Raw genomic sequence first — 53,306 nt, 5'->3', positions numbered from 1 at the left:
AGTCCGGGGTGCACGTCCCCGAGATCTCCATCCCGGTCTCGCTCGGCGTCATCGGCGGCGTCCTGGCCGTCACGACCGTCACCAGCCTGATCGCCTCCGGGAAGCAGGCCCGGCGCGAGGCGGCCGAAGCCGAGGCCGCCACCGAGGGCGCCCCGAAGGACAGCGTCGAGGCCTGACGCCCCTTCCGCACGACACCGACGGCCGACCGGGACAGCCCCGGTCGGCCGTCGCCGTCCCGTACCGCCCGGACGGATCAGACGGCGGCGGGCTCGGGCGCCGGACGTCCGGCACGGCCCGGGAGGGTCTCCGGGAGGAGGGCGAAGCAGCCGAGGCTCAGAAGCGCGACCAGGGTGAGGTAGGCCGCGACGCCCCAGGGCGGGCCGGAACCGCCGTCGGAGAGGGCGGTGGCGACGACGGGCGTCAGCGCGCCGCCCAGGACACCGGCCAGGTTGTAGCCGACGGCCGCCCCCGTGCAGCGGACACGGGGCTCGTACAGCTCCGGGAGGTACGCGGCGATCACCGCGAACATGGTGATGAAGCCCAGCAACGCGCCCAGGAACCCGAGGAACATCAACAACGGCCGCGCCGTGTGCAGCAGCGCCACCATCGGGAACATCCAGAGCGCCGAGGCCGCGCACCCCGCCAGGCAGAGCGGCCGGCGCCCCCAGCGGTCGCCGAGCAGGGCCACCAGCGGGGTCACCGCGCCCATGACCGCCACCGCCGCCATGACGCAGGTCAGCATCACCGTGCTGCTCACCCCGAGCCGCTCGGTGCCGTAGGCCAGCGCCCAGGTGGAGACCGCGTAGAAGACGGCGTACCCGACCGCGAGCGCCCCGGCCGTCAGCAGTACGAGCCGCCAGTGGTCGCGGACGACCTCCACCAGCGGAGCGCCCGCGCGCCGCCCGGACGCGGACAACTCCTCGAACTGCGGGGTCTCCGCGAGCGAGGAACGCAGCAGCAGGCCGCCGGCCGCGAGCAGCCCCGCCGCCCAGAACGGCACCCGCCAGCCCCAGGCGCGGAACTCCGCGTCGCTCAGCACGGCGGTGAGCGCCAGCATCACCCCGTTCGCCAGGAGGAAGCCGATCGAGGGGCCGACCTGCGGGAAGCTCGACCACAGCGCGCGCCGGTGCGCGGGGGCGTGCTCGGCGGTGAGCAGGACCGCCCCGCCCCACTCGCCGCCCAGGCCGAGGCCCTGGAGGAAGCGCAGGGCGAGCAGCAGCGCCGGGGCGGCGATGCCGAGCGTCGCGTACGTGGGGACGCAGCCGACCGCGACCGTGGCGCAGCCCGTCAGGAGCAGCGAGACGAAGAGGACCGGCCGCCGGCCGTACCGGTCGCCGACGTGCCCGAAGAGCACCGAGCCGAGGGGCCGGGCGAGGAATCCGGCGGCGAAGGTGCCGAAGGCGGCCAGGGTTCCCGCCAGGGGCGAGAAGGCGGGGAAGAAGAGCGGCCCCAGGACGAGGGCGGCGGCGGTCCCGTAGGCGAAGAAGTCGAAGAACTCGATGGCGGTGCCGACGAGCGAGGCGGCGGCGAGCCGCCCCAGGGAAGGAGCGGAGGGCGGCCGGGGCGGCGACGGAGGGTGACTTTGGCGCATGTCGCGCCAACTACCCCACCGCCGTCCCGGTTACGGGGGCGTGCGGAGGCGTGCAGCTCGGGGGCCGCGCGCCGGGCGTCACCAGCCGCGCTCGCGCCACTCCGCGAGGTGCGGGCGCTCGTCACCGAGCGTGGTGTCCCGGCCGTGGCCGGGGTAGATCCAGGACTCGTCGGGCAGGACCGCGAAGAGCTTGGTCTCCACGTCGTGGATCAGGCTCGCGAAGGCCTCCGGGTCCTTCCAGGTGTTGCCCACGCCGCCCGGGAAGAGGCAGTCGCCGGTGAAGACGTGGGGGTGGCCGTGCGGGTCGTCGTAGACCAGGGCGATCGAGCCCGGCGTGTGGCCGACGAGGTGGCGCGCGGTCAGCTCGACCCGGCCCACCCGGATCGTGTCGCCGTCCTCGACGGGCACGTCGGTCGGGACGGGGATGCCCTCCGCGTCGTACGCGCCCGCGTAGGTCCGGGCGCCGGTCGCGGCGACGACCTCCTCCAGGGCCTGCCAGTGGTCGCCGTGCCGGTGGGTGGTGACGACGGCGGAGACGCCGTCGTCACCGATCAGCGTGAGCAGCGTCGAGGCGTCGTTGGCCGCGTCGACCAGCAGCTGCTCACCGGTCGCCCGGCAGCGCAGCAGGTACGCGTTGTTGTCCATCGGGCCGACCGCGACCTTCGAGATCATCAGGTCCGTCAGCTCGTGCACGTCCGCCGCGCCGCCGACCTTCACCACTCCGCTGTACGTCATGGCCTCAGACTAGCTCCGGCGACCGACAACGGCGGTTACAGCGGGGGAAGCTCCGGCAGCGGCCCGCCCTCGGTCTTCAGCGCGGAGCCGTCGCGGCGGCCGGCGAGCCAGCCGAGGAGCTCGGGGGAGGGGCCGCTCACGGTCACCCCGGCGCCCTCCGCGGAACCGGTGCTCCACGCGCCCGTGCCGTCCGTGGCCAGGACCCGGGTCGGCGGGACGGAGGCGTGGCCCGCGAAGCGTTCCGTCAGGAAGTCGACCTCCCGCAGGACGAACTCCTCCGGCAGGTCCTCCAGCTCGTAGCCGACGCCCAGGTCGACGTGGTGCAGGGCCACCTCCACCCAGCGGCGGAAGGGGATCCGGGAGGCACTGTCGGTGACCCCGTTGCGGAGCTCGACCGTGCGGCTCCAGTCGGCGGGCTCGGCGCCGGCGGCCTGGAAGCGGTCGGCGCTCTCGCGCAGGTCGGCGAGGTGGACGTCGAGCGGGCGGTCGGCGTCGCGCTCGATGTCGGCGTCCCGGGTGGCGGCGTCCGCGTACATGGGACGGCCCCGGAGGACGTTCACGAGGGCGTCGGCGTTACGGGCGACGTGGGCGAGGACGTGCCCGCGGGTCCAGCCCGGAAGCCGTGACGGCTCGGCCGTCGCCGCGTTGTCCCAGGAGGCGACGGCGGCCAGCAGCCGGTCGCTCGCCTCGCGCACGGAAGCAAGGTCACGTTCGTGGTCGATCATGCCGCCGACCCTAGCGCCGCCACTCGTTCGGGTGAAGCGGTCTTCGAGCGGCCGGAAATCGAATGTGCGTGCTATAGGCTCGATGGAAGCATCCGGCATCCTTGGTTGTTGGGTGTGTCAGGCACATCCGCTCTCTCAAGAAAGGTGCGGACCGGCGTGGCCGACCGTCTCATCGTCCGTGGCGCTCGCGAGCACAACCTCAAGAACGTCTCGCTCGACCTCCCGCGTGACTCCCTCATCGTCTTCACCGGGCTCTCGGGGTCGGGCAAGTCCTCCCTCGCGTTCGACACGATCTTCGCCGAGGGGCAGCGCCGGTACGTCGAGTCGCTCTCCTCGTACGCCCGGCAGTTCCTCGGCCAGATGGACAAGCCGGACGTCGACTTCATCGAAGGTCTCTCGCCCGCCGTCTCCATCGACCAGAAGTCGACCTCGCGCAACCCGCGCTCGACGGTCGGCACCATCACGGAGGTCTACGACTACCTCCGCCTGCTCTTCGCCCGCATCGGCAAGCCGCACTGTCCCGAGTGCCGCAGGCCCATCTCCCGCCAGTCGCCGCAGGCCATCGTCGACAGGGTCCTGGAGCTCCCCGAGGGCAGCCGCTTCCAGGTGCTCTCCCCGCTCGTGCGCGAGCGCAAGGGCGAGTTCGTCGACCTCTTCGCCGACCTCCAGACCAAGGGCTACAGCCGCGCCCGCGTGGACGGCGTGACCGTGCAGCTCACCGAGCCGCCGACGCTGAAGAAGCAGGAGAAGCACACGATCGAGGTGGTCGTCGACCGCCTCACCGTCAAGGACAGCGCCAAGCGCCGGCTCACCGACTCCGTCGAGACCGCCCTCGGGCTCTCCGGCGGCATGGTCGTGCTCGACTTCGTCGACCTCCCCGAGGACGACCCCGAGCGCGAGAAGATGTACTCGGAGCACCTCTACTGCCCGTACGACGACCTCTCCTTCGAGGAGCTGGAGCCGCGCTCCTTCTCCTTCAACTCGCCCTTCGGCGCCTGCCCCGACTGCACCGGCATCGGCACCCGCATGGAGGTCGACCCCGAGCTGGTCGTCCCCGACGAGGAGAAGTCGCTCGACGAGGGCGCCATCCACCCCTGGTCGCACGGCCACACCAAGGAGTACTTCGGCCGGCTCATCGGCGGCCTCTCCCAGGCCCTCGGCTTCCGCACGGACATCCCGTACGCCGGGCTGCCGCAGCGCGCCAAGAAGGCCCTGATGCACGGCCACAAGACCCAGGTCGAGGTCCGCTACCGGAACCGGTACGGACGCGAGCGGGCGTACACCACCCCCGCCTTCGAGGGCGCGGTCTCCTTCGTCAAGCGGCGCCACACGGAGGCGGAGAGCGACTCCAGCCGCGAGCGCTTCGAGGGCTACATGCGCGAGGTGCCCTGTCCCACCTGCCAGGGCACCCGCCTCAAGCCGATCGTCCTCGCGGTCACGGTCATGGAGAAGTCCATCGCCGAGGTCTCCGCGATGTCCATCAGCGACTGCGCCGAGTTCCTCTCCCGGCTGACGCTCAACGCCCGGGACAAGAAGATCGCCGAGCGGGTCCTCAAGGAGGTCAACGAGCGGCTGCGCTTCCTCGTCGACGTCGGCCTCGACTACCTCTCGCTCAACCGGGCGGCGGGCACGCTGTCCGGCGGAGAGGCCCAGCGCATCCGGCTCGCCACCCAGATCGGTTCCGGCCTGGTCGGCGTGCTGTACGTGCTCGACGAGCCGTCCATCGGCCTCCACCAGCGCGACAACCACCGACTCATCGAGACCCTGGTCCGGCTCCGGGACATGGGCAACACGCTCATCGTCGTCGAGCACGACGAGGACACCATCAAGGTCGCCGACTGGGTCGTCGACATCGGCCCCGGCGCCGGCGAGCACGGCGGCAAGGTCGTCCACTCCGGCTCCCTGAAGGAGCTCCTCGCCAACGAGGAGTCGATGACCGGGCAGTACCTGTCCGGCCGCCGGTCGATCACCACCCCGGACGTCCGCAGGCCGGTGGACCCCGCGCGCAGCCTCACCGTGCACGGGGCCAAGGAGAACAACCTGCGGGACATCGACGTCTCCTTCCCGCTGGGCGTCCTCACCGCCGTCACCGGCGTCTCCGGCTCCGGCAAGTCGACCCTGGTCAACGACATCCTCTACACCCACCTGGCGCGCGAGCTGAACGGTGCCAAGTCGGTGCCCGGCCGGCACACGCGCGTGGAGGGCGACGACCTCGTCGACAAGGTCGTGCACGTCGACCAGTCCCCGATCGGCCGCACCCCCCGGTCGAACCCGGCGACGTACACCGGCGTCTTCGACCACGTCCGCAAGCTCTTCGCCGAGACGATGGAGGCCAAGGTCCGGGGCTACCTGCCCGGCCGCTTCTCCTTCAACGTCAAGGGCGGCCGCTGCGAGAACTGCTCCGGCGACGGCACGATCAAGATCGAGATGAACTTCCTCCCGGACGTCTACGTCCCGTGCGAGGTCTGCCACGGCGACCGGTACAACCGGGAGACCCTGGAGGTCCACTACAAGGGCAAGTCCATCGCCGAAGTCCTGAACATGCCGATCGAGGAGGCCCTCGACTTCTTCGAGGCCGTCCCGACCATCGCGCGCCACCTGCGCACGCTCAACGAGGTCGGCCTCGGGTACGTCCGCCTCGGCCAGTCCGCGCCGACGCTCTCCGGCGGCGAGGCGCAGCGCGTCAAGCTCGCCTCCGAGCTCCAGAAGCGCTCCACGGGCCGCACGGTCTACGTGCTCGACGAGCCGACGACCGGCCTCCACTTCGAGGACATCTCGAAGCTGATCAAGGTCCTGTCCGGTCTGGTCGACAAGGGCAACTCGGTGATCGTCATCGAGCACAACCTCGATGTCATCAAGACCGCCGACTGGGTCATCGACATGGGCCCCGAGGGCGGCAGCGGCGGCGGCCTGGTGATCGCCGAGGGCACGCCGGAGGAGGTCGCCTCGGTCCCCGAGAGCCACACCGGCAAGTTCCTCCGCGAGATCCTCGGCGCCGACCGGATCAGCGACGCCGGCGAGAAGACCCCGGCGGCCCGGGGGGCGAAGAAGACGGCGGCGAAGAGGGCCCCCGCGAAGAAGGCGGCCGCCAAGAAGGCGACGGCCCGGACCCGCAAGGCGTGACGGCCGACCGGACGTGACGGGAGGCGGGGCCCGACCGGGGCTCCGCCTCCCGTGCCGGGTCCCGTCTCCTGCGCCGGGTCTCGTCTCCCGTGCCGGGTCCCGTCTCCCGTGCCTGGTCCCGTCTCCCGTGCCGGCCCCGGCGTCGGGCCCCCGCGTCGGGCTCCGGGGGGCCGCCGGTATCGTCGGTTCGGTCACCCCTGGGGTGTCTTGTCCCCGATCTCACCGTGGAGCGCTCATGTCCGGCCAGTCCAGCCGCCGCACCGTACTGAAAGGCGCGGCCCTCGCCGGAGCCGCCGGGCTGGGAGTCGCCGCCTGCTCCACCGAGTCCAAGCTCGGCCACGCCCAGGTCCCGACCCCGACCGCACCGGTCCCGCTCGGCGCCCCGGACGAGGTGCCGGTCGGCGGTTCCAAGCTCTACCGCGAGCAGCGGCTCGTGGTGAGCTGCCCGGCCAAGGGCCGGTACAAGGCCTTCAGCGCCCAGTGCACCCACGCCGGCTGCGTCCTCGACAAGGTCGAGGAGAACGAGGGCAACTGTCCCTGCCACGGCAGCCGCTTCGACGTCACGACCGGCAAGGCGATCCACGGCCCCGCCACCGTCCCGCTCCCCGAGGTCCCGATCCGGGTCGAGAACGGCGAGCTGGTGGCCGGCCCCGAGGCGCCCCGGGCCTGAGCCGGGGCCTCACGACCAGTCCCAGTCGATCCCCAGGATCCCCGGACGCACCCCCTGCTCCACGAGGTGCACCGTGCGGTGCCGACCGCTCAGGGTCAGCTCCGCACGGCCGCCGCGCGGCGCACCCGCCGAGGACTGCGCGAACCTCCGGCACCGCACCGGAAGCGCCGCCTCGTCGAAGCGGACCTGGAGCACGTACTGCCCGCCCGCGAAGCTGAACCCGCGCACGTACTCCCCGCTCGGACCCGCCGTACCGTCCTCGAAGCCGTACGAGAACAGATACGTGTCCCCGGCCCGCAGGCGTACGTCGAAGAGCAGCTCCGCGACCACCACGCCCGTGCCGGGGTGCCACCGCACCCGCCCCGTCCGGCAGTTCTCCACCCCCCGCACCACCACCCGGGACGGGTCGCAGCCGGGGTCGCCGTGGTGGATGGCGAGGTAGCGGTCCACGCCGTCCCGGTGCGCCCGCACCACGTGCTGCGACTCGCGCCCCACCAGCTCCCGCCCCGCCCCGATCCGTACCCGCTCGTGGTGCCCCACCGTGTGCAGCCCGCCGTCCGTCGGGGACTCCAGGTCCGCGAGCAGCTCCTCGACCGAGCCCGAGGCCTCCACCAGCGAGCGGTACGAGCGGGCCGCCGGGCGTCCCGCTTCGGAGCGGCCGGCCGCGTCCTCCGCCAGGAGCCGCAGCAGCGAGTTCCCGGGCAGCCGGAGGACCTCCTCCAGGGCCCGGACGGCCTTCAGGGACTCCGGCCGCTGCGGGCGGCGGGCGCCCTGCTGCCAGTAGCTCAGACTCGTCACCCCGACCTTGATGCCCCGGTGCGCGAGATGGTGCTGGACCCGCTGGAGCGGCAGCCCGCGCACGGCCAGCGCGGTGCGCAGCGCCAGGTGGAAGGGACCGGTGTGCAGCAGCTGCACCAGATCCGCCTCGGTGTGGCTCACGAGGACTCCTCGGTGAACGTTCACGACGGGGGCATGGACCGTCGCGCCGCGAGGGGCGGGCGGGCAGGTGGGCCGGGGCTTTCCGTTCACACCCGGATCACACCGTTCACGGTCCGATGTCACCCCGCATTGAAGCGTGTTGACCCGGCCCGGACAACGGCGGATGCTCCTGACCAGCGTCCGGACGCGCTCCTCCACCCCCCTCATCCCCAGCTCCTGGGAGGAACGCGATGCGCAGAAGAAAGCTGAACCTCGCGGCACTCGCCGCAGCCGCCCTCTTCCTCGTCCCCGCCGCCCCGGCCTCCGCCGCCCCCACCGGCGAGGACGTCTCGGCCCTCGCGTCGAAGCGGCTGAACATCACCATGCAGGCCCAGCAGAAGACCAACTGGTGCTGGGCGGCGAGCGGCAACACCATCGCCACCTGGTACGGCCGGAACTACAGCCAGAACCAGTTCTGCAACGCCGCCTTCAACCGGCAGCAGGGCTACGACTGCCCCAACTGGCAGGCCACGCTCGCCAACGTCCAGACCGGGCTGGGCTGGGCGGGCATCAGCCCCGGCTCGTACGTCGACGGCTGGCTGCGCTACTCCACCCTCCAGACCGAGATCAACGCCGACCGGCCCGTCGAGACGCGGATCCAGTGGGCCGGCGGCGGTGGCCACATGCACGTGATCTACGGCTACGACGACACGAACAGCTGGGTCTACTGGGGCGACCCCTGGCCCTCCAGCGACCGCTACAACTGGGCCTCGCACGCCTGGTACGTGAACAACGGCTCGTTCTCCTGGACCCACTCGCTCTACCGGATCGGGGCGTGACGACGATGAACACGCGTGCCACGGGAGCCGGGCTCCTCGCCACCGCCGTCCTCGTCCTCCTCGGGGCGCTCCCCGCGGCCGCCGCCGGGGGACCGCCGCCCGCGCCGACCCCCGAGCAGGCGGCCTCCGCGCCGGGGACCCTGGACACCCTGTCCCGGTTCTTCGCCCGCGACGGAGCCTCCGTCCGTGCCGGAGCCTCCCCTCGTACGGCGGGGGCTCCCCGCGTCGAGGGCGCCTCCGTCCCCGTGCGGTTCCTCTCCCCCGACTTCGTCGCCGGGAAGCCCGGGGCGCCGGTCGCCCGCGTCGAGTTCCGCGCCAGCAGGGCCGTCGCCCCGGACGGCCGGAAGGCCTCGCTGTGGACGGCGCGGCAGCCGGGCGGCGGCTGGCAGGTGGTGAACATCGCCACCGGCGACGACGAGATCCGGTACGCGGAACTCGGCCACGGCTTCGTCTTCCGCGAGCCGCAGATCGACGCGTGGTACGTCCTGAAGGGCGGGAAGGTGCTGCCGCTCGACGAGGACGCGGTGCGGGCCGTGGGCCGGAACGGGACGAGCCTCGCGGGCTACCGGGAGCGGGTCGTGCGGGCGTACGGCGACAAACTGCCGGGGTCGGCGTACGCGCGGAAGGGGGCGGCGGGGGGTTACGACGCGTCCGCGCCTCCGTCCGAGCCCGTGTCCCAGGGGGAGCCCGCCGTCGCGGCGGTGGGCGTGGGGCTGGCCCTCGCGTTGACGGCGTGGGCGACGGCACGCGGGCGACGGGCGGGCCGGCGCCCCTGACCCCACGAGCCCCCGCCCCGCAGGGGCGGTGCCCACCCTCCCTGGCCCCCGTTGCGGGCACAACGGAACGGCGCCCTTGCCGACGCCCGAGGCTGCTGTGCCTGGACCCGCACCCGTTGTGCGCCGCCGCTGTCGGTGCGGGTCCGGGCGCGGAACGCGGGGGCGCCGCTGGAGGGCGCCGTCCCGTGTGCCCGCCCTCCCCCAAGCTCTCGGCTCCGCTCGAGCAGGGGGGACCCCCTTCGCCCCAGCGGGACGCTTGCCCACACGGGCGGGGGCGGGGGGGCACCACCCGGCCGGGCGCGGCACGGCTGTGGGCGGGGTGGGGTGTCGGTGGGCGCCAGTAGGGTGGTGAGCATGGCAGACCCCTCCAGCTACCGCCCCAAGCCGGGGCAGATCCCCGACTCCCCGGGGGTCTACAAGTTCCGCGACGAGCACCGCCGGGTGATCTACGTCGGGAAGGCGAAGTCCCTGCGCCAGCGGCTGGCGAACTACTTCCAGCCGCTCACGAGCCTGCACCCGCGCACGGCCACCATGGTGACGACGGCCGCCTCCGTGGAGTGGACCGTGGTGTCCACCGAGGTCGAGGCGCTGCAGCTGGAGTACTCCTGGATCAAGGAGTTCGACCCCCGGTTCAACGTGAAGTACCGGGACGACAAGAGCTATCCGTACCTCGCGGTGACGATGAACGAGGAGTTCCCGCGCGTCCAGGTCATGCGGGGCCACAAGAAGAAGGGCGTGCGCTACTTCGGGCCGTACGCGCACGCGTGGGCGATCCGCGAGACCGTCGACCTGATGCTGCGGGTGTTCCCGGTGCGGACCTGCTCGGCGGGCGTGTTCCGCAACGCCGCCTCCGCCGGCCGGCCCTGCCTCCTCGGCTACATCGGCAAGTGCTCGGCGCCCTGCGTCGGCCGGGTCGCGCCCGAGGAGCACCGCGAACTGGCCGAGGACTTCTGCGACTTCATGGCCGGCCGCACCGGCACGTACATCCGCCGGCTCGAGAAGCAGATGACGATCGCGGCCGAGGACATGGAGTACGAGAAGGCCGCCCGGCTCCGCGACGACATAGGGGCCCTGCGCCGGGCCATGGAGAAGAACGCGGTCGTCCTCGCCGACGCCACCGACGCCGACCTGATCGCCCTCGCCGAGGACGAGCTGGAGGCGGCGGTGCAGATCTTCCACGTGCGCGGCGGACGCGTCCGGGGCCAGCGCGGCTGGGTCACGGACAAGGTCGAGGCCGTCGACACGGCGGGGCTCGTCGAGCACGCCCTCCAGCAGCTGTACGGCGAGGAGAGCGGCGACACGGTCCCCAAGGAGGTCCTGGTCCCGGCGCTCCCGGAGGACGCGGAGGCCGTCTCCGCCTGGCTCTCCGGCCGCCGCGGGTCGCTCGTCTCGCTGCGCGTCCCGCAGCGCGGCGACAAGAAGGCCCTGATGGAGACGGTCGCGCGCAACGCCCAGCAGGCGCTCGTCCTGCACAAGACCAAGCGGGCCAGCGACCTGACCACCCGCTCCCGGGCCCTGGAGGAGATCGCCGAGGCCCTGGACCTGGACTCGGCGCCGCTGCGGATCGAGTGCTTCGACATCTCGCACCTCCAGGGCGAGGACGTCGTCGCCTCGATGGTCGTCTTCGAGGACGGCCTGCCCCGCAAGAGCGAGTACCGGCGCTTCCAGATCAAGGGCTTCGAGGGCCAGGACGACGTCCGGTCCATGCACGAGGTGATCACGCGCCGCTTCAAGCGCTACCTCGCGGAGAAGGACCGCACGGGGGAGTGGGGCGCCCTCACGGAGGAGGAGGCGGGCGGCGAGGTCCCGGCGGAGACGGCCGAGGACGACGGGCGGCCCAAGCGCTTCGCGTACCCGCCGCAGCTCGTCGTCGTCGACGGCGGGCAGCCGCAGGTCGCCGCGGCCCGCCGCGCCCTCGACGAGCTCGGCATCGACGACATCGCGGTCTGCGGCCTCGCCAAGCGACTGGAGGAGGTCTGGCTGCCCGGCGACGACGACCCGGTGGTGCTGCCCCGCTCCAGCGAGGGCCTCTATCTGCTCCAGCGGGTGCGTGACACGGCTCACGACTTCGCCATCCGCTACCAGCGGTCCAAGCGGACCAAACGCCTCCGGACCAGCCCGCTCGACGCCGTCCCCGGCCTCGGGGAGGCGCGCAAGCAGGCCCTGATCAAGCATTTCGGCTCGGTGAAGCGGCTGAAGCAGGCGACAATCGAGCAGATCTGTGAGGTCCCCGGCTTCGGCCGGAAGACCGCGGAGGCGGTCGCCGTGGCCCTGGCCCAGGCGGCCCCCGCCGCACCCGCCGTGAACACGGCCACAGGAGAGATCATGGAAGACGACGGGGGCACCACCGCATGACCGAGCGCCACACGCACGACGAGCACCACCGAGAAGACGGAGCAGGACACGTGAGTACGGGCACGAAGGAGACCCCCGGCGACAACGGCGCCGAGGCGGCCATTCCCGAGCTGGTGATCATCTCCGGCATGTCCGGAGCGGGCCGTTCCACCGCGGCGAAGTGTCTGGAGGACCTCGGCTGGTTCGTCGTGGACAACCTGCCGCCCGCGCTGATCCCCACCATGGTGGAGCTCGGCGCCCGCTCCCAGGGCAACGTCGCCCGGATCGCCGTCGTCGTGGACGTCCGCGGCCGGCAGTTCTTCGACAACCTCAGGGAGTCCCTCGCCGACCTGGACGCCAAGCAGGTCACCCGCCGGGTCGTCTTCCTGGAGTCCTCCGACGAGGCCCTGGTCCGGCGCTTCGAGTCGGTCCGCAGGCCCCACCCGCTCCAGGGCGACGGCCGCATCACCGACGGCATCGCCGCCGAGCGCGACCTGCTGCGCGAGCTGCGCGGCGACGCCGACCTGGTGATCGACACCTCCAGCCTCAACGTCCACGAGCTGCGCGCCAAGATGGACGCCCAGTTCGCCGGCGACGAGGAGCCCGAGCTGCGGGCCACCGTGATGTCCTTCGGCTTCAAGTACGGCCTGCCGGTCGACGCCGACCTCGTCGTCGACATGCGCTTCCTGCCGAACCCGCACTGGGTCCCCGAGCTGCGCCCCTTCACCGGCCTCAACGAGGAGGTGTCGAACTACGTCTACAACCAGCCGGGCGCCAAGGAGTTCCTCGACCGCTACACGGAGCTGCTCCAGCTGATCGCCGCGGGCTACCGCCGCGAGGGCAAGCGGTACGTGACCATCGCCGTGGGCTGCACGGGCGGCAAGCACCGCTCCGTGGCCACCGCCGAGCGCCTCGCCGCCCGCCTCGCCTCCGAAGGGGTCGAGACCGTCGTCGTCCACCGGGACATGGGGCGCGAGTGAAGCCGTACCGTCGGCGTGCCTCCACCCTCGCGGTGCGGCGTACGCTCCGCAGACGCGGCACCCAGCCCAAGGTGGTCGCGCTCGGTGGCGGCAGGGGCCTGTCGGCGTCCCTCGCCGCGCTCCGCCGGATCACCGGCGACCTCACCGCCGTCGTCACCGTCGCCGACGACGGGGGCTCCAGCGGCCGGCTCCGGGAGGAGCTCGGCGTGCTGCCCCCGGGCGACCTGCGCAAGGCGCTGGCCGCCCTCTGCGGCGACGACGACTGGGGCCAGACCTGGGCCCGGGTGATCCAGCACCGCTTCCAGTCCAAGGGCGAGATCAACGGCCACGCCGTCGGCAACCTGCTGATCGTCGCCCTCTGGGAGCAGCTCGGCGACCCCGTGCAGGCCCTCGACCTGGTCGGCCGACTGCTCGGCGCCCAGGGCCGCGTGCTGCCCATGTCCGCCGTTCCCCTGGAGCTCCAGGCCCTGGTCAGGGGCCACGACCCGGAGCGGCCGGACGACGTGGACACCGTGCGCGGCCAGGCGACCGTGGCCCTCACCCCGGGCGAGGTGCAGTCCGTGCACCTCGTGCCGAACGACCCGCCGGCCGTGCCCGAGGCGGTCGCGGCGGTCCTGGACGCGGACTGGGTGGTGCTCGGTCCCGGCTCCTGGTTCTCCTCGGTGATCCCGCACCTCCTGGTCCCCGAACTCCTCGACGCCCTGGTCGAGACGAAGGCCCGGAAGGTGCTCTCGCTGAACCTCGCGCCGCAACCCGGAGAAACCGAGGGCTTCTCCCCGCAGCGTCATTTGGAGGTTTTGGGACGACACGCCCCTAAACTCGCCCTGGACGTGGTGCTGGCCGACGAGGCCGCCGTGCCCGACGTGCCAGCGAGGGAACCCCTCGTCGACGCCGCCAAGCGGCTCGGCGCCGCGGTCGAGCTGGCGCCGGTGGCCGGGCCCGACGGCTCCGCGAAGCATGACCCGGAGCTGTTGGCCACCGCGTACGACCGTATTTTTCGGATGCATGGAAGGATCGGCCCATGGCGATGACGGCAGCGGTGAAGGACGAGATCTCCCGGCTCCCCGTCACCCGGACCTGCTGCAGGAAGGCAGAGGTCTCGTCGATCCTGCGGTTCGCGGGCGGGCTGCACCTGGTGAGCGGCCGCATCGTGATCGAGGCGGAGCTCGACACCGCGATGGCGGCCCGCCGCCTCAAGCGGGACATCCTGGAGATCTTCGGGCACAGCTCCGAACTGATCGTGATGGCCCCCGGCGGGTTGCGGCGCGGTTCGCGCTTCGTGGTGCGGGTGGTGGCCGGAGGCGACCAGCTGGCCCGGCAGACGGGTCTCGTGGACGGCCGCGGCCGCCCCATCAGGGGCCTTCCCCCGCAGGTGGTCTCCGGGGCCACCTGTGACGCCGAGGCGGCCTGGCGCGGCGCGTTCCTCGCGCACGGCTCGCTGACCGAGCCCGGCCGCTCCTCCTCCCTGGAGGTGACCTGCCCGGGTCCGGAGGCCGCCCTCGCCCTGGTCGGCGCGGCCCGCCGGCTCTCCATCGCGGCGAAGGCCCGCGAGGTCCGGGGCGTGGACCGGGTCGTCGTCCGCGACGGCGACGCGATCGGCGCCCTCCTCACCCGGCTCGGCGCGCACGAGTCGGTGCTCGCCTGGGAGGAGCGGCGGATGCGGCGCGAGGTCCGCGCCACCGCCAACCGCCTGGCCAACTTCGACGACGCCAACCTGCGCCGCTCGGCCCGCGCCGCCGTCGCCGCCGGGGCCCGTGTGCAGCGCGCCCTGGAGATCCTCGGCGAGGAGGTGCCCGAGCACCTCGCCGCCGCCGGCCGGCTCCGCATGGAGCACAAGCAGGCCTCCCTGGAGGAACTGGGCGCGCTCGCCGACCCGCCGCTGACCAAGGACGCGGTGGCCGGCCGGATCCGCCGGCTGCTCGCGATGGCCGACAAGCGGGCGCAGGACCTGGGCATCCCCGGGACCGAGTCCAACCTGACGGAGGAGCTCGACGACAGCCTCGTCGGCTGACCGGATCGGTCCGTCGACCGTACGGAGAGCTCGTACGGAACCCCGAACTCCGCGCTGCCGGTGCCTTTCTGAGGTACCGGCAGCTTTTTCGCGCCCTCCGCGAGGCACCCTTGACAGTCCCATGGGCGCCCAAGAGCCTGGCGTCTGTTCACCTTCGAGGCAGACAACAGCAAGGGGGGCACATGAGACGCAGAGCGAGATCGATCCTCGCCGCGGCTTCACTGCTGATCGCGGGAGTGGCGACGGCACCCGTCGCCGGAGCACAGCCGAACGACCGGGACGGCGGCGACGCCCTCTCCGTGTGGCGGGCCGAGGTCACCGAGGAGCAGGTCCCGCTGCTCGTCGAGGCCGGTGCCGACGCCCATGAACTCACCGAGCAGGTTCCGGCGAAGGGCTCCGCGACGGTCGAGCTCTTCCTCACCGGCCGGCAGGCCGGGCAGCTGCGCGGCCAGGGCGTCGAGATCGCCGAGCACAGCCTCACCGCCCAGGCCGAGAAGCGGGTCGCCGCCGCCGGGGACGGCGTCTTCCGCCCGTACGGCGGACCGAACGGCCTCAAGCAGGAGATCCTGGACACCGCGCGGGCCAACCCCGGCCTGACCAAGGTCGTCTCCATCGGCAAGACCCTCAAGGGCCAGGACATCCTCGCCCTCAAGCTGACCAAGGGCGCCCGGCGCGCCGAGGACGGCTCGAAGCCCGCCACGCTGTACATGTCCAACCAGCACGCGCGCGAGTGGATCACCCCCGAGATGACCCGGCGGCTGATGCACCACTACCTCGACGGCTACGGCAAGGACGAGCGGATCACCCGGATCGTCGACTCCACCGAGCTGTGGTTCGTGCTCTCCGCCAACCCCGACGGCTACGACTACACGCACGCCGACCCCGCCCACCGCCAGTGGCGGAAGAACCTCCGGGACAACGACGGCGACGGGAAGCTCGGCCCGGGCGACGGCGTCGACCTCAACCGCAACTTCGCCTACAAGTGGGGCTACGACAACGAGGGCTCGTCCCCCGACCCGGCCGACGAGACCTTCCGCGGCAAGGACCCCATGTCGGAGCCCGAGACGAGGGCCCTCGACGCCTTCCAGAAGCGCATCGGCTTCGCGTACGGCGTCAACTACCACTCGGCCGCCCAGCTCCTGCTGTACGGCGTCGGCTGGCAGGTCGCCACCGACACGCCCGACGACGTGGCCCTCAAGGCCCTCGCCGGCACCCCGCAGAAGTCCGCCGTGCCCGGCTACCGTCCGCAGGTCTCCTCGGAGCTGTACATCACCAACGGCGAGGCGGACGGACACGCCGCCAACGTCAACGGGACGCAGATGTTCACCCCGGAGATGTCGACCTGCGCCACCGCCTCCCGCGTCGACCCGAACGACGCCTGGAACCCGGCCGACTGCGCCTCCGTCTTCACCTTCCCGGACGACGAGAAGCTGATCCAGGCCGAGTTCGCCAAGAACGTCCCCTTCGCGCTCGCCGTCGCCGAGACCACCGCCCACCCGGACCGGCCCGTCTCCCCGGTCGGCATCGACGCCCCCGACCTCACCCCGAAGACCTTCACCACCTCCTACGCCCGGGGCCGGGGGCAGCAGGTCGCCGTCACCGCGCGCAAGTCGCTGCGCGGCAAGACCCTCACGTACCGGATCAACGGCGGTCGCGCCCACAGCGAGGGGCTCAAGGCCTGGAAGGGCGGCGAGACCTTCGGAGGGGACGACAATCTCTACTTCGACGAGTACCGCGCCGAGGTCGAGGGAGCCCGTCCCGGCGACTCCGTCGAGGTCCGGTTCACCGCCCGCACCCGCGAGGGCCGCGCCACCTCCTCCGCCCCCTTCACCTACCGGGTGGCCGAGCGCCCCCGCGGCGACGTGCTCGTCCTCGCCGACGAGGGCGGCACCGCCGCCGCCCGGCACGCCGACGCGTACGTCCGGGCGCTCGCCGACAACGGCCGCGGGGCCGCCGTCTGGGACGTCGCCACCCAGGGCGCCCCGGACGCCCTCGGCGTGCTCTCCCACTTCCGCACCGTCGTCTGGTACACCGGCGCCGAGCGCCCCTCCGGGGACGCCCAGCTCGCCGTCCGCGCCTACCTCAACGAGGGCGGCAAGCTGATCAACGCCGGTGAGAAGTCCGGCGGGCTCACCGAGGTCGGCCCGGCCGAGACCAACGACTTCGCCCAGTACTACCTCGGCGCCTACCACCGCGCGGGCCTCAAGAACCCGCCCGCCTTCACCGGCACGGGCGCCTTCGCGGGCGTCGGCGCGACGCTCGGCGCCGCCGCAGACAACCCGCTGGACAACGCGGGCGCGTACACCGTCACCTCGGACACGCTGAAGCCGGAGGACTTCCCGCAGTTCGCGAGCAGCGCCCCCGCCGGCGACTACCCGGGCATCCGCACCCCCTTCGAGCCCGCCGAGGGATCGGCCTTCGCGGCCGTCAAGCACGCCGACGACACCTGGGCCCGGCTCGCCAGGACCGTCGACCTCACCGGCACCGCCGCCGCGTCCCGGCCGCGCCTGGACTTCCAGGTCAGCTACGACACCGAGCCCGGCTACGACAACCTCGTCGTGGAGGCCCACACCGTCGGCCAGGACGACTGGACGACGCTGCCCGACCTCAACGGCGGCACCTCCGCCCAGCCCCCGGCCGACTGCGGCGAGGGCTACTACGTCCGGGGCCACCCCTTCCTCGCCCACTACCTCACCGTCGGCGAGGACGACTGCGCGGCCAGCGGCACCACCGGCTCCTGGAACGCCTTCACCGGCCCCTCCAACGGCTGGCGGCAGGCCTCCGTCGACCTGAGCGCCTGGGCGGGCAGGAAGGTGGAGCTCGCGATCTCGTACGTCTCCGACCCCGGTACGGGCGAGACGGGCGCCTTCGTCGACGACACTCGGTTCGTCACCGACGCCACCACCGAGGCGGAGGGCTTCGAGACCTCCCTCGGCGCCTGGTCCACGCCCGGGGCCCCGGCCGGCAGCCCCGGCAACGCCTCCGACTGGACGCGTTCCGCGGCGCTCTTCCACTCCCGGGCGGCGGTCACCACGCGTGACACCGTCCTCCTCGGCTACGGCCTGGAGCACGTGCCCGGCGCGGCGGAGCGCGCACGGGTCGTCGGCCGTGCCCTCGGGGCGCTCCGGCGCTGACGGAGCGTAGTGGGGACAAAGGTCCCAAGGCGGCCCGTACCCGGCGGTAGGGGCGGGCCGTCGGCCGTTCTTCCTTACTTTCCGGGCTCATCCGGATGTGCAGGATGTCACCCACCGGCGGCGGGGGAGGTAGGGTCGTAAGCGGTCGGGGACATCCCAAAAAACAAAAATCTCGCCGGCGTCGAGCACACCGGCGTACCTAACGAGGAGATCGGTTCGTGACGATCCGCGTAGGCATCAACGGCTTTGGCCGCATCGGCCGGAACTACTTCCGCGCGCTCCTTGAGCAGGGTGCCGACATCGAGGTCGTGGCAGTCAACGACCTGGGTGACACCGCGACCACCGCACACCTGCTGAAGTACGACACCATCCTGGGCCGCCTCAAGGCCGAGGTGACCCACACCGCCGACACCATCACCGTCGACGGCCACACCATCAAGGTGCTGTCCGAGCGCGACCCGGCCGACATCCCCTGGGGCGACCTGGGCGTCGACATCGTCATCGAGTCGACCGGCATCTTCACGAAGAGGGCGGACGCCGCGAAGCACCTCGCCGGCGGCGCCAAGAAGGTCCTCATCTCGGCTCCGGCCACCGACGAGGACATCACCGTCGTCATGGGCGTCAACCAGGACAAGTACGACCCGGCGCAGCACGACGTCATCTCCAACGCGTCCTGCACCACCAACTGCGTCGCGCCGATGGCCAAGGTCCTCGACGAGAACTTCGGCATCGTCAAGGGCCTGATGACCACGGTCCACGCGTACACCAACGACCAGCGCATCCTGGACTTCCCGCACAAGGACCTGCGCCGCGCCCGCGCCGCCGCGGAGAACATCATCCCGACCACGACGGGCGCCGCCAAGGCCACCGCCCTGGTCCTCCCGCAGCTCAAGGGCAAGCTCGACGGCATCGCCATGCGCGTCCCGGTCCCGACCGGGTCCGCCACCGACCTGGTCGTCACCCTCGACCGCGAGGTCACCAAGGACGAGGTCAACGCCGCGTTCAAGAAGGCCGCCGACGACGGCGACCTCAAGGGAATCCTTTTCTACACCGAGGACCCGATCGTCTCCTCGGACATCGTCAGCGACCCGGCGTCCTGCACCTTCGACGCCTCCCTGACGATGGTCCAGGAGGGCAGCACGGTCAAGATCCTCGGCTGGTACGACAACGAGTGGGGCTACTCCAACCGTCTCGTCGACCTCACCGTCTTCGTCGGCGGCCGGCTCTAGGCTCTAGGGTTCAGGGCAGGTTTTCGATGTGAGCAGGGCTCGGGCAGCGCAATGCCGCGCTGTGCGAGCCCTGTTTGTGTGCTCCACCGCGTACCAAGGAGTCTGTTAACAGATGAAGACGATCGACGAGCTTCTCCACGAGGGCGTCGAAGGCAAGCGCGTGTTCGTCCGCGCCGACCTCAACGTGCCGCTCGACGGCACCACCATCACCGACGACGGCCGCATCCGCGCCGTCGTCCCCACGGTCAAGGCGCTCGCCGACGCCGGCGCCCGCGTCGTGGTCGCCTCGCACCTGGGCCGCCCCAAGGGCGCCCCGGACCCGGCGTTCTCGCTCGCCCCGGCCGCCGCGCGCCTCGGCGAACTGCTCGGCGCCGAGGTGGCCTTCGCGACCGACACCGTCGGCGACTCCGCCCGGGAGACCGTCGCGGGCCTCGCCGACGGCCGGGTGGCCGTCATCGAGAACCTCCGCTTCAACGCCGGCGAGACCTCGAAGGACGACGCCGAGCGCGGCGCCTTCGCGGACCGGCTGGCCGCCCTCGCCGACCTGTACGTCGGCGACGGCTTCGGCGCCGTGCACCGCAAGCACGCCTCGGTCTTCGACCTCCCGGGCAAGCTGCCGCACTACGCCGGCCACCTCATCGCCACCGAGGTCGGCGTCCTGAAGAAGCTCACCGACGACGTCCGGCGGCCGTACGTGGTCGTGCTCGGCGGCGCCAAGGTCTCCGACAAGCTCGGCGTGATCGACCACCTCCTGGAGAAGGCCGACCGCATCCTCATCGGCGGCGGCATGGCGTACACCTTCCTCAAGGCCCAGGGCCACGAGGTCGGCATCTCGCTGCTCCAGGAGGACCAGATCCCGGCGGTCAAGGACTACCTGAAGCGCGCCGAGGCGCGCGGCGTGGAGTTCGTGCTCCCCGTCGACGTCCTGGTCTCGCCCGAGTTCCCCGACCTGAAGACCAAGGCTCCGGCCCACCCGACCACGGTCGCCGCGGACGCCATCCCGGCGGACCAGGAGGGCCTGGACATCGGTCCGGAGACCCGTAAGCTCTACGCCTCGAAGCTCGCCGACGCGGCCACCGTCTTCTGGAACGGTCCGATGGGCGTCTTCGAGCACCCCGACTACGCCGAGGGCACCAAGGCCGTCGCCCAGGCGCTCGTCGACTCCCCGGCCTTCACGGTGGTCGGCGGTGGCGACTCCGCCGCGGCCGTCCGCACCCTGGGCTTCGACGAGAAGGCATTCGGCCACATTTCGACCGGCGGCGGCGCCTCCCTCGAGTACCTCGAGGGCAAGACGCTTCCCGGCCTCGCCGCACTGGAGGACTGACCCCCTTATGACCACGCGCACCCCGCTGATGGCGGGCAACTGGAAGATGAACCTCAACCACCTCGAGGCCATCGCCCACGTCCAGAAGCTCGCCTTCGCCCTGACCGACAAGGACCACGACGCCTGTGAGGTCGCGGTCCTGGTTCCCTTCACCGACCTGCGGTCCGTCCAGACCCTGGTCGACGGCGACAAGCTCAAGATCAAGTACGGCGCCCAGGACATCTCGGAGCACGACTCCGGCGCCTACACCGGCGAGATCTCGGGCCTGATGCTGTCCAAGCTGAAGTGTGCCTACGTCGCCGTCGGCCACTCCGAGCGCCGCCAGTACCACGCCGAGGACGACGAGGTCTGCAACGCCAAGGTGAAGGCCGCCTTCAAGCACGGCGTGACCCCGATCCTCTGCGTCGGCGAGGGCCTGGACGTCCGCAAGGCGGGCAACCAGGTCGAGCACACCCTGGCCCAGATCGACGGCGGCCTGAAGGACGTCCCGGCCGAGCAGGCCGAGACGATCGTGATCGCGTACGAGCCGGTGTGGGCCATCGGCACCGGCGAGGTCGCCACTCCCGAGGACGCCCAGGAGGTCTGCGGGGCGATCCGCGGCCGCCTCGCGGAGCTGTACTCGCAGGAGCTGGCCGACAAGGTCCGCATCCAGTACGGCGGCTCGGTCAAGGCCGGCAACGTCGCCGCGATCATGGCGCAGCCGGACGTCGACGGCGCCCTGGTGGGCGGCGCGGCGCTGGACGCCGACGAGTTCGTCAAGATCGTGCGCTTCCGCGACCAGTGAGTATGCGGTAGCGGAGTTACGTCGTACCCTTGCGGGGGTCGGGCAGGTGCCCGGCCCCCGTCCGTATAAGTCCGAGGAAGTTGGTCCAGCCGTGGTTATGGGGTTCTCGATCGCCCTGATCGTCTTCAGCGCGCTGCTGATGCTGCTCGTGCTGATGCACAAGGGAAAGGGCGGCGGCCTCTCCGACATGTTCGGAGGCGGCATGCAGTCCTCCGTCGGCGGCTCCTCGGTCGCCGAGCGGAACCTCGACCGGATCACGGTCGTGGTCGGTCTCTGCTGGTTCGCCTGCATTGTGGTACTCGGTCTGCTGATGAAGTTGGACGGGTAACTCCAATCACTGGACGCGCGTTGGGCCTTACGTAGACTGGGGCATCTTCGAGCACCATCACGCAGGGAGTTACGACCGTGGCAAGTGGCAACGCGATCCGGGGAAGCCGGGTCGGAGCGGGGCCGATGGGGGAGGCCGAGCGGGGCGAGTCGGCACCGCGCCTCCGCATCTCCTTCTGGTGCTCGAACGGGCACGAGACACAGCCGAGCTTCGCCAGCGACGCGGCTGTCCCGGACACCTGGGACTGCCCGCGCTGCGGCTTCCCGGCAGGTCAGGACCGGGACAACCCGCCGGACCCGCCGCGCACGGAGCCGTACAAGACCCACCTCGCCTATGTGCGTGAGCGACGCAGCGACGCGGACGGCGAGGCGATCCTCGCCGAGGCGCTGGCCAAGCTCCGCGGCGAGATCTGAAGCGCGGTGTGACGGTGTGACGAACGGGCCTTGCCCGCGAACTCGATTCGCGGACAAGGCCCGTTCGCGTGCCGCCGGGGCCCGTCCGCCGAGCGAGCGGCGTTGTCAGTGGCGTCCCCTACGGTCGGCACGACGGGGAACCGCCGGACCGAGGGGGCACCGTGGCGACGACGGAGGCAGTGGGCGGCGGCAGGACCGCGCCCGCCTGGCGGGGCGGCTTCGGACGGCTGTGGACGGCCGCGGTCGTCTCCCGGTTCGGCGACTCGTTGCGCACCGCCGCGTCACCGCTGCTCGCCGCCTCCCTCACCGACGACCCCCTCCTGATCGCCTCCGTCACCGCCTGCGGCTTCCTGCCCTGGCTGCTCTTCGGACTCCTCGGCGGCGCCGTCGCCGACCGCGTCGACCAGCGGCGGGCCATGTGGGCCGTCGACCTCGTCCGCGCCGGACTCGTCGCCGCCTTCGCCGCCGCCGTCGCCCTCGGACACGCCTCCCTCGCCCTGCTGCTCGTCCTCGCCTTCGCCCTCACCACCCTCCAGACCCTCTTCGACAACGCGGCCACCGCCCTGCTCCCGGCGCTCGTCCCCGCCGAGGCCCTGGCCGGGGCGAACGCGCGCCTGACGACCGGGCAGCAGCTCGCCGGCGGTCTCCTCGCCGGACCCGCCGTGCCCGTCCTGCTCCTCGCCGGGGCGGCCGTCCCGTACGCGGCCGACGCGCTCACGTACGTCCTGGCCGCGCTCCTCGTCGCCTCCCTGCGGACCGGCGCGCCCGAGCGGCCGCCCCGGCCGGCCGGCTCCACGCTCCGCGCCGAGATGGCCCAGGGCCTCGCCGTCCTGCGCGCGGACCGGCTCCTGCGCCGGCTCTGCACCGCGACCACCCTCTGCAACATCGGCATGGGCGCCCTCATCGCCACCCTCGTCGTCCACGTGAACGACGGCCGTCCGGCGGGGACCGCGGGGAACACGGCGTACGCCGCCACGGTCACGGCCTACGCCCTGGGCGCCGTCGCCGGCGGCTTCCCGGCCCGGCGGATCGCCGAGAGGACCGGACGCGTGCGCGCCGTGTTCCTCGCCGGAACCGTCCAGACCGCCTGCCTGGTCCTGATGGGCGCGGTGCCCGTCCTCGGGGTGTCGATCGGGGCCATGGCGGTGTTCGGCCTGATGGGGACCGTGTGGAACGTCCAGCAGACCACCCTCGTGCAGGAGCGCGCCCCCGAGGGGATGCTCGGCCGCATCGCCGCGGCCTTCCGCACCCTCGCCGTCGCGGGCACGCCGCTCGGCGCCCTCCTCGGCGGCGCCGCGGCCGCCGGCCCGGGACCGCACGCACCGGCCCTCCTCGCGGCGGCGCTGTTCGCGCTCGCCGTCGCCTCACTGGGCCCCCTGATCAATTAGGTTGGGAGGGCAGCGGGGCAGACAAGCAGTACGAGAAGAAGTGGGCGATGTCCGAGATGACAAGCGAAGGCCGCAACAGGCTCAACCGGCTGCCCGAGTGGGCGGCCCTCGGCAAGCACCGTGAGCAGCTGGGCGACACCCATCTGCGCGAACTGTTCGCCGCCGATCCGGAGCGGGGCACCGACTGCACCCTGCGCGTCGGCGACCTCCACCTGGACTACTCCAAGCACCTCGTCACCGGCGAGACGCTGACCCTGCTGCGCGAACTGGCCGCCGTCACCGGCGTGGCCGAGCTCCGCGACGCCATGTTCCGCGGCGAGAAGATCAACACCACCGAGGACCGGGCGGTCCTCCACACGGCGCTGCGCGCCCCCCGCGGGGCCGTCGTCGAGGTCGACGGGGAGAACGTCGTCCCCGGCGTCCACGCCGTCCTCGACAAGATGGCCGCCTTCGCCGACAAGGTCCGGGCGGGCGAGTGGACCGGCCACACCGGACGGCCCATCAGGAACATCGTCAACATCGGCATCGGCGGCTCCGACCTCGGCCCCGCCATGGCCTACGAGGTCCTGCGCTCCTACACCCGGCGCGACCTGACGTTCCGTTTCGTCTCCAACGTCGACGGCGCCGACCTCCACGAGGCCGTCCGCGACCTCGACCCCGCCGAGACGCTGTTCATCGTCGCCTCGAAGACCTTCACCACCATCGAGACGATCACCAACGCCACCTCCGCGCGGAACTGGCTCCTCACCGAGCTGCGCGCCGGCCAGGAGGCCGTCGCCAAGCACTTCGTGGCCCTCTCGACCAACGCCGAGAAGGTCGAGGAGTTCGGCATCGACACCGCGAACATGTTCGAGTTCTGGGACTGGGTCGGCGGCCGCTACTCCTACGACTCCGCCATCGGCCTCTCGCTGATGATCGCCATCGGCCCGGAGCGCTTCCGCGAGATGCTCGACGGCTTCCACCTGGTCGACGAGCACTTCCGCACCGCCCCGCCCGAGGAGAACGCGCCGCTGCTCCTCGGCCTCCTCGGCGTCTGGTACGGCGCCTTCTTCGACGCCCAGTCGCACGCCGTCCTGCCGTACTCCCACTACCTGTCCAAGTTCACCGCCTACCTCCAGCAGCTCGACATGGAGTCCAACGGCAAGTCGGTGGACCGCGAGGGCAACCGGGTCGACTGGCAGACCGGACCCGTGGTCTGGGGCACCCCCGGGACCAACGGCCAGCACGCCTACTACCAGCTGATCCACCAGGGAACCAAGGTCATCCCCGCCGACTTCATCGGCTTCGCCCGCCCCGTCGAGGACCTGCCGTCCGGGCTCGTCGCCCAGCACGACCTGCTCATGGCCAACTTCTTCGCCCAGACCCAGGCGCTCGCCTTCGGCAAGACGCCCGAGGAGGTGCGGGCCGAGGGCGTCGCGGAGGAGCTCGTCCCGCACAAGACCTTCCAGGGCAACCACCCGACCACCACGATCCTCGCCGACGCGCTCACCCCGTCCGTCCTCGGCCAGCTGATCGCGCTCTACGAGCACAAGGTCTTCGTCCAGGGCGCCGTCTGGAACATCGACTCCTTCGACCAGTGGGGCGTCGAACTCGGCAAGGTCCTCGCCAAGAAGATCGAGCCGGTCCTGACGACGGGCGAGGGGGCCGAGCAGCTCGACAGCTCCACCGCCGGACTCGTCTCGGCCTACCGCTCGCTGCGCGGACGGTAGCCGGATGAGGGGGGAGGACGCGGTGCGGCTGCGGCCGCCAAGGAACGCCGTCGACGAGCGGGCCGTCGCCTGGTGGCGCAGCCGGCTCCTGGCGACCACCGCCGCACCGGTGGCGGTGCTCGCCGTCCTGGGGGCGTTCCTCGGGCCCGCCCGGCCCTGGCTGCTGCTCGCGGCCGCGGCCGTGGCGGCCCTGGGCCTCGCCTGCACCGCGTTCCTCCCCGCCCTGTGGTTCCGGGTGCACCGCTGGGAGGTCACCGACGAGGCCGTCTACGTGCGCACCGGCGCCCTGTGGCAGGAGTGGCGGATCGCCCCGATGTCCCGGATCCAGACGGTCGACACCGTGCGCGGCCCGCTGGAGCAGACGTTCCGGCTCGCCACCGTCACCGTCACCACCGCCTCCGCCAAGGGGGCGATCCGCATCGGGGGCCTCGACCACGAGCTCGCCGCCGAGCTCGCCGAGCGGCTCACGGCGCTCACCCGGGCCACCCCCGGGGACGCCACGTGACCGAGGAGTGGCGGCGGCTCGACCCGCGCACGCTGCTCGCCGGCGCCGCCGTCCTGTGCGGGGTGGCCGGCGGCGCGGCCCTCCCGGCCGTGGCCGGCCTCTCGGGCGGCAGACCCCTGGGGCAGGCCGTCGCCCTGGTCCTCGCGGGCGTCGCCCTGCTCGTCCTGGTCGGCACGGCCGCCGACTGGGTCCGGCTGCGCCGCACCCGCTACCGCGTCGGCCCCGAGCGGGTCGACCTCCACACCGGGCTCCTGCTGCTCAAGCGCCGCTCCCTGGCCCGGGAGCGGATCCGCAGCGTCGACCTCACCGCCAACCCCCTCCAGCGCGTCCTCGGCCTCGTCAAGGTCCGCATCGGCACCGGCGAGAGCACCGCCGGCGGCGAGTCCACCCTCGAGCTCGACCTGGTCACCCGCGCCGAGGGCGAGCGGCTCCGCCGGGAGCTCCTCGCCCGCGCCGCCGTCTCCGGGGAGCCGGACGACGGCGACGTCCTGGCCGCCCTCGATCCGCGCTGGATCCGCTACGCCCCCGTCTCCTTCCTCGCCCCCGCCCTGGGCGGCGCCGCGGCCGGCGCCGTCCTCCAGGTCAGCGACTGGTTCGGCGCCCAGGCCGAGGTCATCGACTGGCTGGGAGACCGCTTCCGGGACACCTCCCTGACCTGGACGATCGTCGACCTGGTCCTGCTCGCCACCGTCGCCGGGACCGTCGGTGCCCTCGGACTCTGGATCGAGATGTGGTGGAACTACCGCCTGGAGCGCGAGCCCGGCGGCACCCTCCGCGTCCGCCGGGGTCTGCTCACCGCCCGGTCGGTCACCCTCGAGGAGCGCCGGCTGCGCGGGATCGAGCTCGTCGAGCCGCTCGGCGTGCGGCTGTTCGGCGCCGCCCGCGTCGACGCCGTCGCCACCGGCCTCGCCCAGGACGACGAGGACGAGCATGCCGACCTGAAGAACCTGCTGCCCGCCGCCCCCCGGGAGCGGGCCGAGCGGGTCGTCGCCCTGGTGCTGCGCGAGCCGGAGCCGCCGACCGGGGCGCCCCTCGCCGCCCACCCCCGGGCCGCCCGCGCGCGCCGGCTCCGCCGCGCCCTGGGGGGCGTGCTCGGCCCCGCCGTGGTCCTCGCCGCCCTCGGCCCGCTCCTCACGCCGGTCCTGCTGTACGCGGCGGCCGGCTGGGCCCTCGTCCTCGGACCGGTCGCCGTGCTGCTCGCCCTCGACGCGTACCGCGCCCTCGGACACGGCGTCAGCGGCGGCTTCCTGGTGGCCCGTTCGGGCACGGTCCGGCGGACGACGGTCGCCCTCCAGCGCTCCGGCGTCATCGGCTGGACCGTCAGGCAGTCGTACTTCCAGCGGCGCGCCGGAGTCCTGACCCTCACCGCCACCACGGCGGCCGGAGCGGGCGCCTACGCGGTGCACGACGCGGGCGAGGCCCAGGGCCTCGCCTTCGCCGCCGAGGCCGTACCGGGGCTCCTCGCGCCGTTCCTGGAGCCCGTGCACACGCCGGAGGCCCGGCCCACCGCCAGGTGAACCGGGCCTCCGTTCCGTGAGGTCAGGGCCGTGAGGTCAGGCCGAGGCCGGCGGGTACAGGCTCCGCGGCAGCTCCGACGCGGCCGCCGCGTCGAGCAGCCACAGCGTGCGCGCGCGCCCGTGGGCGCCGGCCGCCGGGGCCTGCACCTCGCCCGCGCCCGACAGCGCGATCGCGGCGGCCTTCGCCTTGTCCTCTCCGGCCGCGAGCAGCCAGACCTCGTGCGCCGCCCGGATGGCCGGGAGGGTCAGCGAGATCCGGACCGGCGGCGGCTTCGGCGCGCCGTGCACCCCGACCACCGTCCGCTCGGTCTCGCGGACCGCCGGCAGCTCCGGGAAGAGCGAGGCCACGTGCGTGTCCGGGCCGACGCCCAGCATCAGCACGTCGAAGGTCGGCACCCCGCCGCCCGCGGCGCCCGTCGCTGATCGATACGGACCGGGACCCACGGCGGCGGCCAGCTCCTCCGCGTACGCCGCGGCGGCGGCGTCGACGTCGTCGCCGTACGGCCCGTCCGAAGCCGGCATGGCGTGCACCCGCGCCGGGTCGAGCGGCACCCGGTCGAGCAGCGCGGCACGGGCCTGGGTGACGTTCCGCTCGGGGTCGCCCTCGGGCAGGTACCGCTCGTCGCCCCACCACAGGTCGAGCCGCGACCAGTCGACCGCGTCCCGTGCGGGCGCCGAACCGAGCGCCGCGAGCAGGCCGTTGCCGTTGCGGCCGCCGGTGAGCACGACCGAGGCGGAGCCGCGGGCGGCCTGGGCGTCCACGATCTTCGTGATCAGCCGGGCCGCGGCGGCCTCGGCCATCAGCTCCTTGTCGCGGTGGACGACCAGCTGGGGGGTGCTCACTTGGCCGCCTTCTTGGCCGGAGCCTTCTTGGAGGCGGACCTGGCCGCGGGAGCCGGTTCCCCGGCCGTCTCCTCGGCAGGCTGCCCGGCGGGGTCCACGACCGTCTCGACGGCCGTGTCCACGACGGTCCGGGGGGCGGTGACCGCCGCCTCCTCCTCGAGCCGCTCCAAGCCGAACCTGAGCGCCGTCGCGTAGGTGTCGTCCGGGTCGAGCCGGCGCAGCTCCTCCGCGATCAGCTCGGCCGTCTCGCGGCGCTTGAGCGCCACCGCACGGTCGGGCTGGCCCTCTATGGAGAGCGTGGCGAGCGAGCCGTCCGGCCGGTCGAGCACGATCGGGCCGGCATCGGTCTCCATCCGCACGGAGGTGAGACCGGGCCCGGCCGACTTCGAGCGCCGCACGGGCACCTTCAGCCGGTCCGCGAGCCACATCGCGAGCAGTTCGACGCTCGGGTTGAACTCCTCGCCCTCCACCTCGGCCGAGGTGACCTCGCACACGACCTGGTCGAGCGCGGCGGCCAGCATCGAGCGCCACGGGGTGATCCGGGTCCACGAGAGGTCCGTGTCGCCCGGGGTGTACGCGTCCGCGCGCGCGGTCAGCTCGTGGATGGGCTGCTCGGCGGCGTACGTGTCGGTCACCCGGCGCTGGGCGAGCGCGCCCAGCGGGTCGTTCGCCGGGTCGGTCGGCGCGTTCACCGGCCACCAGACGACGACGGGGGCGTCCGGGAGGAGCAGCGGCAGCACCACCGACTGGGCGTGGTCGACGACCTCGCCGTACAGCCGGAGCACCACCGTCTCGCCGGTGCTGGCGTCGGCGCCGAGGCGGACCTCGGCGTCGAGCCGCGCGTTGGAACGGTCGCGCGGGGAGCGCGAGACCCGCTTGATGACGACGAGGGTCCGCGAGGGGTGCTCGCGGGACGCCTCGTTGGCCGCCTTGAGCGCGTCGTAGGCGTTCTCCTCGTCGGTGACGATCACGAGGGTGAGCACCATGCCGACGGCCGGCGTGCCGATCGCCCGCCGCCCGAGCACCAGCGCCTTGTTGATCTTGGAGGACGTGGTGTCCGTCAGGTCGGTCTTCATGGCCGGCGCCAGCTCCTGCCGTCTCGTGCGAGCATCTCGTCCGCCTCGACCGGACCCCAGGTCCCGGACTGGTACTGCGCGGGCTTGCCGTGCGTGTCCCAGAACTGCTCGATCGGGTCGAGGATCTTCCAGGACAGCTCGACCTCCTCGACCCGCGGGAAGAGGTTGGAGTCGCCGAGCAGGACGTCGAGGATGAGCCGCTCGTACGCCTCGGGGCTGGACTCCGTGAAGGACTCGCCGTACGCGAAGTCCATCGACACGTCCCGGATCTCCATCTGGGTGCCGGGCACCTTGGAGCCGAACCGCACCGTCACGCCCTCGTCCGGCTGGACCCGGATCACGATGGCGTTGCGGCCGAGCTCCTCGGTCGCGGTGTGGTCGAAGGGGGAGTGCGGGGCGCGCTGGAAGACGACCGCGATCTCGGTGACGCGGCGGCCCAGGCGCTTGCCGGTCCGCAGGTAGAACGGGACGCCCGCCCAGCGGCGGTTGTCGATCTCCAGCTTGACGGCCGCGTAGGTGTCGGTCTTCGACTGGGGGTCGATGCCGTCTTCCTGGAGGTAGCCGACGGCCTTCGCGCCGCCCTGCCACCCGGCCGCGTACTGGCCGCGGACCGTGGATTCGCCCAGGTCCTTGGGCAGCTTCACCGCGCCGAGGACCTTGGTCTTCTCGGCGGCCAGCGCGTCGGCGTCGAAGGAGGCGGGCTCCTCCATCGCGGTCAGCGCGAGCAGCTGGAGCAGGTGGTTCTGGATGACGTCACGGGCGGCGCCGATGCCGTCGTAGTAGCCGGCGCGGCCGCCGATGCCGATGTCCTCGGCCATGGTGATCTGCACGTGGTCGACGTACGACCGGTTCCAGATCGGCTCGAAGAGCGTGTTGGCGAAGCGGAGCGCCAGGATGTTCTGGACGGTCTCCTTGCCGAGGTAGTGGTCGATCCGGAAGACCGCCTCGGGCGGGAAGACCTCGTGGACGACCTCGTTGAGCTCCTTGGCGGAGACCAGGTCGTGGCCGAAGGGCTTCTCGATGACCGCGCGGCGCCAGGAACCGTCCTTCTGGTCGGCCAGGCCGTGCTTCTTGAGCTGCTGGACGACGAGCGGGAAGAACTTCGGCGGCACGGACAGGTAGAAGGCGAAGTTGCCGCCCGTGCCCTGCGCCTTGTCGAGCTCCTCGATCGTCGACTTGAGCTGCTCGAAGGCCGTGTCGTCGTCGAAGTCGCCCTGGACGAACCGCATGCCCTGGATCAGCTGCTGCCACACCTCCTCGCGGAAGGGGGTGCGCGCGTGCTGCTTGACGGCTTCGTAGACCTCCTGCGCGAAGTCCTCGTCCGCCCATTCGCGGCGGGCGAAGCCGATGAGCGAGAAGCCCGGCGGCAGCAGGCCGCGATTGGCCAGGTCGTAGACGGCAGGCATCAGCTTCTTACGGGACAAATCGCCCGTGACGCCGAAGATCACCAGGCCCGACGGCCCCGCGATGCGCGGGAGCCGTCGGTCTGCGGCGTCACGGAGCGGGTTGGCTCCGTGGACTGCGCTCAAAGTGCTTACGCCTCCGAAGGTGCGAGGCGCTGGAGCTCCGCCTCGGTGGACTTGAGCAGGTCGTTCCAGGCCGCCTCGAACTTGTCGACGCCCTCGTCCTCCAGGAGCTGGACGACCTCGTCGTAGCTGATGCCCAGCTTCTCGACGGCGTCCAGCTCGGCGCGCGACTGCCCGTAGGTGCCGCGGACGGTGTCGCCGGAGACCTCGCCGTGGTCGGCGGTGGCCTCCAGGGTCGCCTCCGGCATGGTGTTCACCGTGCCGGGAGCGACCAGGTCCACGACGTACAGGGTGTCCTTGTACGCCGGGTCCTTGACGCCGGTCGACGCCCACAGCGGACGCTGCTTGTTGGCCTGCGCCTTGTCGAGGGCGGCCCAGCGGTCGGAGGAGAAGACCTCCTCGTACGCCTCGTAGGCCAGCCGGGCGTTGGCCAGGGCGGCCTTGCCCTTGAGCGCCGCGGCCTCGTCGGTGCCGAGGGCGGTCAGGCGCTTGTCGATCTCCGTGTCCACGCGGGAGACGAAGAAGGAGGCCACCGAGTGGATCTTGGAGAGGTCGAGGCCGCGCTCGCGGGCCTTCTCCAGGCCCGCCAGGTAGGCGTCCATGACCGCGCGGTAGCGCTCCAGCGAGAAGATCAGCGTGACGTTGACGCTGATGCCGAGGCCGATGACCTCGGTGATCGCCGGCAGACCCGCCTCGGTGGCCGGGATCTTGATCAGGGTGTTGGGACGGTCCACCAGCCAGGCCAGCTGCTTGGCCTCGGCGGTGGTGGCGGCCGTGTCGTGGGCGAGACGGGGGTCGACCTCGATGGAGACCCGGCCGTCCTGGCCGTCGGTCGCGTCGAAGACCGGCCGCAGGATGTCGGCGGCGTCACGGACGTCCGCCGTCGTGATCATGCGGATGGCCTCTTCGACGGTCACCTTGCGGGCGGCGAGGTCGGCGAGCTGCTGGTCGTAGCCGTGCCCCTCCGAGATGGCCTTCTGGAAGATGGACGGGTTCGTGGTGACCCCGACCACGTGGCTCTGGTCGATCAGCTCGGCCAGGTTGCCGGACGTGATCCGCTGGCGCGAGAGGTCGTCCAGCCAGATCGCGACGCCTTCGTCGGAGAGGCGCTTGAGAGCGTCTGTCATGGGAGTTGCATCTCCAATTAAGTCGTACGTACGGACGTCAGCGCGCGGTGGCGGCCAGGGATTCCCGGGCGGCGGCGACGATCGCCTCCGGCGTGAACCCGAACTCCCGGAAGAGGACCTTCGCGTCCGCCGAGGCACCGAAGTGCTCCAGGGAGACGATCCGGCCGGCGTCACCGACGTACTTGTGCCAGGTGAGGCCGATGCCGGCCTCGACCGCGACACGGGCCTTGACCGACGGCGGCAGGACCGAGTCCTTGTACGCCTGGTCCTGCTCCTCGAACCACTCCACGGACGGCATCGAGACCACCCGGGTCGGGACGCCGGCGGCCTGGAGCCGCTCCCGGGCCTCGACGGCCAGGTGCACCTCGGAGCCCGTGCCGATCAGCACGACCTGCGCCTCGCCGCCCTCGGCGTCGAAGAGCACGTAGCCGCCCTTGACGGTGTCCTCGTTCGGGGCGTACGTCGGCACGCCCTGGCGGGTGAGCGCCAGACCGTGCGGGGCGCCCTTGCCGAAGACCTTGGTGTGACGCTGCATGATCTCGCGCCAGGCGAGCGCCGTCTCGTTGGCGTCGGCCGGACGGACCACGTTCAGGCCCGGGATCGCGCGCAGCGAGGCGAGGTGCTCCACCGGCTGGTGCGTCGGGCCGTCCTCGCCCAGACCGATCGAGTCGTGGGTCCAGACGTAGGTCACGGGCAGGTGCATCAGCGCGGAAAGGCGCACCGCGTTGCGCATGTAGTCGGAGAACACCAGGAAGGTGCCGCCGTACACGCGCGTGTTGCCGTGCAGCGCGATGCCGTTCATCTCCGCGGCCATGGAGTGCTCGCGGATGCCGAAGTGGATCGTGCGGCCGTACTTGTCGGCCTCCGGCAGCGGGTTGCCCTCCGGCAGGAACGACGAGTCCTTGTCGATCGTCGTGTTGTTCGAGCCGGCGAGGTCGGCCGAGCCGCCCCACAGCTCCGGGACGACCGCGCCGAGCGCCTTGAGGACCTGGCCCGAGGCGGCACGGGTGGCGACGCCCTTGCCGGTCTCGAAGACCGGGAGCTTCTCGGCCCAGCCGGCCGGCAGCTCGTTCGCCTGGATGCGGTCGAACTCGGCGGCGCGCTCCGGGTTGGCCGTGCGCCACTCGGAGAGCTGCTTCTCCCACGCGGCGCGGGCCTCGCGGCCGCGGTCGCCGAGCGCGCGGGTGTGCGCGATGACCTCGTCGGAGACCTCGAAGGTCTGCTCCGGGTCGAAGCCCAGGACGCGCTTGGTGGCCGCGATCTCCTCGTCGCCGAGCGCCGAGCCGTGTGCGGCCTCGGTGTTCTGCGCGTTCGGCGCGGGCCAGGCGATGATCGAGCGCATCGCGATGAACGACGGACGCTCGGTCTCGGCCTCGGCGGCCTTGATCGCCGCGTACAGCGCGGCCGGGTCCAGGTCGCCGTCGGCCTTGGGCTCGACGCGCTGGACGTGCCAGCCGTACGCCTCGTACCGCTTCATCGTGTCCTCGGACACGGCGGTCTCGGTGTCGCCCTCGATCGAGATGTGGTTGTCGTCCCACAGCAGGATCAGGTTGCCGAGCTTCTGGTGGCCGGCGAGCGAGGACGCCTCCGCGGAGATGCCCTCCTGCAGGCAGCCGTCACCGGCGATCGCGTAGATCCGGTGGTCGAACGGCGAGGTGCCGTCGGCGGCCTCCGGGTCGAACAGGCCGCGCTCGTAGCGGGCGGCCATCGCCATGCCCACGGCGTTGGCGACGCCCTGGCCCAGCGGGCCGGTGGTCGTCTCGACGCCGGCGGTGTGGCCGTACTCCGGGTGGCCCGGGGTCTTCGAACCCCAGGTGCGGAAGGCCTTCAGGTCGTCCAGTTCGAGACCGAACCCACCCAGGTAGAGCTGGGTGTAGAGGGTCAGGGACGAGTGGCCGGCGGAGAGGACGAACCGGTCGCGCCCGACCCACTCGGGGTCGGCCGGGTCGTGCCGCATCACCTTCTGGAAGAGGGTGTACGCGGCCGGCGCAAGGCTCATCGCCGTACCGGGATGGCCGTTGCCGACCTTCTGTACGGCGTCCGCGGCCAGAAGGCGGGCGGTGTCGACGGCCCGCTGGTCCAATTCGGTCCACTCGAGGTCTGTGGTGGTCGGCTTAGTGCTCACCCTGGGTCAGGGCTCCTCTCCACATGTCTTGAGCCGGTGACTGAGGGTGTACCGGCGTTGTCGAGCCTACCCCCGCGGAACGCCCCTCTTTTCGTGTTCATGCCCCTCAAATGAGCGGAGAAATGAAAGGACACAGCAAGAGTGCCGGTGGCCGTACGAGTTCGCCTCCCGAGGTGTGCCCGGAGCCGCCCCCGAACCGTGTCCACCCCTTGGGACGTACCCCGCCAACACGACCCCACCCCCGCGAAGATCGGCGTCTGGGCAACGTCTACAGTGGCGTGGTACGCGCAAGCCTTACCCCGTCCTCACTCGGGGAGCTTGCTGGGAATTTCTCTGTCAGGGGTGTGCGTGACGGCCGTCGAGTCCCGACCCGCAGGGGTCGTCTTGACTCCCAGCCCGGGGGGCCATAGGCCGTTCGGGGCCCGCGTCAAGGCATTCGTGGCGCTGACCAAGCCGCGGATCATCGAACTGCTGCTCATCACGACCGTTCCGGTGATGTTCCTCGCCGAACAGGGCGTGCCGAACCTCTGGCTGGTGCTCGCCACCTGCTTCGGCGGTTACCTCTCGGCGGGCGGCGCGAACGCGCTGAACATGTACATCGACCGGGACATCGACGCCCTGATGGACCGCACGTCCCAGCGCCCGCTGGTCACCGGCGTGCTCACCCCGCGCGAGGGCCTCGTCTTCGGGCTCACCCTCGCCGTGGTCTCCACGGTCTGGTTCGGCCTGCTCGTCAACTGGCTCTCCGCCGCGCTCTCGCTCGGCGCGCTCCTCTTCTACGTCGTGGTCTACACGATGATCCTGAAGCGGCGCACCGCGCAGAACATCGTCTGGGGCGGCATCGCCGGCTGTCTGCCGGTGCTCATCGGCTGGTCGGCCGTGACGAACTCGATGTCGTGGGCCGCGGTCATCCTCTTCCTCGTCATCTTCTTCTGGACGCCGCCGCACTACTGGCCGCTGTCGATGAAGGTGAAGGACGACTACGCACGCGCGGGCGTGCCGATGCTGCCGGTCCTCGCCTCCAACAAGGTCGTCGCCAAGCAGATCGTGATCTACAGCTGGGTCATGGTCGCCGTCTCCCTGCTGCTCACCCCGCTCGGCTACACCGGCTGGTTCTACACCGCCGTGGCGCTGCTCACCGGCGGCTGGTGGCTCTGGGAGGCGCACGCGCTCCTGAACCGCGCCAAGGCGGAGGTGACGGGCGCCAAGCTCAAGGAGATGCGCCTCTTCCACTGGTCCATCACCTACGTCTCGCTGCTCTTCGTGGCGGTCGCGGTGGACCCCTTCCTGCGCTAGGGCGCAGCGCTCGTTCGAGAAGCACCGGATGACGGCCAGGCCACGTGGGACAGCCCACACGGCCCGGCCGTCGCCACGTGATCTACCCCTCGGTAGCATCCGTGTCATGGCAGAAACGAAGCAGGAAGAGCGCAGGGCGGCCAGGCTCGCCAAGGAGATCCAGGCCTTCTCCAAGGCGCACGGCGGCTCCGAGGGGCACCTCGCGCACATCGGCCAGGCGGGCACCCGGATCGTCCTGGTCGGCACGGACGGCGGCTGGGGCGACCTCGTCGCCCCCACGTACGAGGTCGCGCGGCTGGCCGCCGAGAAGGCCGGTCTGACCCTCCACGAGGAGTTCGACGGCGAGTTCGCCGCCAAGGTCGCCACGGGCCCGTACGAGTGGACCCGGATGGCCGGCATCCAGATCGGCGGAGCCTCCGCAGGCTGAGGCGACAACCTCGCGCGGGGCTCACCCGTTAGGACGTGTGGAGACACGTCCACGCAGGGAGCCCCCCGAGATGATCGACACGCCGTACCTGGTGGACCAGTACTGCCACGGGGTGCTCCGCACGGAGCTCGGCCTCGGCACCTTCGAGGCCCACCTCGGCGCGCACCTGGGCGGAGCGGCCGCACCGCCCGCCGCGGGCACGACCTTCTTCGACACCCAGACCGGCTTCGCCGTGCGCCGCTGGTGCCCGCCGCTCCTCGGTCTGGAGCCGCACTGTCCGCCCGCCCGCTACCTCGCCCGCCGCCGGGAACTCGGCACCGCAGAGGCCGGCCGCCGGCTCCTCCGTGCCTCCGGGATCTCCACCTACCTGGTCGACACCGGGCTTCCCGGCGACCTCACGCCCCCCACCGAACTCGGCTCCGCGGGCGCCGCCGAGGCCCACGAGATCGTCCGCCTCGAACCCCTCGCCGAGCGGGTCGCCGACGCCTCGGACACCGTCGAGGCCTTCCTCGCGAACCTCGCCGAGGCCGTCCACGGGGCCGCCGCCGGCGCCGTGGCCCTCGCCTCCGCCGCGGGAGTGCGCCGCGGGCTCGCGAGCGCGCCCGAGCCGCCCGGTCCGGGCGAGGTGCGCGGGGCGGCGGGACGCTGGCTGGCCGGCCGCCCGGGCGGCGGCCCGCTCACCGACCCCGTCCTGCTGCGGCACCTCCTCTGGACCGCGGTCACCGCCGGGCGCCCCCTCCAGCTGCACACGGGCGACCGGGACCCGGCCGTCCTGGCCGGCTTCGCCGCCGCGACCGCGGGGCTCGGCGCCGACCTCGTCCTGCTGCACGCCTATCCGCACCACCGGGCGGCGGCCCACCTGACCGGACTTCACCCGCACGTGTACGCCGACCTCGGCCCCGTGCTCGCCCACACGGGGGCCCGGGCGGCGGCCGTCCTCGCCGAGGTCCTGGAGCGGGCTCCGTTCGGCAAGCTGCTGTTCTCCAGCGGCGCCCGGGGGCTGCCCGAGCTCCACGTGGTCGCGGCGAGCGCGTTCCGCTCGGCGCTCGTCCGGGTGCTCGGGGAGTGGGTCATGGACGGCGCGTGGTCCCGCAGGGACGCGCAGCGGGTGGCGGAGATGATCGCGGCGGACAACGCGAAACGGGTCTACCGGCTCGCGGGGGGCCGGTAGACCCGTCGGGATTCCGGATCCTGGACACGGGGGCCTGGCCACGGGACCGTGGATCCAAGGGCCGTCAGGCCGTGGTCGCCAGCTCCGGGTCCGCCTGGGCCGGGATGCCGGGGTCGACGGGCGGACGCTCGCGCAGGCTCAGGGCGAGCCGCAGGACGGCGATCCACATCAGCGAGGAGCCGAGCATGTGGGCGGCGACCAGGAGCTCCGGGACGCCCGTGAAGTACTGGACGTAACCGATCGCCCCCTGGCCCACCAGCACGATCAGCAGGTCGCGGGAGCGGGCCCTGGTGTCGTCGGGGGCGTCCACCACGCGCAGGACCAGCCACATGGCGAGCGCCAGGGCGCAGACGACCCAGGCGGCGATCGCGTGGACGTGGGCGGCGTTCGTCCAGTTCCACGGCATGCGCGGGACGTCGCTGCTGTCGCCGGCGTGCTTGCCGGCGCCGGTCACCGTCGTGCCGAGCACGATCAGCAGCGCGGAGACGATCGTGATCGCCCAGGAGAGCTTCCGGACCGGGCGCGGCACGCGCGGCCGGGGGGCGGTGTCGCCCTCGCCGGTGCGGTGCCAGGTGATGACGGCGACCGTGAGCAGGGAGTTCGCGGCGAGGAAGTGGCCGGCCACCGTCCACGGGTTGAGGCCCATCCACACCGTGATGCCGCCGATGACGGCGTTGCTCATCACGATCCAGAACTGGGCCCAGCCGAGCCGGGTGAGTCCGCGCCGCCACGGCTTGGTGGAGCGGGTGGCGACGATCGCCCAGCCGACCGCGGCCGACAGGACGTACGTCAGCATCCGGTTGCCGAACTCGATCGCGCCCCGGTAGCCCTGTTCGGGCGTCACGATGAGGCTGTCGTCCGTGCACTTCGGCCAGGTGTCGCAGCCGAGACCGGAACCGGTCAGCCGGACCGCGCCGCCGGTGACGATGATGAGCACGCTCATCACGACGGCGGCGAGCGCGGCGCGCCGGAGCGTCCGGGGGGACGGGGTCCAGCGCTGGGCGATGTAGGCGAGGGGGGTCTGCACGGGCCCTATCGTAGGACGGCGCTTGTGCGCGCTTTCACGAGGGGGGCGTATGTGGCGGAACGGAACCTTACGGTTACTCCCAGCGGAAGAACCTCGCCGCCGCCCCGAGGCCCAGGACCGCCCAGACGGCCAGGACCAGCGCGTCGCCCCACGGCATCGACGCCCCGTTCTGGAGGACGTCGCGCAGCCCGTCCGAGAGCGCGGAGATCGGGAGCAGCGCGAGCGCGTCGCCCGCCGCGCCGAACCTCTCCAGCGGGACGAGGACCCCGCCGCCCACCAGGAGCAGCAGGAAGACCAGGTTCGCGGCGGCGAGGGTGGCCTCGGCCTTCAGGGTGCCGGCCATCAGCAGGCCCAGTCCGGAGAAGGCGGCCGTGCCGAGGACCAGGAGCAGCAGGACGGACAGGACGCCCGTGAACGTCGCGGCGCCCTGCGGGGACCAGCCGAGCGCCAGGGCGATCGCCGTCAGGAGCGCGACCTGGAGGACCTCGGTGACCAGGACGGAGAGCGTCTTGGCGGTCATGAGCGCCCAGCGGGGGAGCGGTGAGGCACCGAGCCGCTTGAGCACCCCGTACCGCCGCTCGAAGCCGGTCGCGATGGCCTGGCCGGTGAAGGCGGTGGACAGCACGGCGAGCGCGAGGACGCCGGGGGCGAGGAAGTCGACGGCCTCGTCGGCGCCGGTGCCGCTGGTGTCGACGACGTCGACGGTGGAGAACAGCACCAGGAGGAGGGACGGGATGATCACCGTGAGGAGGAGCTGCTCGCCGTTGCGCAGCAGCATCCTGGTCTCCAGGGCGGCCTGCGCGGCGATCATCCGCCCGACGGGGGCGGCCCCCGGCTTCGGTGCGTACGTACCAGTGCTCACGACCGCAGCTCCTTGCCGGTCAGTTCCAGGAAGACGTCTTCGAGGGTGTGGCGCTCGACCGAGATGCGGTCGGGCATGACCCCGTGCTGGGCGCACCAGGTGGTGACGGTGGCGAGCAGCTGGGGATCGACGGCGCCGGTGATCCGGTACGTGCCGGGCAGCGTCTCCGCGGCGGCCGAGCCGTCCGGGAGCGCCTTGAGCAGGGAGCCGAGGTCGAGGCCGGGGCGGCCGCTGAAGCGCAGGGTGTTCTCGGCGCCGCCGCGGCACAGGTCCTCGGGGCTGCCCTGGGCGGCGACCCGGCCGGCGTCGACGATGGCGACGTCGTCGGCGAGCTCCTCGGCCTCCTGCATGAAGTGGGTGGTGAGGACCACGGTCACGCCGTCGGCGCGGAGCTCGCGGACCAGCTCCCAGGTGGCGCGGCGGGCCTGCGGGTCGAGTCCGGCGGTGGGCTCGTCGAGGAAGACGAGCTCGGGGCGGCCGACGACGGCCATGGCGAGCGCGAGGCGCTGCTGCTGGCCGCCGGAGAGCCGCCGGTAGGTCGTACGGCCGCAGGAGCCGAGGCCGAGGCGCTCGATCAGGGCGTCGACGTCCAGCGGGTGGGCGTGGAGCTTCGCCGTGTGGCGGAGCATCTCGTCGGCACGGGCGCCGGAGTAGACGCCTCCGGACTGGAGCATCACGCCGATCCTGGGGCGCAGGGCGGCGGCGTCGGCGACGGGGTCGAGGCCCAGGACGCGGACGGTGCCGCCGTCGGGTCTGCGGTAGCCCTCGCAGGTCTCGACCGTGGTGGTCTTGCCGGCCCCGTTGGGGCCGAGGACGGCGGTGACGGTGCCCGCGCGGACGTCGAGGTCGAGGCCGTCGACGGCGGTCTTGCTTCCGTACCGCTTGACCAGGCCGCGGACCTGGACGACGGACTCGTATGACATGTCCGGAAGTCTAAGGACCCGGCGGACGCGCGCGGGCCGCGCCCCCGGATTCCGGCCGCGGCCCGGACCGGGGCGCCCCCGCCCCGAACCGCCCCGGGTGAGCCGTCCCGTACGGGGAAGGAGCGGCACATGCCCGTGTACATCGGCACGTCCGGATGGCAGTACCGCGACTGGCGGGGCGTGCTCTATCGCGAGGGCCTGCCGCAGCGGCTCTGGCTGGAGGAGTACGCGCGCTCGTTCGCGACCGTGGAGAACAACAACGCCTTCTACCGGCTGCCCGAGCGGCAGACCTTCGCGGCGTGGCGGGAGCGGACGCCCGAGGGCTTCGTCATGGCGGTGAAGGCGAGCCGCTTCCTCACCCACGTCAAGCGCCTGAAGGACCCCGAGGAGCCGGTGGAGCGGCTCATGGGACGGGCCGAGGCGCTGGGGGCCCGGCTCGGCCCCGTCTTGCTCCAGCTGCCGCCGACGCTGCGCGCGGACGCGCGTCTGCTGGACGCGGTGCTCGCGTGCTTCCCGGCCGGGGTCCGGGTGGCGGTGGAGCCGCGGCACGACTCGTGGTGGACGGAGGGGATCGCCGGGGTCCTGCGGGACCACGGGGCCGCCCTGTGCTGGGCGGACCGGGGCTCGCGGCCGGTGACGCCGCTGTGGCGGACGGCGGACTGGGGGTACGTGCGCTTCCACGAGGGCCGGGCCCGGCCCTGGCCCCGCTACGGCCGACAGGCGCTGGGGGGCTGGGCGGACCGGGTCGCGACGGCCTGGCCGGAGGACGCGGACGTGTTCGCGTTCTTCAACAACGACCCGGGTGGCGCAGCGGTCCGCGACGCGGATTTCTTCGCGCGCCTGGTGCGCTCGCGGGGCCGGACGGTGGCGCGGCCGGGAGCCCGGAACGGGGCCGGAGGGCCTGGTCGGGCGGCCGGGGATTCATCCCACCAATGATCGTTTCCCCAGGTCAGGTAAGCCTAACCTGAGTGACGTACCGCACCGTCGCCGGTTCGGGCGTCGCTTGTCACTCCTCGATTAATTACGCAACAATGGCGTTGTGAAAAACGTCGGCGCGGCTCCGGTGGAGGAACTCGCGACCCGAGAGCGTTCCACGCGCAACCGGGTCGCGCGGTCGATCCTGGACCACGGGCCCTCGACCGTCGCCGATCTGGCCGGCCGGCTCCGCCTCACCCAGGCGGCCGTACGCCGCCACCTCGACTCGCTGGTCGCCGAGAACGTCGTCGAGGCCCGCGAGAAGCGCGTCTACGGGACCCGCACCCGCGGCCGCCCCGCGAAGGTCTTCGCGCTCACCGACTGCGGCCGGGACGCCTTCGACCAGTCGTACGACTCCCTCGCCGTCGAGGCGCTCCGCTGGATCGAGCGCAACGCCGGCGGAGAGGCGGCCGTCGCCGCCTTCGCCCGCGACCGGATCGAGGCCCAGGCCGGGGCGTACCGCGAGGCCGTCGAGGCCGCCGAGCCCGCGCAGCGGACCGAGGCACTGGCCAAGGCCCTCACGGCGGACGGGTACGCTGCCACTGCGCGGAACGCGCCGGTCGGCGAGCAGCTCTGCCAGCACCACTGCCCGGTCGCCCACGTCGCCGAGCAGTACCCACAGCTGTGCGAGGCGGAGACGGAATTCTTCTCCCGCCTCCTGGGAACGCACGTCCAGCGTCTGGCCACCATCGCGCATGGTGACGGCGTCTGCACCACGTTCATCCCGCACGGCACCCCACAGACCACCGAATCAGCATCCGCAAGCACGGCCGGGAGGAACCCCGCATGACCACCGAGATCAGCCACCCCGAGCTCGAGGGCCTGGGTCGGTACGAGTACGGCTGGGCCGACTCCGACGCGGCCGGTGCCGCCGCCAAGCGCGGTCTCAACGAGGACGTCGTCCGCGACATCTCCGCGAAGAAGAACGAGCCCGAGTGGATGCTCAAGCTGCGTCTCAAGGGTCTGCGGCTCTTCGACAAGAAGCCCATGCCGACCTGGGGCTCCGACCTCTCCGGCATCGACTTCGACAACATCAAGTACTTCGTGCGTTCCACCGAGAAGCAGGCCGCTTCCTGGGAGGAACTGCCCGAGGACATCAAGAACACGTACGACAAGCTCGGCATCCCTGAGGCGGAGAAGCAGCGCCTCGTCGCGGGTGTCGCCGCCCAGTACGAGTCCGAGGTCGTCTACCACCAGATCCGCGAGGACCTGGAGGAGCAGGGCGTCGTCTTCGTCGACACCGACACCGCGCTGAAGGAGCACGAGGAGCTCTTCAAGGAGTACTTCGGCACCGTCATCCCGGTCGGCGACAACAAGTTCGCCTCCCTGAACACGGCCGTCTGGTCCGGCGGCTCGTTCATCTACGTGCCGAAGGGTGTGCACGTCGAGATCCCGCTCCAGGCCTACTTCCGCATCAACACGGAGAACATGGGCCAGTTCGAGCGGACGCTGATCGTCGTCGACGAGGACGCCTACGTCCACTACGTCGAGGGCTGCACCGCCCCGATCTACTCCTCCGACTCGCTGCACAGCGCCGTCGTCGAGATCATCGTGAAGAAGGGCGGCCGCTGCCGCTACACGACCATCCAGAACTGGTCGAACAACGTCTACAACCTGGTGACCAAGCGCGCCGTCGCCTACGAGGGCGCCACCATGGAGTGGGTCGACGGCAACATCGGCTCCAAGGTCACCATGAAGTACCCGGCCGTCTACCTGATGGGCGAGCACGCCAAGGGCGAGACCCTGTCCATCGCCTTCGCGGGCGAGGGCCAGCACCAGGACGCCGGCGCCAAGATGGTCCACATGGCCCCGAACACCTCCTCCAACATCGTCTCCAAGTCGGTGGCGCGAGGCGGCGGCCGCACCTCCTACCGCGGTCTCATCGAGATCGGCGAGGGTGCCCCGGGCGCCAAGTCCAACGTGCTCTGCGACGCGCTGCTCGTCGACACGATCTCCCGCTCCGACACGTACCCCTACGTGGACGTGCGCGAGGACGACGTCTCCATGGGCCACGAGGCCACCGTCTCCAAGGTCTCCGAGGACCAGCTCTTCTACCTGATGAGCCGCGGCCTCACCGAGTTCGAGGCCATGGCGATGATCGTCCGCGGCTTCGTCGAGCCCATCGCCAAGGAGCTCCCCATGGAGTACGCCCTGGAGCTCAACCGGCTGATCGAGCTGCAGATGGAGGGTGCGGTCGGCTGACGCCGCCCCGCCGTCCACACCCCCGGTTCTTACGTAGGAAGAGAGCAACACGACAGCCATGGCTGAGGCTCAGAACATCCCGGCGGGATCCACCACCGCCGGCTCGATCGCGGTGGCCGCCGAGTCCACCGTCGCCACGCGCATGAGCGCGCCCCCGTCCTTCGACGTCGCGGACTTCCCCGTCCCGCACGGCCGCGAGGAGGAGTGGCGGTTCACCCCGCTGGCGCGCCTGCGCGGCCTCCACGACGGAACCGCCGTCGTCTCCGGCGAGGGCGTCAAGGTCGAGATCGAGGCCCCCGAGGGCGTCACCGTGGAGACCGTCGGCCGCGACGACGAGCGCCTCGGCAAGGCCGGCACGCCCGTCGACCGCGTCGCCGCCCAGGCGTACTCCTCCTTCGAGAAGGCCTCGGTCGTCACCGTCGCCAAGGAGGTGGTGCTCACCGAGCCGATCCGCATCTCCGTGCACGGCCAGGGCGGCGTCGCCTTCGGCCACCAGGTGATCGAGCTCGGCGCCTTCGCCGAGGCCGTCGTGGTCCTCGACCACACCGGCGACGCGGTGCTCGCCGCCAACGTGGACTACGTCCTCGGCGACGGCGCCAAGCTGACCGTCGTCTCCGTCCAGGACTGGGACGAGAGCGCCGTCCACGTCGCCCAGCACAACGCCCTGGTCGGCCGCGACGCCTCCTTCAAGTCGGTCGTCGTCACCTTCGGCGGCGACGTCGTCCGCATCCACCCGCGCGTGCGGTACGCGGCCCCCGGCGGCGAGGCCGAGCTCTTCGGCCTGTACTTCACCGACGCCGGCCAGCACCAGGAGCACCGCCTCCTGGTCGACCACAACACCCCGCACTGCAAGTCCAACGTGGCCTACAAGGGCGCGCTGCAGGGCCAGGACGCGCACGCCGTCTGGATCGGCGACGTGCTCATCCAGGCCGCCGCCGAGGGCACCGACACGTACGAGCTCAACCGGAACCTGGTCCTCACGGACGGCGCCCGGGTCGACTCCGTGCCGAACCTGGAGATCGAGACCGGCGAGATCGCCGGCGCCGGTCACGCCTCGGCCACCGGCCGCTTCGACGACGAGCAGCTCTTCTACCTGATGGCCCGCGGCATCCCGGAGGCCGAGGCCCGCCGCCTCGTCGTCCGCGGCTTCTTCGCGGAGCTCGTCCAGCAGATCGGTCTGCCGGACGTCCAGGAGCGACTCCTCGCCAAGATCGAGGCCGAGCTGGAGGCCTCCGTCTGATGGCCTTCGTCCGAGTCTGCGCGCTGAGCGAGCTGGAGGCCGACACCCCGAAGCGGGTCGAGGTCGACGGCACGCCGGTGTCGGTCGTGCACACCGAGGGCGAGGTGTACGCGATCAACGACATCTGCTCGCACGCGAACGTCTCCCTCTCGGAGGGCGAGGTCGAGGACTGCGCGATCGAGTGCTGGCTGCACGGCTCCAGCTTCGACCTGCGCACGGGCAAGCCCTCCGGCCTGCCCGCGACGCGCCCCGTCCCCGTATACCCCGTAAAGATCGAAGGGGACGATGTGCTCGTCTCCGTCACCCAGGAGTCCTGAGTCACCCATGGCTACGCTTGAAATCCACGACCTGCACGTCTCCGTCGAGGCGGAGAACGGCCCCCGCGAGATCCTCAAGGGCGTCGACCTGACCATCAAGCAGGGCGAGACCCACGCCGTCATGGGCCCCAACGGCTCCGGCAAGTCGACCCTGGCGTACTCCCTCGCGGGGCACCCGAAGTACACGGTCACCGGCGGCACCGTCACCCTCGACGGCGAGGACGTCCTGGAGATGTCGGTCGACGAGCGCGCCCGTGCCGGCGTCTTCCTCGCCATGCAGTACCCGGTCGAGGTCCCCGGCGTCTCGGTCTCCAACTTCCTGCGCACCTCCGCCACCGCCGTCCGTGGCGAGGCGCCCAAGCTGCGCACCTGGGTGAAGGAGGTCAAGTCCGCCATGGAGCAGCTCCAGATGGACCCGGCCTTCGCCGAGCGCAACGTCAACGAGGGCTTCTCCGGCGGTGAGAAGAAGCGCCACGAGATCCTCCAGCTGGAGCTCCTCAAGCCGAAGATCGCGATCCTCGACGAGACCGACTCGGGCCTCGACGTCGACGCCCTGCGCATCGTCTCCGAGGGCGTCAACCGCGTCCGCGAGACCGGTGAGGTCGGCACCCTGCTGATCACCCACTACACGCGCATCCTGCGCTACATCAAGCCCGACTTCGTGCACGTCTTCGCGAACGGCCGCATCGCCGAGTCCGGCGGCGCCGAGCTCGCCGACGTCCTGGAGAACGAGGGCTACGACAAGTACGTGAAGGGTGGCGCATCCGCGTGACTTCCGCCCATCAGGGGCTGACCGGCCTCCTCGACACCGAGGCGATCCGCAAGGACTTCCCGCTCCTGGATCGCGTGGTCCACGACGGCAAGAAGATCGTGTACCTCGACTCCGCGGCGACCTCGCAGAAGCCGCGGCAGGTCCTCGACGCGCTCAACCAGTACTACGAGCGTCACAACGCCAACGTCCACCGCGGCGTCTACACGGTCGCCGAGGAGGCGACGGCGCTGTACGAAGGCGCCCGTGACAAGGTCGCGGCCTTCATCAACGCGCCGAGCCGCGACGAGGTGATCTTCACCAAGAACGCCTCCGAGTCGCTCAACCTCGTGGCCAACATGCTGGGCTGGGCCGACGAGCCCTACCGCGTGGACCACGAGACCGAGATCGCCATCACGGAGATGGAGCACCACTCCAACATCGTGCCGTGGCAGCTGCTCTCGCAGCGCACGGGCGCGAAGCTGAAGTGGTTCGGCCTCACCGACGACGGCCGTCTCGACCTCTCGAACATCGAGGAGGTCATCACCGAGAAGACCAAGATCGTCTCGTTCACGCTGGTCTCGAACCTGCTGGGCACGTTCAACCCGGTGGAGACGATCATCCGCCGCGCCCAGGAGGTCGGTGCGCTCGTCTGCATCGACGCCTCCCAGGCGGCCCCGCACATGGTCCTGGACGTGCAGGCGCTCCAGGCCGACTTCGTGGCCTTCACCGGCCACAAGATGTGCGGCCCGACCGGCATCGGCGTGCTGTGGGGACGGCAGGAGCTCCTGGAGGACCTCCCGCCCTTCCTCGGCGGCGGCGAGATGATCGAGACCGTCTCGATGCACTCCTCGACGTACGCGCCGGCACCGCACAAGTTCGAGGCGGGCACGCCCCCGATCGCCCAGGCCGTCGGCCTCGGCGCGGCCGTGGACTACCTGTCGGCGATCGGCATGGAGAACATCGCGCGCCACGAGCACGCGATCACCGAGTACGCCGTCCGGCGCCTCCAGGAGGTGCCGGACCTGCGGATCATCGGCCCCACCACGGCCGAGGACCGCGGCGCGGCGATCTCCTTCACGCTGGGCGACATCCACCCGCACGACGTGGGCCAGGTCCTCGACGAGGAGGGCATCGCGGTCCGGGTCGGCCACCACTGCGCGCGGCCGGTCTGCCTGCGGTACGGAATTCCTGCGACCACGCGGGCGTCGTTCTATCTGTACTCCACCCCGGCCGAGGTCGACGCCCTGGTCGCGGGTCTGGAGCACGTACGGAACTTCTTCGGGTAGGGGTCGGTCGTGAAGCTGGATTCGATGTACCAGGACGTCATCCTGGACCACTACAAGCACCCGCACGGGCGCGGTCTTCGGGACGGCGACGCCGAGGTGCACCACGTCAACCCGACGTGCGGCGACGAGATCACGCTCCGCGTGAAGTACGACGGCTCGCGCATCGAGGACGTGTCGTACGAGGGCCAGGGCTGCTCCATCAGCCAGGCCTCGGCCTCCGTCCTCAACGAGCTGCTCGTCGGCAAGGAGCTGGCCGAGGCGCAGAGGATCCAGGGCACCTTCCTGGAGCTGATGCAGTCCAAGGGCCAGATCGAGCCGGACGAGGCGATGGAGGAGGTCCTGGAGGACGCGGTCGCGTTCGCCGGGGTCTCCAAGTACCCGGCCCGTGTGAAGTGCGCGCTGCTCAGCTGGATGGCGTGGAAGGACGCGACCGCCCAGGCGCTGGGTGAGGCGGAGAGGAAGTCGGCATGACCGAGAACGCCGAGGCCACGATGAAGCCGGCCTCCGAGGAAGAGGTCCGTGAGGCGCTGTACGACGTCGTCGACCCCGAGCTGGGCATCGACGTCGTCAACCTGGGCCTGATCTACGGCATCCACATCGACGACTCGAACGTCGCGACGCTGGACATGACCCTGACGTCGGCGGCCTGCCCGCTGACCGATGTGATCGAGGACCAGGCGAAGTCCGCCACGGACGGCATCGTCAACGAGCTGAAGATCAACTGGGTCTGGATGCCCCCGTGGGGTCCGGACAAGATCACGGACGACGGCCGCGAGCAGCTGCGCGCGCTCGGCTTCAACGTCTGAGTCACCCGGTGAGAACGGCCGCACCCCCTGGGGTGCGGCCGTTCCTCCGTTGTGGGCGTTACGGGATCGTGCCCGCCGCACGGGCCAGTTCCGGGGCCAGGTTCTCCTTGCGGATGCGCTGGTCCACGTAGAGCAGGGCGGCGACCAGGGGCGGGAAGACGGAGACGATCCCCTGGCTGATCAGCTGGCCCACGGCGAGGAAGCCGAAGAGGACCATGAAGGAGGCCGTGAGGCTCGCGGGGTCGTCGCTCGAGAAGTCCATGGTCGCCAGCGGCGCCGAGAGCAGCAGCGAGACGACCTGCTGGATCGCCCAGCTCGCCACGGCCGCCATCGCGCCGACGGCGAGCAGGCAGCCGAAGACGCGCCACCAGGAGCCCCGGACCAGGGACGAGGAGCGGCGCATCGAGGCGAAGGCGCCCTGGCCCTCCATCACCGCCGCCGACGGGGCCAGGCTGAACTTCACCCAGATCCAGAGCGCGAGCGGAAGGGTGACCATCGCGCCGAGGAACGCCAGGAAGGGCGCGATCAGCGGGCCGGTCTGGATCGAGAGCAGCGCCACGGTCAGGGCGACGAAGCCGACCAGGAAGAGCGCGGCCGGGAGCAGCAGCGCCAGAGAGGTCAGCAGCACCGTGCCGATGACGGCCGGCGTCCGCGACCAGGCCCGCCGCCAGATCGCGCCGAAGGCGGTGGGCCGGCCGAGGACCGCCTCCTGGACCACGGCGGGGCAGGCGGCCGCGACCACGGCGTTGGCGAAGGCGATCGTGATCACGGCGACGAGCCAGACGCAGACGAAGGCGACGAGCAGCGGCCGGACGTCCTCCCACCGCGGCTCCTGGCCCGCCGCCGGGTCGAACACCGCGGGGAAGAGGTCGCCGACGGCCGCGTACGCGATGCCGAGCGCTCCACCGAGGATCAGGAGCATGACACCGTAGACCACCCCCACCACGCCGAGCAGCTGCTTCCAGTGGCGGCCGAAGGTCGCGAAGGCACCGCTCAGGATCGTGCCGAAACCGAGCGGGGCCAGGGGTATCACGCCGGGCTTCGGCGGCGGGGGCGGCGGCGGGTAGCCGTAGCCGTAGGGCGGGCCCGGCGGGCCTGCGGGAGAAGTCATGCGGGACACCGTATCGGTGGCTGACATGTACACCCGTACGCCGCCCTGTGTACGGTCGTACATATGGGCTACGGACTCCTTGCGGGCGCCATCGCGGCGGAGGTACTCGCCACCACCTCGATGAAGTACAGCGAGGGCTTCACCCGGCTCTGGCCCTCCGTCGTCACCGGCGCGGGCTACCTCCTCGCCTTCGCGCTCCTCGCCCGGGCGCTCAGGACGCTCCAGGTCGGCACCGCCTACGCCATCTGGGCCGGGGTCGGCACCGCCGCCGTCGCCGTCATCGGCTTCCTCTTCCTCGACGAGGGCCTCGACGCCGCCAAGATCGCCGGGATCGTCCTCATCATCGCCGGGGTCGCCGTGCTCAACCTCGGCGGCGCGCACTGATGGCACGGGCCCGGAGGCACGACCCCGGACGGCGCGAACGGATCGTCGACGCCGCCCTCGCCGTCGTCGGACGCGCCGGGATCGGCGGCCTCAGCCACCGCACGGTGGCCGTCGAGGCCGACGTGCCGCTCGGCTCCACCACGTACCACTTCGCCTCCCTCGACGAACTCCTCGTCGCGGCACTGCGCCGGGTCGACGACACCTTCGGGACGCGGCTGCGGCAGGGCCCCGAGATCGACGCGCCCGACCTGGCCGCCGGCCTCGCCGCGCTCATGCGCGAGTGGCTGGGCGCCGAACCCCCCGGCGTGGAACTGGAGTACGAGCTCTACCTCGCCGCCCTGCGCCGCCCCGCCCTGCGTCCCGTCGCCGCGGAATGGACCGACGAGGCCGTCGCCGCCCTCGCCCCGCGCACCGGAACCGCCACGGCCCGCGCCCTGGTCGCCCTCATGGACGGCATCAGCCTCCAGGTGCTGCTCACCGGGGCCGCGTACGACGAGGAGCACGCCCGGGAGATGCTGGCCCGGATCCTGAACGAAGACCCGAACCGGCGGGCCGGGACCTCGTCGGAACCGCCGACGGACCCGACCGACACCTGAGACCGGTTGGCCCGGGCAGGGGGCCGCCCGTTAGGTTTTCCGTCATGACCACTGCTCCTCGCACCACCGGCGCCGTCGCCGCCGGCCTCGCCACCCTCGCCGGCGACGGCACCGTTCTCGACACCTGGTTCCCCGCCCCCCGGCTGACCGACGCAGCCGGTCCCGCCGGCACCGAGCGGCTCTCGCCCGACGAGGCCGTCGACGCCCTCGGCGAGGGCGCCGCCAAGGCCCTCGGCGTGGACGCCCGCCGGGGCGTCGAGGTGGTCGCCGTCCGCACCGTCATCTCCTCGCTCGACGAGAAGCCGCTCGACGCCCACGACGCCTACCTGCGCCTCCACCTGCTCAGCCACCGCCTGGTCAAGCCGCACGGCCAGAGCCTGGACGGCCTCTTCGGCCTGCTCGCCAACGTCGCCTGGACCTCGCTCGGCCCGGTCGCCGTCGACGACATCGAGAAGGTGCGGCTCAACGCCCGCGCCGAGGGCCTGCACCTTTCGGTCACCTCGATCGACAAGTTCCCGCGCATGACCGACTACGTCGTGCCCGCCGGCGTCCGCGTCGCCGATGCCGACCGCGTCCGCCTCGGCGCCCACCTCGCCGCCGGCACCACCGTCATGCACGAGGGCTTCGTCAACTTCAACGCCGGCACCCTCGGCACCTCCATGGTCGAGGGCCGCATCTCCGCCGGTGTCGTCGTCGGCAACGGCTCCGACATCGGCGGCGGCGCCTCCACCATGGGCACCCTCTCCGGCGGCGGCAACGTCGTCATCTCGATCGGCGAGCGCTGCCTCGTCGGCGCCGAGGCGGGCGTCGGCATCGCGCTGGGCGACGAGTGCGTCGTCGAGGCCGGTCTGTACGTCACCGCCGGCACCCGGGTCACCATGCCCGACGGCCAGGTCGTGAAGGCCCGCGAGCTCTCCGGCGCCTCCCACATCCTCTTCCGCCGCAACTCGGTCACCGGTGCCGTCGAGGCCCGCCCGAACAACGCGGTCTGGGGCGGACTGAACGACATCCTGCACAGCCACAACTGAGGCACCGGTCCGGGCGGAGTCACCGGCTACACCGGCGACTCCGCCCGGACCAGCGCCCCGTGCGCCGCGCGCAGCCCGTCGACCGTCTCCCGGTCGGCGGGCTGCAGCGGTTCGCGCACCGGGCCGCCGAGGAGCGCCTTCACGGTCACCGTGCCCGGCAGGCCCGAGGCCATCATCAGCTCGGCCAGCGGCAGGGTCTCGGCGTTGAGCCGGGCCGCGCCCGCGGTGTCACCCGCGTCGAAGGCGTCCAGGACCGCGCGCATCCGGCGCGGCGCCACGTTCGCCACCGTACTGACGTAGCCGGCGCCGCCCACCGCGTACAGCGGCAGGTTCAGCTCCTCGCAGCCCGAGTAGTACGCGAGCCCCGTCTCCGCGATCGACCGGGCCGAGCCCAGCAGGTCGTACGAGCAGTCCTTCACCGCCACGATCCGCGGATGCCGGGCGATTCGCCGCATCGTCGCGGGCTCGACCCGGGTGCCGGTGCGGCCGGGGATGTCGTAGACCATCACCGGCAGCCCGGTCGCGTCCGCGACCTTCAGGAAGTGCGCCTCGACGGCCGACTGCGGGGGGCGGCTGTAGTACGGGGTGACGACGAGCAGCCCGTCCGCCCCCGCCTCCTCGGCCTGCCGGGCCAGTTCCAGGGTGTGGCGGGTGTCGGCGGTGCCCACCCCCGTCAGGACCGACGGGCCGGCGCCGACCGCCTCGCGGACGGCGCGGACGAGCGCGGCCTTCTCGGCGTCGGTGGTGGTCGGGGACTCGCCCGTCGTGCCGTTGAGGACCAGGCCGTCGCAGCCCTCCGCGAGGAGCCGGACGGCGAGTTCCCCCGCTGCGTCGAGGTCGAGCGCACCGGTGGGGGTGAACGGGGTGATCATCGCGCAGAGGGCGCGCCCGAAGGGACGTTCCGTGTTCATCCGTGCAGTCTGTGCGCGGGCGACCGTGAAGGTCCACTTAGATCTGCTTGGTTCGAGGATTCAGTTTCCGTGAACGATGGCCGTCTGGCATGATCGGCCGGGCGCGACAGGGGGACATGGAGAACAGCACAGCATGAGCGCACACAGCACGGCCGCTGACCGGCGCGTCGCACTCGTCACCGGTTCGTCCTCGGGCATCGGAGCCGCCGTCGCCCGACGGCTCGCCGACGCCGGCTTCCGGGTCGTCGTCAACTCCGCACGGTCGGCCGAAGCGGGCGGGGCCCTCGCCGCCGAACTGCCGGACGCGGTCTACGTCCGGGCCGACGTCTCCGACGAGGCCCAGGCCACGGCCCTCGTCGAGGCCGCGGTGGAGGAGTACGGCCGCCTCGACCTCCTCGTCAACTGCGCGGGCACCACCCGGTTCATCCCGCACGACGACCTCGAGGCCGCCTCGCCCGAGGTCTGGCGCCACCTCTACGACGTCAACGTCATCGGCGTCTGGCAGACCGTCACCGCCGCCGTCCCGCACCTGCGGAAGACCCGCGGCAACGTCGTCACCGTCTCCTCCCAGGCCGGCGTCCGGCCCGGCGGCAGCTCCATCCCGTACGCCGTCTCCAAGGCCGCCGTCAACCACATGACGAAGCTCCTCGCCAAGACCCTCGGCCCCGAGATCCGCGTCAACGCGGTCGCGCCCGGCTTCGTCGACACCCCCTGGTTCGACGGCGTCGAGGGCGCCGACGCCGCCAAGGAGCACGTGGCCGGGGTCGTCCCGCTGCGCCGGGTCGGCCGCCCCGAGGACATCGCCGGCGCCGTCTTCGACCTGGCCCACGCCTCGTACGTCACCGGCGAGATCCTCCTCGTGGACGGCGGCGGGCACCTCCTGGGCTGAGACCGCCGTCAGAGCGTGCGCCTGAAGCCGTCGTGGCTGCGGGCGAAGCCCAGCGAGGCGTAGAAGCGGTGGGCGTCCGTCCGCCGCTCGTCGCTGGTCAGCTGGACGAGCGCGCAGCCGCGCTCCTCCGCCCGCGCCACGGCCCGCTCCATCAGCTCCCGGCCGAGCCCGCCGCCGCGCCGGTCGGCCCGGATCCGGACCGCCTCGATCAGGGCCCGCTCGGCGCCGCCCTTGCCGAGCACCGGGACGTACGTGGCCTGGAGGCAGCCCAGGACGAGGTCGCCGTCCACCAGGACCAGCGTCTCATTGCGCGGATCGTCCCGGATGTCCGCGAAGGCCCGCTCGTACGCGTCGGTGACGACGACCGAGGCGGGGTCCACGACCCGGTCCTCGTCGGCGAGCAGGGCGAGGACGGCGGGCAGTTCGGCACGGGTGGCGGGGCGAAGGACCACGGCCGGAAGTCTTCCATGGACTCCCTTGACCTCAAGCAGGGTTGAGGGAGGAGGGTCGAGTCGTCCGAATCGAGCAGGAGGAGACATTCCATGAACGCCGTCGCGCACCCCGATGCCCGCCCCGACCTCCACCGCCCCGGCGTCGGCGCCGTCCTCGTCAGCACCTGGAGGGTCGGCACTCCCGAGCGCCGGCGCGCCGCCGTCGAGGCCATCCGGACGGCCTGGGAGAGCCGTGAGTGGCCGGACCTGGGTCTGCTCTCGTACAGCGTCGCCGTCGGCATCGACGAGGACACGCTGCTGCACTACTCGCAGTGGACCGAGCAACAGGCCTACGACGACTTCGTGCGCACCTACCGCGACGACCGGAACGCCGAGATCGACGCCGCCGTGCCCGGCATCGAGCGGGTGGAGCTCCGCCGTTACGGGCCGATCCACCGCTCCACCGTCCGTCGCGCGACGAGCACGGGGGAGCCGCCCGGCGTCGTCGTGGTCGTCGAGGCCGACTTCGACACCACCGGCGCGGGGCACCGGGAGGAGTGGGTGGACGGTGTGTTCGCCGCCCTGGACGAGGACGCGGCGACGCGGCCGGGGGCCGGCGGGATCAGCGGCCAGTTCCATCTGTCCGTCGACGGCGGCCGGGTCCTGAACTACGCCGAGTGGGAGAGCGCGCAGGCCCACGCGGACTGGTCGGCGAACGACGCCCCGCTGAGCGAGGCCTGGAAGCGGGTGCAGCACGACCCGCGGCTCGTGGGCGGCCGGGTGCGGCGGTACACGCCCGCGCTCAGTCTGAGCGCGGGCGTGTGACGGGCCGGGCCGTCAGGGGCGGAAGCGCAGGACCTGCGGGTCGTGGTCGCTGTCCTGGTCGGCGAACTCGGCGTTGATGTGCACGCTGTCGTACTCGAAGTGGTGCACGCCGGGGCTG

Annotated in this window: 51 protein-coding genes and 1 pseudogene (1 of these 52 cut by a window edge); 36 read left to right on the top strand and 16 right to left on the bottom strand. The window is 72.0% G+C overall.

The annotated features are described in order from the left end of the window. Window positions 1-176 (top strand): annotated as a pseudogene (locus tag ACZ66Z_RS27955) (TerC family protein); the annotation flags it as partial. A 77-nt stretch (window positions 177-253) separates the two neighbouring features. Here the strand turns inward: ACZ66Z_RS27955 and ACZ66Z_RS27950 are convergent. The 3 genes from ACZ66Z_RS27950 to ACZ66Z_RS27940 all read right to left on the bottom strand — a co-directional run bounded on the left by ACZ66Z_RS27950 (window position 254) and on the right by ACZ66Z_RS27940 (window position 3,051). Further along, the gene (locus tag ACZ66Z_RS27950; RefSeq protein WP_469938118.1) at window positions 254-1,591 is read right to left on the bottom strand and encodes an MFS transporter; all 1,338 of its coding nucleotides are present in this window, start codon (window positions 1,589-1,591) and stop codon (window positions 254-256) included. 78 nt (window positions 1,592-1,669) lie between these two features. Continuing rightward, window positions 1,670-2,326 carry an MBL fold metallo-hydrolase gene (locus tag ACZ66Z_RS27945; RefSeq protein WP_469938117.1) on the bottom strand — a complete coding sequence of 219 codons (657 nt, stop codon included), beginning with the start codon at window positions 2,324-2,326 and terminating at the stop codon, window positions 1,670-1,672. A 35-nt stretch (window positions 2,327-2,361) separates the two neighbouring features. Next, on the bottom strand, window positions 2,362-3,051 hold the full coding sequence (locus ACZ66Z_RS27940; RefSeq protein WP_469938116.1) for a maleylpyruvate isomerase family mycothiol-dependent enzyme: 690 nt from the start codon (window positions 3,049-3,051) through the stop codon (window positions 2,362-2,364). A 156-nt stretch (window positions 3,052-3,207) separates the two neighbouring features. Here ACZ66Z_RS27940 and uvrA point away from each other — a divergent pair, with 156 nt between their 5' ends. Together uvrA and ACZ66Z_RS27930 are read left to right on the top strand one after the other, a co-directional pair. After that, window positions 3,208-6,174, top strand: coding sequence for an excinuclease ABC subunit UvrA (uvrA, locus tag ACZ66Z_RS27935; RefSeq protein ID WP_469938115.1), 2,967 nt, complete (start codon window positions 3,208-3,210; stop codon window positions 6,172-6,174). A gap of 235 nt (window positions 6,175-6,409) precedes the next feature. Beyond that, window positions 6,410-6,844, top strand: a complete 435-nt coding sequence (locus tag ACZ66Z_RS27930) for a Rieske (2Fe-2S) protein (protein WP_469938114.1) — start codon at window positions 6,410-6,412, stop codon at window positions 6,842-6,844. Window positions 6,845-6,853: 9 nt separating this feature from the next. Here ACZ66Z_RS27930 and ACZ66Z_RS27925 read toward each other — a convergent pair whose 3' ends face one another. Then, window positions 6,854-7,783, bottom strand: coding sequence for a hypothetical protein (locus ACZ66Z_RS27925; protein ID WP_469938113.1), 930 nt, complete (start codon window positions 7,781-7,783; stop codon window positions 6,854-6,856). Between the two features lie 230 nt (window positions 7,784-8,013). Here ACZ66Z_RS27925 and ACZ66Z_RS27920 point away from each other — a divergent pair, with 230 nt between their 5' ends. The 16 genes from ACZ66Z_RS27920 (at window position 8,014) to ACZ66Z_RS27845 (ending at window position 27,033) form a co-directional block, all read left to right on the top strand. Further along, window positions 8,014-8,601 carry a papain-like cysteine protease family protein gene (locus ACZ66Z_RS27920; RefSeq protein WP_469938112.1) on the top strand — a complete coding sequence of 196 codons (588 nt, stop codon included), beginning with the start codon at window positions 8,014-8,016 and terminating at the stop codon, window positions 8,599-8,601. Next, entirely contained in the window at window positions 8,598-9,377 is a 780-nt protein-coding gene (locus ACZ66Z_RS27915) for a hypothetical protein (protein ID WP_469938111.1), read from the top strand. Before ACZ66Z_RS27920 ends, ACZ66Z_RS27915 begins: the two co-directional genes overlap by 4 nt. A 354-nt stretch (window positions 9,378-9,731) precedes the next feature. After that, a complete protein-coding gene (gene uvrC / locus ACZ66Z_RS27910) occupies window positions 9,732-11,732 on the top strand; it encodes an excinuclease ABC subunit UvrC (protein ID WP_469938110.1) in 2,001 nt (666 codons plus the stop codon). Further along, a complete protein-coding gene (rapZ, locus tag ACZ66Z_RS27905) occupies window positions 11,729-12,691 on the top strand; it encodes an RNase adapter RapZ (protein WP_469938109.1) in 963 nt (320 codons plus the stop codon). The genes uvrC and rapZ overlap by 4 nt, the downstream gene beginning before the upstream one ends. Continuing rightward, window positions 12,688-13,722, top strand: coding sequence for a gluconeogenesis factor YvcK family protein (locus tag ACZ66Z_RS27900; RefSeq protein ID WP_469938108.1), 1,035 nt, complete (start codon window positions 12,688-12,690; stop codon window positions 13,720-13,722). Before rapZ ends, ACZ66Z_RS27900 begins: the two co-directional genes overlap by 4 nt. Further along, window positions 13,713-14,702: a DNA-binding protein WhiA gene (whiA, locus tag ACZ66Z_RS27895; RefSeq protein ID WP_030205188.1), complete on the top strand. Its 990-nt coding sequence runs from the start codon at window positions 13,713-13,715 to the stop codon at window positions 14,700-14,702. Before ACZ66Z_RS27900 ends, whiA begins: the two co-directional genes overlap by 10 nt. A 182-nt stretch (window positions 14,703-14,884) precedes the next feature. Beyond that, a complete protein-coding gene (locus tag ACZ66Z_RS27890; protein ID WP_469938107.1) occupies window positions 14,885-17,836 on the top strand; it encodes a M14 family metallopeptidase in 2,952 nt (983 codons plus the stop codon). Window positions 17,837-18,054: 218 nt separating this feature from the next. Continuing rightward, complete coding sequence (gene gap / locus ACZ66Z_RS27885; protein WP_469938106.1) at window positions 18,055-19,065, top strand: type I glyceraldehyde-3-phosphate dehydrogenase; 1,011 nt, start codon at window positions 18,055-18,057, stop codon at window positions 19,063-19,065. 112 nt (window positions 19,066-19,177) lie between these two features. After that, window positions 19,178-20,389, top strand: coding sequence for a phosphoglycerate kinase (locus ACZ66Z_RS27880; RefSeq protein WP_469938105.1), 1,212 nt, complete (start codon window positions 19,178-19,180; stop codon window positions 20,387-20,389). Between the two features lie 7 nt (window positions 20,390-20,396). Continuing rightward, complete coding sequence (tpiA, locus tag ACZ66Z_RS27875) at window positions 20,397-21,173, top strand: triose-phosphate isomerase (RefSeq protein ID WP_469938104.1); 777 nt, start codon at window positions 20,397-20,399, stop codon at window positions 21,171-21,173. 97 nt (window positions 21,174-21,270) lie between these two features. Continuing rightward, complete coding sequence (secG, locus tag ACZ66Z_RS27870) at window positions 21,271-21,501, top strand: preprotein translocase subunit SecG (RefSeq protein WP_030692491.1); 231 nt, start codon at window positions 21,271-21,273, stop codon at window positions 21,499-21,501. Window positions 21,502-21,578: 77 nt separating this feature from the next. Then, the gene (locus tag ACZ66Z_RS27865; protein ID WP_078908267.1) at window positions 21,579-21,914 is read left to right on the top strand and encodes an RNA polymerase-binding protein RbpA; all 336 of its coding nucleotides are present in this window, start codon (window positions 21,579-21,581) and stop codon (window positions 21,912-21,914) included. Window positions 21,915-22,075: 161 nt separating this feature from the next. Then, complete coding sequence (locus tag ACZ66Z_RS27860) at window positions 22,076-23,302, top strand: MFS transporter (RefSeq protein ID WP_469938103.1); 1,227 nt, start codon at window positions 22,076-22,078, stop codon at window positions 23,300-23,302. Window positions 23,303-23,349: 47 nt separating this feature from the next. After that, window positions 23,350-25,011 (top strand): glucose-6-phosphate isomerase, encoded by a 1,662-nt coding sequence (gene pgi / locus ACZ66Z_RS27855; RefSeq protein WP_469938102.1) that lies wholly within the window; start codon window positions 23,350-23,352, stop codon window positions 25,009-25,011. A gap of 4 nt (window positions 25,012-25,015) precedes the next feature. Next, window positions 25,016-25,516: a PH domain-containing protein gene (locus ACZ66Z_RS27850; protein ID WP_469938101.1), complete on the top strand. Its 501-nt coding sequence runs from the start codon at window positions 25,016-25,018 to the stop codon at window positions 25,514-25,516. Continuing rightward, on the top strand, window positions 25,513-27,033 hold the full coding sequence (locus tag ACZ66Z_RS27845; protein ID WP_469938100.1) for a PH domain-containing protein: 1,521 nt from the start codon (window positions 25,513-25,515) through the stop codon (window positions 27,031-27,033). The genes ACZ66Z_RS27850 and ACZ66Z_RS27845 overlap by 4 nt, the downstream gene beginning before the upstream one ends. A 36-nt stretch (window positions 27,034-27,069) precedes the next feature. Here ACZ66Z_RS27845 and pgl read toward each other — a convergent pair whose 3' ends face one another. Genes pgl through tkt form a run of 5 tightly spaced genes read right to left on the bottom strand, consistent with a single transcriptional unit; the run spans window position 27,070 to window position 33,730 of the window. Further along, the gene (gene pgl, locus ACZ66Z_RS27840; RefSeq protein ID WP_469938099.1) at window positions 27,070-27,876 is read right to left on the bottom strand and encodes a 6-phosphogluconolactonase; all 807 of its coding nucleotides are present in this window, start codon (window positions 27,874-27,876) and stop codon (window positions 27,070-27,072) included. Then, on the bottom strand, window positions 27,873-28,952 hold the full coding sequence (opcA, locus tag ACZ66Z_RS27835) for a glucose-6-phosphate dehydrogenase assembly protein OpcA (protein WP_469938098.1): 1,080 nt from the start codon (window positions 28,950-28,952) through the stop codon (window positions 27,873-27,875). The genes pgl and opcA overlap by 4 nt, the downstream gene beginning before the upstream one ends. Continuing rightward, window positions 28,949-30,481 carry a glucose-6-phosphate dehydrogenase gene (zwf, locus tag ACZ66Z_RS27830; RefSeq protein ID WP_469938097.1) on the bottom strand — a complete coding sequence of 511 codons (1,533 nt, stop codon included), beginning with the start codon at window positions 30,479-30,481 and terminating at the stop codon, window positions 28,949-28,951. The genes opcA and zwf overlap by 4 nt, the downstream gene beginning before the upstream one ends. 5 nt (window positions 30,482-30,486) lie before the next feature. Next, complete coding sequence (gene tal / locus ACZ66Z_RS27825; RefSeq protein ID WP_469938096.1) at window positions 30,487-31,605, bottom strand: transaldolase; 1,119 nt, start codon at window positions 31,603-31,605, stop codon at window positions 30,487-30,489. Window positions 31,606-31,642: 37 nt separating this feature from the next. Further along, window positions 31,643-33,730: a transketolase gene (gene tkt / locus ACZ66Z_RS27820; protein WP_469938095.1), complete on the bottom strand. Its 2,088-nt coding sequence runs from the start codon at window positions 33,728-33,730 to the stop codon at window positions 31,643-31,645. A 348-nt stretch (window positions 33,731-34,078) separates the two neighbouring features. On the opposite strand from tkt, the gene ACZ66Z_RS27815 reads away from it, so the two are divergent. The 3 genes from ACZ66Z_RS27815 (at window position 34,079) to ACZ66Z_RS27805 (ending at window position 36,624) form a co-directional block, all read left to right on the top strand. Then, window positions 34,079-35,026 (top strand): heme o synthase, encoded by a 948-nt coding sequence (locus tag ACZ66Z_RS27815; RefSeq protein ID WP_469938094.1) that lies wholly within the window; start codon window positions 34,079-34,081, stop codon window positions 35,024-35,026. Window positions 35,027-35,132: 106 nt separating this feature from the next. Then, a complete protein-coding gene (locus ACZ66Z_RS27810; RefSeq protein WP_469938093.1) occupies window positions 35,133-35,453 on the top strand; it encodes a hypothetical protein in 321 nt (106 codons plus the stop codon). Window positions 35,454-35,523: 70 nt separating this feature from the next. Next, the gene (locus ACZ66Z_RS27805) at window positions 35,524-36,624 is read left to right on the top strand and encodes an amidohydrolase family protein (RefSeq protein ID WP_469938092.1); all 1,101 of its coding nucleotides are present in this window, start codon (window positions 35,524-35,526) and stop codon (window positions 36,622-36,624) included. Window positions 36,625-36,688: 64 nt separating this feature from the next. On the opposite strand, the gene ACZ66Z_RS27800 is transcribed toward ACZ66Z_RS27805, so the two are convergent. From ACZ66Z_RS27800 to ACZ66Z_RS27790, 3 genes are all read right to left on the bottom strand, one after another. Continuing rightward, window positions 36,689-37,660 carry a COX15/CtaA family protein gene (locus tag ACZ66Z_RS27800; RefSeq protein WP_469938127.1) on the bottom strand — a complete coding sequence of 324 codons (972 nt, stop codon included), beginning with the start codon at window positions 37,658-37,660 and terminating at the stop codon, window positions 36,689-36,691. Window positions 37,661-37,724: 64 nt separating this feature from the next. Continuing rightward, window positions 37,725-38,513, bottom strand: a complete 789-nt coding sequence (locus ACZ66Z_RS27795) for an ABC transporter permease (RefSeq protein WP_469938091.1) — start codon at window positions 38,511-38,513, stop codon at window positions 37,725-37,727. Continuing rightward, on the bottom strand, window positions 38,510-39,436 hold the full coding sequence (locus ACZ66Z_RS27790; protein ID WP_469938090.1) for an ABC transporter ATP-binding protein: 927 nt from the start codon (window positions 39,434-39,436) through the stop codon (window positions 38,510-38,512). Before ACZ66Z_RS27790 ends, ACZ66Z_RS27795 begins: the two co-directional genes overlap by 4 nt. 129 nt (window positions 39,437-39,565) lie before the next feature. Between ACZ66Z_RS27790 and ACZ66Z_RS27785 the strand changes: the two genes are divergently transcribed. From ACZ66Z_RS27785 to ACZ66Z_RS27745, 9 genes are all read left to right on the top strand, one after another. After that, the gene (locus tag ACZ66Z_RS27785) at window positions 39,566-40,372 is read left to right on the top strand and encodes a DUF72 domain-containing protein (protein WP_469938089.1); all 807 of its coding nucleotides are present in this window, start codon (window positions 39,566-39,568) and stop codon (window positions 40,370-40,372) included. A gap of 103 nt (window positions 40,373-40,475) precedes the next feature. Next, window positions 40,476-41,201 carry a helix-turn-helix transcriptional regulator gene (locus ACZ66Z_RS27780; RefSeq protein WP_469938088.1) on the top strand — a complete coding sequence of 242 codons (726 nt, stop codon included), beginning with the start codon at window positions 40,476-40,478 and terminating at the stop codon, window positions 41,199-41,201. After that, window positions 41,198-42,613: a Fe-S cluster assembly protein SufB gene (gene sufB, locus ACZ66Z_RS27775; RefSeq protein WP_469938087.1), complete on the top strand. Its 1,416-nt coding sequence runs from the start codon at window positions 41,198-41,200 to the stop codon at window positions 42,611-42,613. The genes ACZ66Z_RS27780 and sufB overlap by 4 nt, the downstream gene beginning before the upstream one ends. Window positions 42,614-42,671: 58 nt before the next feature. After that, window positions 42,672-43,853: a Fe-S cluster assembly protein SufD gene (sufD, locus tag ACZ66Z_RS27770; RefSeq protein WP_469938086.1), complete on the top strand. Its 1,182-nt coding sequence runs from the start codon at window positions 42,672-42,674 to the stop codon at window positions 43,851-43,853. After that, on the top strand, window positions 43,853-44,170 hold the full coding sequence (locus ACZ66Z_RS27765) for a bifunctional 3-phenylpropionate/cinnamic acid dioxygenase ferredoxin subunit (protein WP_030692512.1): 318 nt from the start codon (window positions 43,853-43,855) through the stop codon (window positions 44,168-44,170). The genes sufD and ACZ66Z_RS27765 overlap by 1 nt, the downstream gene beginning before the upstream one ends. Before the next feature lie 7 nt (window positions 44,171-44,177). Next, on the top strand, window positions 44,178-44,942 hold the full coding sequence (sufC, locus tag ACZ66Z_RS27760) for a Fe-S cluster assembly ATPase SufC (protein ID WP_030692513.1): 765 nt from the start codon (window positions 44,178-44,180) through the stop codon (window positions 44,940-44,942). Further along, window positions 44,939-46,207 (top strand): cysteine desulfurase, encoded by a 1,269-nt coding sequence (locus ACZ66Z_RS27755; RefSeq protein ID WP_469938085.1) that lies wholly within the window; start codon window positions 44,939-44,941, stop codon window positions 46,205-46,207. The genes sufC and ACZ66Z_RS27755 overlap by 4 nt, the downstream gene beginning before the upstream one ends. A 9-nt stretch (window positions 46,208-46,216) precedes the next feature. Further along, complete coding sequence (gene sufU / locus ACZ66Z_RS27750) at window positions 46,217-46,678, top strand: Fe-S cluster assembly sulfur transfer protein SufU (RefSeq protein WP_469938084.1); 462 nt, start codon at window positions 46,217-46,219, stop codon at window positions 46,676-46,678. Beyond that, window positions 46,675-47,013 carry a metal-sulfur cluster assembly factor gene (locus ACZ66Z_RS27745; protein ID WP_017238620.1) on the top strand — a complete coding sequence of 113 codons (339 nt, stop codon included), beginning with the start codon at window positions 46,675-46,677 and terminating at the stop codon, window positions 47,011-47,013. Before sufU ends, ACZ66Z_RS27745 begins: the two co-directional genes overlap by 4 nt. A 58-nt stretch (window positions 47,014-47,071) precedes the next feature. On the opposite strand, the gene ACZ66Z_RS27740 is transcribed toward ACZ66Z_RS27745, so the two are convergent. Beyond that, window positions 47,072-48,124 carry a DUF7847 domain-containing protein gene (locus ACZ66Z_RS27740; RefSeq protein WP_469938083.1) on the bottom strand — a complete coding sequence of 351 codons (1,053 nt, stop codon included), beginning with the start codon at window positions 48,122-48,124 and terminating at the stop codon, window positions 47,072-47,074. Window positions 48,125-48,187: 63 nt separating this feature from the next. Here ACZ66Z_RS27740 and ACZ66Z_RS27735 point away from each other — a divergent pair, with 63 nt between their 5' ends. From ACZ66Z_RS27735 to dapD, 3 genes are read left to right on the top strand one after another with little or no spacing between them, the layout of a single operon-like run. Beyond that, window positions 48,188-48,508, top strand: a complete 321-nt coding sequence (locus ACZ66Z_RS27735) for a DMT family transporter (RefSeq protein ID WP_469938082.1) — start codon at window positions 48,188-48,190, stop codon at window positions 48,506-48,508. Then, entirely contained in the window at window positions 48,508-49,104 is a 597-nt protein-coding gene (locus ACZ66Z_RS27730) for a TetR/AcrR family transcriptional regulator (protein ID WP_469938081.1), read from the top strand. Before ACZ66Z_RS27735 ends, ACZ66Z_RS27730 begins: the two co-directional genes overlap by 1 nt. Before the next feature lie 44 nt (window positions 49,105-49,148). Further along, window positions 49,149-50,132 carry a 2,3,4,5-tetrahydropyridine-2,6-dicarboxylate N-succinyltransferase gene (gene dapD / locus ACZ66Z_RS27725; protein WP_469938080.1) on the top strand — a complete coding sequence of 328 codons (984 nt, stop codon included), beginning with the start codon at window positions 49,149-49,151 and terminating at the stop codon, window positions 50,130-50,132. Between the two features lie 26 nt (window positions 50,133-50,158). Here dapD and dapA read toward each other — a convergent pair whose 3' ends face one another. Continuing rightward, window positions 50,159-51,043, bottom strand: coding sequence for a 4-hydroxy-tetrahydrodipicolinate synthase (gene dapA, locus ACZ66Z_RS27720; protein ID WP_469938079.1), 885 nt, complete (start codon window positions 51,041-51,043; stop codon window positions 50,159-50,161). A gap of 133 nt (window positions 51,044-51,176) precedes the next feature. Here dapA and ACZ66Z_RS27715 point away from each other — a divergent pair, with 133 nt between their 5' ends. Further along, complete coding sequence (locus ACZ66Z_RS27715; protein ID WP_469938078.1) at window positions 51,177-51,932, top strand: SDR family NAD(P)-dependent oxidoreductase; 756 nt, start codon at window positions 51,177-51,179, stop codon at window positions 51,930-51,932. A gap of 8 nt (window positions 51,933-51,940) precedes the next feature. On the opposite strand, the gene ACZ66Z_RS27710 is transcribed toward ACZ66Z_RS27715, so the two are convergent. Further along, on the bottom strand, window positions 51,941-52,384 hold the full coding sequence (locus tag ACZ66Z_RS27710) for a GNAT family N-acetyltransferase (RefSeq protein ID WP_469938077.1): 444 nt from the start codon (window positions 52,382-52,384) through the stop codon (window positions 51,941-51,943). A gap of 90 nt (window positions 52,385-52,474) precedes the next feature. On the opposite strand from ACZ66Z_RS27710, the gene ACZ66Z_RS27705 reads away from it, so the two are divergent. Further along, entirely contained in the window at window positions 52,475-53,188 is a 714-nt protein-coding gene (locus ACZ66Z_RS27705) for an antibiotic biosynthesis monooxygenase family protein (RefSeq protein ID WP_469938076.1), read from the top strand. Window positions 53,189-53,200: 12 nt separating this feature from the next. Here the strand turns inward: ACZ66Z_RS27705 and ACZ66Z_RS27700 are convergent, their stop codons facing one another. Beyond that, window positions 53,201-53,306: the final stretch of an endonuclease/exonuclease/phosphatase family protein gene (locus ACZ66Z_RS27700; RefSeq protein WP_469938075.1), read on the bottom strand. The gene runs 1,763 nt beyond the window's last position; the window shows 106 of its 1,869 coding nt (coding positions 1,764-1,869); its start codon lies off the right edge, out of view; it ends in the stop codon at window positions 53,201-53,203.

The sequence above is a fragment of the Streptomyces sp. NPDC107498 genome, assembly GCF_055582805.1.
This window is presented reverse-complemented; position numbering and strand designations above follow the sequence as displayed.

What these genes read in the sequence shown, in the direction of transcription:
- ACZ66Z_RS27950 (WP_469938118.1), bottom strand. Translation starts at nt 1,591, where the DNA reads ATGCGCCAAAGTCACCCTCCGTCGCCGCCCCGGCCGCCCTCCGCTCCT.
- ACZ66Z_RS27945 (WP_469938117.1), bottom strand. Translation starts at nt 2,326, where the DNA reads ATGACGTACAGCGGAGTGGTGAAGGTCGGCGGCGCGGCGGACGTGCAC.
- ACZ66Z_RS27940 (WP_469938116.1), bottom strand. Translation starts at nt 3,051, where the DNA reads ATGATCGACCACGAACGTGACCTTGCTTCCGTGCGCGAGGCGAGCGAC.
- ACZ66Z_RS27930 (WP_469938114.1), top strand. Translation starts at nt 6,410, where the DNA reads ATGTCCGGCCAGTCCAGCCGCCGCACCGTACTGAAAGGCGCGGCCCTC.
- ACZ66Z_RS27920 (WP_469938112.1), top strand. Translation starts at nt 8,014, where the DNA reads ATGCGCAGAAGAAAGCTGAACCTCGCGGCACTCGCCGCAGCCGCCCTC.
- uvrC (WP_469938110.1), top strand. Translation starts at nt 9,732, where the DNA reads ATGGCAGACCCCTCCAGCTACCGCCCCAAGCCGGGGCAGATCCCCGAC.
- rapZ (WP_469938109.1), top strand. Translation starts at nt 11,729, where the DNA reads ATGACCGAGCGCCACACGCACGACGAGCACCACCGAGAAGACGGAGCA.
- whiA (WP_030205188.1), top strand. Translation starts at nt 13,713, where the DNA reads ATGGCGATGACGGCAGCGGTGAAGGACGAGATCTCCCGGCTCCCCGTC.
- ACZ66Z_RS27890 (WP_469938107.1), top strand. Translation starts at nt 14,885, where the DNA reads ATGAGACGCAGAGCGAGATCGATCCTCGCCGCGGCTTCACTGCTGATC.
- ACZ66Z_RS27880 (WP_469938105.1), top strand. Translation starts at nt 19,178, where the DNA reads ATGAAGACGATCGACGAGCTTCTCCACGAGGGCGTCGAAGGCAAGCGC.
- tpiA (WP_469938104.1), top strand. Translation starts at nt 20,397, where the DNA reads ATGACCACGCGCACCCCGCTGATGGCGGGCAACTGGAAGATGAACCTC.
- secG (WP_030692491.1), top strand. Translation starts at nt 21,271, where the DNA reads ATGGGGTTCTCGATCGCCCTGATCGTCTTCAGCGCGCTGCTGATGCTG.
- pgi (WP_469938102.1), top strand. Translation starts at nt 23,350, where the DNA reads ATGTCCGAGATGACAAGCGAAGGCCGCAACAGGCTCAACCGGCTGCCC.
- ACZ66Z_RS27850 (WP_469938101.1), top strand. Translation starts at nt 25,016, where the DNA reads ATGAGGGGGGAGGACGCGGTGCGGCTGCGGCCGCCAAGGAACGCCGTC.
- opcA (WP_469938098.1), bottom strand. Translation starts at nt 28,952, where the DNA reads ATGAAGACCGACCTGACGGACACCACGTCCTCCAAGATCAACAAGGCG.
- tal (WP_469938096.1), bottom strand. Translation starts at nt 31,605, where the DNA reads ATGACAGACGCTCTCAAGCGCCTCTCCGACGAAGGCGTCGCGATCTGG.
- ACZ66Z_RS27810 (WP_469938093.1), top strand. Translation starts at nt 35,133, where the DNA reads ATGGCAGAAACGAAGCAGGAAGAGCGCAGGGCGGCCAGGCTCGCCAAG.
- ACZ66Z_RS27805 (WP_469938092.1), top strand. Translation starts at nt 35,524, where the DNA reads ATGATCGACACGCCGTACCTGGTGGACCAGTACTGCCACGGGGTGCTC.
- ACZ66Z_RS27790 (WP_469938090.1), bottom strand. Translation starts at nt 39,436, where the DNA reads ATGTCATACGAGTCCGTCGTCCAGGTCCGCGGCCTGGTCAAGCGGTAC.
- ACZ66Z_RS27785 (WP_469938089.1), top strand. Translation starts at nt 39,566, where the DNA reads ATGCCCGTGTACATCGGCACGTCCGGATGGCAGTACCGCGACTGGCGG.
- sufB (WP_469938087.1), top strand. Translation starts at nt 41,198, where the DNA reads ATGACCACCGAGATCAGCCACCCCGAGCTCGAGGGCCTGGGTCGGTAC.
- sufD (WP_469938086.1), top strand. Translation starts at nt 42,672, where the DNA reads ATGGCTGAGGCTCAGAACATCCCGGCGGGATCCACCACCGCCGGCTCG.
- ACZ66Z_RS27765 (WP_030692512.1), top strand. Translation starts at nt 43,853, where the DNA reads ATGGCCTTCGTCCGAGTCTGCGCGCTGAGCGAGCTGGAGGCCGACACC.
- sufC (WP_030692513.1), top strand. Translation starts at nt 44,178, where the DNA reads ATGGCTACGCTTGAAATCCACGACCTGCACGTCTCCGTCGAGGCGGAG.
- ACZ66Z_RS27745 (WP_017238620.1), top strand. Translation starts at nt 46,675, where the DNA reads ATGACCGAGAACGCCGAGGCCACGATGAAGCCGGCCTCCGAGGAAGAG.
- ACZ66Z_RS27740 (WP_469938083.1), bottom strand. Translation starts at nt 48,124, where the DNA reads ATGACTTCTCCCGCAGGCCCGCCGGGCCCGCCCTACGGCTACGGCTAC.
- ACZ66Z_RS27735 (WP_469938082.1), top strand. Translation starts at nt 48,188, where the DNA reads ATGGGCTACGGACTCCTTGCGGGCGCCATCGCGGCGGAGGTACTCGCC.
- ACZ66Z_RS27730 (WP_469938081.1), top strand. Translation starts at nt 48,508, where the DNA reads ATGGCACGGGCCCGGAGGCACGACCCCGGACGGCGCGAACGGATCGTC.
- dapD (WP_469938080.1), top strand. Translation starts at nt 49,149, where the DNA reads ATGACCACTGCTCCTCGCACCACCGGCGCCGTCGCCGCCGGCCTCGCC.
- dapA (WP_469938079.1), bottom strand. Translation starts at nt 51,043, where the DNA reads ATGAACACGGAACGTCCCTTCGGGCGCGCCCTCTGCGCGATGATCACC.
- ACZ66Z_RS27715 (WP_469938078.1), top strand. Translation starts at nt 51,177, where the DNA reads ATGAGCGCACACAGCACGGCCGCTGACCGGCGCGTCGCACTCGTCACC.
- ACZ66Z_RS27705 (WP_469938076.1), top strand. Translation starts at nt 52,475, where the DNA reads ATGAACGCCGTCGCGCACCCCGATGCCCGCCCCGACCTCCACCGCCCC.